At 57.2% G+C, this 57,671-nt stretch carries 49 protein-coding genes (2 of these 49 cut by a window edge); 25 read left to right on the top strand and 24 right to left on the bottom strand.

The genetic code is table 11. The features are described 5' to 3' along the window. The 3 genes from ACR0AJ_RS09355 to ACR0AJ_RS09345 form a co-directional block, all read left to right on the top strand. Positions 1-237, top strand: the 3' end of a protein-coding gene (locus ACR0AJ_RS09355) for a UbiA family prenyltransferase (protein WP_480647443.1). It extends 1,200 nt beyond the left edge of the window; only the last 237 of its 1,437 coding nucleotides appear in the window; the start codon falls outside the window, past its left edge; its stop codon occupies positions 235-237. A 29-nt stretch (positions 238-266) separates the two neighbouring features. Continuing rightward, a complete protein-coding gene (locus tag ACR0AJ_RS09350; RefSeq protein ID WP_170350077.1) occupies positions 267-623 on the top strand; it encodes a DMT family transporter in 357 nt (118 codons plus the stop codon). Between the two features lie 348 nt (positions 624-971). Further along, a complete protein-coding gene (locus ACR0AJ_RS09345; RefSeq protein WP_170350076.1) occupies positions 972-1,175 on the top strand; it encodes a hypothetical protein in 204 nt (67 codons plus the stop codon). Positions 1,176-1,310: 135 nt separating this feature from the next. Here the strand turns inward: ACR0AJ_RS09345 and ACR0AJ_RS09340 are convergent, their stop codons facing one another. Beyond that, the gene (locus ACR0AJ_RS09340) at positions 1,311-2,198 is read right to left on the bottom strand and encodes a DMT family transporter (protein ID WP_480740688.1); all 888 of its coding nucleotides are present in this window, start codon (positions 2,196-2,198) and stop codon (positions 1,311-1,313) included. Here ACR0AJ_RS09340 and ACR0AJ_RS09335 point away from each other — a divergent pair. Beyond that, a complete protein-coding gene (locus ACR0AJ_RS09335; RefSeq protein WP_480740686.1) occupies positions 2,197-2,589 on the top strand; it encodes a hypothetical protein in 393 nt (130 codons plus the stop codon). The two genes, ACR0AJ_RS09340 and ACR0AJ_RS09335, sit on opposite strands and share 2 nt — an antisense overlap. On the opposite strand, the gene ACR0AJ_RS09330 is transcribed toward ACR0AJ_RS09335, so the two are convergent. After that, positions 2,551-3,654 carry a Hint domain-containing protein gene (locus ACR0AJ_RS09330; protein ID WP_480662719.1) on the bottom strand — a complete coding sequence of 368 codons (1,104 nt, stop codon included), beginning with the start codon at positions 3,652-3,654 and terminating at the stop codon, positions 2,551-2,553. The genes ACR0AJ_RS09335 and ACR0AJ_RS09330 overlap by 39 nt on opposite strands. A gap of 435 nt (positions 3,655-4,089) precedes the next feature. Between ACR0AJ_RS09330 and ACR0AJ_RS09325 the strand changes: the two genes are divergently transcribed. The 7 genes from ACR0AJ_RS09325 (at position 4,090) to ACR0AJ_RS09295 (ending at position 13,308) form a co-directional block, all read left to right on the top strand. After that, positions 4,090-5,025 (top strand): ABC transporter substrate-binding protein, encoded by a 936-nt coding sequence (locus ACR0AJ_RS09325; RefSeq protein ID WP_170361707.1) that lies wholly within the window; start codon positions 4,090-4,092, stop codon positions 5,023-5,025. Between the two features lie 60 nt (positions 5,026-5,085). Then, positions 5,086-6,165, top strand: a complete 1,080-nt coding sequence (locus ACR0AJ_RS09320) for a quaternary amine ABC transporter ATP-binding protein (RefSeq protein WP_170551862.1) — start codon at positions 5,086-5,088, stop codon at positions 6,163-6,165. Between the two features lie 4 nt (positions 6,166-6,169). After that, on the top strand, positions 6,170-8,233 hold the full coding sequence (locus ACR0AJ_RS09315; protein WP_480740684.1) for an ABC transporter permease: 2,064 nt from the start codon (positions 6,170-6,172) through the stop codon (positions 8,231-8,233). Between the two features lie 177 nt (positions 8,234-8,410). Next, positions 8,411-9,616 (top strand): YcaO-like family protein, encoded by a 1,206-nt coding sequence (locus ACR0AJ_RS09310; protein WP_170350071.1) that lies wholly within the window; start codon positions 8,411-8,413, stop codon positions 9,614-9,616. Further along, positions 9,613-10,923 carry a TfuA-like protein gene (locus ACR0AJ_RS09305; protein WP_170350070.1) on the top strand — a complete coding sequence of 437 codons (1,311 nt, stop codon included), beginning with the start codon at positions 9,613-9,615 and terminating at the stop codon, positions 10,921-10,923. Before ACR0AJ_RS09310 ends, ACR0AJ_RS09305 begins: the two co-directional genes overlap by 4 nt. Positions 10,924-10,965: 42 nt before the next feature. After that, a complete protein-coding gene (locus ACR0AJ_RS09300; protein ID WP_170350139.1) occupies positions 10,966-12,261 on the top strand; it encodes a gluzincin family metallopeptidase in 1,296 nt (431 codons plus the stop codon). Positions 12,262-12,414: 153 nt separating this feature from the next. Beyond that, complete coding sequence (locus ACR0AJ_RS09295) at positions 12,415-13,308, top strand: hypothetical protein (RefSeq protein ID WP_170350069.1); 894 nt, start codon at positions 12,415-12,417, stop codon at positions 13,306-13,308. A gap of 62 nt (positions 13,309-13,370) precedes the next feature. Here the strand turns inward: ACR0AJ_RS09295 and ACR0AJ_RS09290 are convergent, their stop codons facing one another. Together ACR0AJ_RS09290 and ACR0AJ_RS09285 are read right to left on the bottom strand one after the other, a co-directional pair. Then, the gene (locus ACR0AJ_RS09290) at positions 13,371-15,089 is read right to left on the bottom strand and encodes an adenylate/guanylate cyclase domain-containing protein (RefSeq protein ID WP_254428490.1); all 1,719 of its coding nucleotides are present in this window, start codon (positions 15,087-15,089) and stop codon (positions 13,371-13,373) included. Between the two features lie 143 nt (positions 15,090-15,232). After that, positions 15,233-15,877 carry a GNAT family N-acetyltransferase gene (locus ACR0AJ_RS09285; protein ID WP_170350067.1) on the bottom strand — a complete coding sequence of 215 codons (645 nt, stop codon included), beginning with the start codon at positions 15,875-15,877 and terminating at the stop codon, positions 15,233-15,235. Positions 15,878-16,165: 288 nt separating this feature from the next. Here ACR0AJ_RS09285 and ACR0AJ_RS09280 point away from each other — a divergent pair, with 288 nt between their 5' ends. Further along, positions 16,166-17,008 (top strand): fumarylacetoacetate hydrolase family protein, encoded by an 843-nt coding sequence (locus ACR0AJ_RS09280; RefSeq protein WP_480647433.1) that lies wholly within the window; start codon positions 16,166-16,168, stop codon positions 17,006-17,008. A gap of 6 nt (positions 17,009-17,014) precedes the next feature. Here the strand turns inward: ACR0AJ_RS09280 and phnY are convergent, their stop codons facing one another. Further along, a complete protein-coding gene (gene phnY / locus ACR0AJ_RS09275) occupies positions 17,015-18,463 on the bottom strand; it encodes a phosphonoacetaldehyde dehydrogenase (protein WP_480647431.1) in 1,449 nt (482 codons plus the stop codon). Positions 18,464-18,694: 231 nt separating this feature from the next. Here phnY and ACR0AJ_RS09270 point away from each other — a divergent pair, with 231 nt between their 5' ends. Next, positions 18,695-19,369, top strand: coding sequence for a GntR family transcriptional regulator (locus ACR0AJ_RS09270; RefSeq protein ID WP_170350064.1), 675 nt, complete (start codon positions 18,695-18,697; stop codon positions 19,367-19,369). A 6-nt stretch (positions 19,370-19,375) separates the two neighbouring features. On the opposite strand, the gene ACR0AJ_RS09265 is transcribed toward ACR0AJ_RS09270, so the two are convergent. The 7 genes from ACR0AJ_RS09265 to ACR0AJ_RS09235 all read right to left on the bottom strand — a co-directional run bounded on the left by ACR0AJ_RS09265 (position 19,376) and on the right by ACR0AJ_RS09235 (position 27,190). Continuing rightward, positions 19,376-20,332, bottom strand: a complete 957-nt coding sequence (locus tag ACR0AJ_RS09265) for an ABC transporter ATP-binding protein (protein ID WP_170376836.1) — start codon at positions 20,330-20,332, stop codon at positions 19,376-19,378. Further along, on the bottom strand, positions 20,329-21,306 hold the full coding sequence (locus ACR0AJ_RS09260; RefSeq protein ID WP_170350062.1) for an ABC transporter ATP-binding protein: 978 nt from the start codon (positions 21,304-21,306) through the stop codon (positions 20,329-20,331). Before ACR0AJ_RS09260 ends, ACR0AJ_RS09265 begins: the two co-directional genes overlap by 4 nt. Before the next feature lie 4 nt (positions 21,307-21,310). Further along, positions 21,311-22,213 (bottom strand): ABC transporter permease subunit, encoded by a 903-nt coding sequence (locus tag ACR0AJ_RS09255; protein ID WP_170350061.1) that lies wholly within the window; start codon positions 22,211-22,213, stop codon positions 21,311-21,313. Then, positions 22,213-23,220 (bottom strand): ABC transporter permease subunit, encoded by a 1,008-nt coding sequence (locus ACR0AJ_RS09250; RefSeq protein WP_170376837.1) that lies wholly within the window; start codon positions 23,218-23,220, stop codon positions 22,213-22,215. The genes ACR0AJ_RS09255 and ACR0AJ_RS09250 overlap by 1 nt, the downstream gene beginning before the upstream one ends. Then, complete coding sequence (locus ACR0AJ_RS09245) at positions 23,220-24,314, bottom strand: M24 family metallopeptidase (protein WP_480740681.1); 1,095 nt, start codon at positions 24,312-24,314, stop codon at positions 23,220-23,222. Before ACR0AJ_RS09245 ends, ACR0AJ_RS09250 begins: the two co-directional genes overlap by 1 nt. Before the next feature lie 68 nt (positions 24,315-24,382). Beyond that, entirely contained in the window at positions 24,383-25,966 is a 1,584-nt protein-coding gene (locus ACR0AJ_RS09240) for an ABC transporter substrate-binding protein (RefSeq protein ID WP_170350058.1), read from the bottom strand. A 303-nt stretch (positions 25,967-26,269) separates the two neighbouring features. Further along, complete coding sequence (locus ACR0AJ_RS09235) at positions 26,270-27,190, bottom strand: LysR family transcriptional regulator (RefSeq protein ID WP_170350057.1); 921 nt, start codon at positions 27,188-27,190, stop codon at positions 26,270-26,272. A gap of 339 nt (positions 27,191-27,529) precedes the next feature. Here ACR0AJ_RS09235 and ACR0AJ_RS09230 point away from each other — a divergent pair, with 339 nt between their 5' ends. The 3 genes from ACR0AJ_RS09230 to ACR0AJ_RS09220 all read left to right on the top strand — a co-directional run bounded on the left by ACR0AJ_RS09230 (position 27,530) and on the right by ACR0AJ_RS09220 (position 33,904). Then, complete coding sequence (locus ACR0AJ_RS09230) at positions 27,530-30,733, top strand: beta strand repeat-containing protein (RefSeq protein ID WP_480740680.1); 3,204 nt, start codon at positions 27,530-27,532, stop codon at positions 30,731-30,733. A gap of 61 nt (positions 30,734-30,794) precedes the next feature. Continuing rightward, positions 30,795-32,537, top strand: a complete 1,743-nt coding sequence (locus tag ACR0AJ_RS09225) for a type I secretion system permease/ATPase (protein WP_480740679.1) — start codon at positions 30,795-30,797, stop codon at positions 32,535-32,537. Beyond that, complete coding sequence (locus ACR0AJ_RS09220) at positions 32,534-33,904, top strand: HlyD family type I secretion periplasmic adaptor subunit (protein WP_480740677.1); 1,371 nt, start codon at positions 32,534-32,536, stop codon at positions 33,902-33,904. The genes ACR0AJ_RS09225 and ACR0AJ_RS09220 overlap by 4 nt, the downstream gene beginning before the upstream one ends. 86 nt (positions 33,905-33,990) lie before the next feature. Here the strand turns inward: ACR0AJ_RS09220 and ACR0AJ_RS09215 are convergent, their stop codons facing one another. Beyond that, a complete protein-coding gene (locus ACR0AJ_RS09215; protein WP_170350053.1) occupies positions 33,991-34,608 on the bottom strand; it encodes a TetR/AcrR family transcriptional regulator in 618 nt (205 codons plus the stop codon). Between the two features lie 182 nt (positions 34,609-34,790). Here ACR0AJ_RS09215 and ACR0AJ_RS09210 point away from each other — a divergent pair, with 182 nt between their 5' ends. The 5 genes from ACR0AJ_RS09210 (at position 34,791) to ACR0AJ_RS09190 (ending at position 39,334) form a co-directional block, all read left to right on the top strand. Further along, positions 34,791-35,720, top strand: coding sequence for an AEC family transporter (locus ACR0AJ_RS09210; protein ID WP_480740676.1), 930 nt, complete (start codon positions 34,791-34,793; stop codon positions 35,718-35,720). Between the two features lie 101 nt (positions 35,721-35,821). After that, positions 35,822-36,655, top strand: a complete 834-nt coding sequence (fghA, locus tag ACR0AJ_RS09205; RefSeq protein WP_480740675.1) for an S-formylglutathione hydrolase — start codon at positions 35,822-35,824, stop codon at positions 36,653-36,655. A 3-nt stretch (positions 36,656-36,658) separates the two neighbouring features. Continuing rightward, entirely contained in the window at positions 36,659-38,116 is a 1,458-nt protein-coding gene (gene sthA / locus ACR0AJ_RS09200) for a Si-specific NAD(P)(+) transhydrogenase (protein WP_170350050.1), read from the top strand. Then, complete coding sequence (locus ACR0AJ_RS09195; protein WP_170350049.1) at positions 38,113-38,568, top strand: YaiI/YqxD family protein; 456 nt, start codon at positions 38,113-38,115, stop codon at positions 38,566-38,568. Before sthA ends, ACR0AJ_RS09195 begins: the two co-directional genes overlap by 4 nt. A gap of 145 nt (positions 38,569-38,713) precedes the next feature. Next, complete coding sequence (locus ACR0AJ_RS09190; RefSeq protein ID WP_480740674.1) at positions 38,714-39,334, top strand: HAD family hydrolase; 621 nt, start codon at positions 38,714-38,716, stop codon at positions 39,332-39,334. A 1-nt stretch (position 39,335) separates the two neighbouring features. Here the strand turns inward: ACR0AJ_RS09190 and ACR0AJ_RS09185 are convergent, their stop codons facing one another. Continuing rightward, entirely contained in the window at positions 39,336-40,577 is a 1,242-nt protein-coding gene (locus ACR0AJ_RS09185) for an MFS transporter (RefSeq protein ID WP_480740673.1), read from the bottom strand. Between the two features lie 150 nt (positions 40,578-40,727). Here ACR0AJ_RS09185 and zapE point away from each other — a divergent pair, with 150 nt between their 5' ends. Next, positions 40,728-41,786 (top strand): cell division protein ZapE, encoded by a 1,059-nt coding sequence (zapE, locus tag ACR0AJ_RS09180; RefSeq protein WP_170376859.1) that lies wholly within the window; start codon positions 40,728-40,730, stop codon positions 41,784-41,786. A 78-nt stretch (positions 41,787-41,864) separates the two neighbouring features. Here zapE and ACR0AJ_RS09175 read toward each other — a convergent pair whose 3' ends face one another. From ACR0AJ_RS09175 to ACR0AJ_RS09160, 4 genes are read right to left on the bottom strand one after another with little or no spacing between them, the layout of a single operon-like run. Then, positions 41,865-43,139, bottom strand: a complete 1,275-nt coding sequence (locus tag ACR0AJ_RS09175) for a bifunctional folylpolyglutamate synthase/dihydrofolate synthase (protein ID WP_480647412.1) — start codon at positions 43,137-43,139, stop codon at positions 41,865-41,867. Continuing rightward, positions 43,136-44,068, bottom strand: coding sequence for an acetyl-CoA carboxylase, carboxyltransferase subunit beta (gene accD / locus ACR0AJ_RS09170; RefSeq protein ID WP_170350044.1), 933 nt, complete (start codon positions 44,066-44,068; stop codon positions 43,136-43,138). Before accD ends, ACR0AJ_RS09175 begins: the two co-directional genes overlap by 4 nt. A 58-nt stretch (positions 44,069-44,126) precedes the next feature. Then, positions 44,127-45,017, bottom strand: a complete 891-nt coding sequence (locus ACR0AJ_RS09165) for a CPBP family intramembrane glutamic endopeptidase (protein ID WP_480647410.1) — start codon at positions 45,015-45,017, stop codon at positions 44,127-44,129. After that, positions 45,010-48,117, bottom strand: a complete 3,108-nt coding sequence (locus ACR0AJ_RS09160) for an ABC transporter transmembrane domain-containing protein (protein WP_170350042.1) — start codon at positions 48,115-48,117, stop codon at positions 45,010-45,012. Before ACR0AJ_RS09160 ends, ACR0AJ_RS09165 begins: the two co-directional genes overlap by 8 nt. Positions 48,118-48,358: 241 nt before the next feature. On the opposite strand from ACR0AJ_RS09160, the gene ACR0AJ_RS09155 reads away from it, so the two are divergent. The 3 genes from ACR0AJ_RS09155 (at position 48,359) to ACR0AJ_RS09145 (ending at position 51,091) form a co-directional block, all read left to right on the top strand. After that, positions 48,359-49,120, top strand: coding sequence for a DUF6478 family protein (locus ACR0AJ_RS09155; protein WP_170376866.1), 762 nt, complete (start codon positions 48,359-48,361; stop codon positions 49,118-49,120). 11 nt (positions 49,121-49,131) lie between these two features. After that, complete coding sequence (locus ACR0AJ_RS09150; RefSeq protein WP_170376868.1) at positions 49,132-49,485, top strand: hypothetical protein; 354 nt, start codon at positions 49,132-49,134, stop codon at positions 49,483-49,485. 79 nt (positions 49,486-49,564) lie between these two features. Beyond that, positions 49,565-51,091 (top strand): MFS transporter, encoded by a 1,527-nt coding sequence (locus ACR0AJ_RS09145; RefSeq protein ID WP_480740671.1) that lies wholly within the window; start codon positions 49,565-49,567, stop codon positions 51,089-51,091. 43 nt (positions 51,092-51,134) lie between these two features. Here the strand turns inward: ACR0AJ_RS09145 and ACR0AJ_RS09140 are convergent, their stop codons facing one another. The 6 genes from ACR0AJ_RS09140 to ACR0AJ_RS09115 form a co-directional block, all read right to left on the bottom strand. Then, complete coding sequence (locus ACR0AJ_RS09140) at positions 51,135-52,475, bottom strand: S41 family peptidase (RefSeq protein ID WP_170350038.1); 1,341 nt, start codon at positions 52,473-52,475, stop codon at positions 51,135-51,137. 6 nt (positions 52,476-52,481) lie between these two features. Further along, positions 52,482-53,519 (bottom strand): murein hydrolase activator EnvC family protein, encoded by a 1,038-nt coding sequence (locus ACR0AJ_RS09135; protein ID WP_480740724.1) that lies wholly within the window; start codon positions 53,517-53,519, stop codon positions 52,482-52,484. Positions 53,520-53,608: 89 nt separating this feature from the next. Continuing rightward, positions 53,609-55,126 (bottom strand): 2,3-bisphosphoglycerate-independent phosphoglycerate mutase, encoded by a 1,518-nt coding sequence (gene gpmI / locus ACR0AJ_RS09130; RefSeq protein ID WP_480740669.1) that lies wholly within the window; start codon positions 55,124-55,126, stop codon positions 53,609-53,611. 88 nt (positions 55,127-55,214) lie between these two features. Beyond that, entirely contained in the window at positions 55,215-56,903 is a 1,689-nt protein-coding gene (locus ACR0AJ_RS09125; protein WP_480740668.1) for a sulfatase-like hydrolase/transferase, read from the bottom strand. 64 nt (positions 56,904-56,967) lie between these two features. Continuing rightward, positions 56,968-57,210, bottom strand: coding sequence for a (Na+)-NQR maturation NqrM (nqrM, locus tag ACR0AJ_RS09120; protein WP_170350034.1), 243 nt, complete (start codon positions 57,208-57,210; stop codon positions 56,968-56,970). 15 nt (positions 57,211-57,225) lie between these two features. Next, positions 57,226-57,671 carry the final stretch of an FAD:protein FMN transferase gene (locus ACR0AJ_RS09115; protein WP_170350033.1) on the bottom strand. 580 nt of this gene lie beyond the right edge of the window, so 446 of the gene's 1,026 nt are visible here — the last part of the coding sequence; the start codon falls outside the window, past its right edge; the stop codon is at positions 57,226-57,228.

The raw sequence follows: 57,671 nt of genomic DNA, 5'->3' as shown, positions 1-57,671 counted from the left end.
GTCATTCTGGCGCTTTATATCAACAGCCCCGAAGTGCAGGAGATTTACCGGACACCCGAAATCCTTTGGCTGCTGTGTCTGCTACTGCTGTACTGGGGCAACCGCATCTGGGTCGGTGCCCGGCGCGGACGGGTCGCGGACGATCCGGTCCTGTTTGCCCTGCGCGACAGGATCAGTCTTATGGTCGGTGGCGCGTTTGTTCTTGTGACCCTGGCTGCGAAATACCTGACCCTTTGATGATGGCCGCGAAAACGAAGGAGAATACTATGTCGTTATACTGGTCTGCGTTGCTATTTGCGGTCTGCGCGAACATTTGCACAAACGTCTCGTTCAAACTGGCTGTGCAACAGCTTTCAGGACCTTTCGATATTCGTGCCCTTGTGGTTTCGCCCTGGGCCTGGGCCGGGTTGATCAGTGGTTTGCTGTTGCTGAGCAGCTTTATTGTCGCCATCCGCGGCCTTGAACTGAGTATCGCCTACCCGGCCGTCACCGGATTGGCGATGGTCGGCATTCTTGTCGTCGGATATTTCTTGTTTTCCGAGACACTGAACCTGCAAAAAATCGTTGGCATCGGGCTGGTCATCGCTGGTGTTTTTGTCCTGTCACAGGTGAAACAAGCCTGAGGCCTGGTCTAAACAAGCCCGGTGCGACTGGTCCAATCCCGCAACAGATCTATATGTTGGCAAGCAAACCTTCGCACATTTTTCGAGGTCTTTTTCAGAAAGCATTGCCGCAGCACGGAATTTAAGGAATAATTGGGTCAGGCTTCTTTTGGCCTCAAAAATACGCAGTGTCGAACGAGTAGTGGGGCGTTGCCCCGTCAGGTAACAATAATCAAATTTTAACCCAAGGTGGTTCACAGTTTTGCCATGATTTAGGCGCGGAATCATCGTGGGCGCTCGCTCCAAGGCATCACTCTTGCCAGTTTGGAGGGGGACACGACCAAGGTCACAGCCGGAGGGCCGAAAGAAATGATGGGAATTTTCGGAATAGCCATCCTTGTTGGCCTATGTGCTGGCGGTTTTGCCTTATATTCCGGTTCTTCTATCCTGATGGCATTGGGGGCCTATATTCTGTTTGGCTGGCTGTTCATTCTGGCAGCTCTCATCGTGATTGGGGTGGCCAAATTGTTGCACAATCGACTCCGCAAACACGATCACGCCTATTCCGGCTAAGCTCCGCTGGGCGGTTTCCATGTTGCCTAGTGTCCTGTTGCACTGAAACTTCCCTCATTCCATGTAGAAGTTATCCATATTCGAACTTCGTGTTTCTCGCGCCTGCCATTATGCGGTGAAATTCAAAGATGCGTCTCATTCCGCTTGTCTGGGCTTGCCTTTAGCGATGCGTGAAAAAAGTCGACCGTCGGTCACGGCAAAGCCCAAAGCAATGATGGCGAACCCAATCCACGCACTCGGCTCCATCCTCTCACCAAGGAATGTCACGCCAAGACCGATAGCAAACGGTGGGATCAGCAGCGTCACCAAAAGAAGATTGGCCGCACCCGCACGCGCAAGAATTGCAAAGTAAAGAACATAGGCCAATGCCGTTGACAACGCGGCCATCCCAAGAAGCGCAGACCAAACGCCTAAAGACAAATCAAAATTGGGGGCGCCATCCATCACAAGAACAATTGGGATCATAAGCACGGTGCTGCCAATCAGCATACCGAGCGCATTCACAAGCGGCGGTTGGCCTGAAAGGGCAGTTCTGCCCCAAACGCCGGCAAAAGCATAGGAAAGTGTGGCCCCAAGGATAGCCAACTGTGCCAGGTTGCTGGGATTGAACTCAGTCAACGCACTTGGCCCCATGATAAAGGCCACACCCAATATACCTAGCGCAGCACCTGCTATCTTCTTTGGCGTCAACGGCTCATCCTTGAGAAGCAAACCAGCCACAACTGCTGCGAACATTGCCGTCGTTGCGTTTAAAATTGACGCAAGTCCACTGTCGATCTGCGTTTGCCCCCAGAAGATCAGCGAGAATGGGATGGCATTGTTGAGCGCGCCCATAACAAGATAAGCGCCCCATATCCGAGGGGTGCGTGGCACGCTCAATCCTTTGATTATGACGATCAGGGCGAGAATAGGAACCGCCCAGATCACCCTGTGCAGCGTAATTGTCAGTGGCGGCACTTCGGTCAGGGCAACCTCGCCGAAGAAAAACGAACCGCCCCAAACGGCCGCAAGCAACAGCAGCATGGCAGTGGCCTTCAAATCCATTGATGGCATGGGCTGCGGAGTCATTTGTTGCCGGTTCCTCGTTAATACTTCTCCCAAAAAACTAGTCCGCGCGCCCCCAACACCGCGACCCGTTTCTTGCGGAAAGCTCTCTAATAATGGTCACTCGACCAAAACCGCGACTTCCAAAAAGGCGATGGATCACCTTGTTGCGCATAGCAAGGCATTTGCGAGATATCGCACGTTCGCGCTTCTGCTTCTCTACACGCCTGAAATTGAAAGATATTTCTGGGATTTTATCCTGATCCGCAAGACGCAGAGGCTTGAGTTCCCCGATCCGTGCCATTCTAAAACAGGAAATTATTCCGCCGCCTCAAGCAATCTTTCTAAGGGCGCCTGGATTTTCCGTTGAACGCCCTGCGGCCATCAACGACGCCTCATAAGATCTCAAAACCGGGCGCGCAGCCTCAAGACCCCGCCCTGATGGCAAATCAAGTTCTGGAAACAACGTCTGGATTTCCGAAACATCCTCTTCATCCAGCGCGGCTGTCCCCGCTTTGCCAAGAAGAAGGCTTTCTGACGCGACGCCATTGGCCCAGACAATCTGGTGATCATCAAAAAGCAGATGGAAATATTCGACTTCGCCACCGATGCGCACAGATATTCCGTCACCGTCAACCAGATACTTTGCTGCTGCCAAAACCTGGGGGCTGGCAAACTGCAACTCGATATCGGCGCCTTGTAACAGAAGGCGATGTTGCGGGCTGACCTCGAATGTGTCCTCGGCGCCCAAAACACCCGCGCGGATTCGGATGGGTGCGAATTTTCCAATAGCCGCCATCGTACGTCGACCGATCCAACGAATTGGTTGTGCGCCGCTATCCATGGTCAGCACCTGATCTCCCGCTTTCAGGGACTCGATGGGCCTGGGCCCATCCGGGCAGGCAATCAACGCCCCCCGCACAAAACACAACGGATCGGAATCGGCCCTTTCCCCGAACAGCGAGTATCCGGTATTGAAGCCGTTCGCATAGATCGGCGAGACCAATTGAATCGACTCGATCGCGCTTGCGTCGATCGCGTCCTGATCCGCGTTATCCTGAAATTCCGGTGCCCAATAGGTGTTGCCGTTGGTATCTTGAAAAACAACAGCTGTAATACTTACGGTCGAGCCATCGGTATATGTAATGACAGCATCGAATTGCATTGCTGCATCAAACGACTGCGGCGACCCACCGTCGATGCTGAACTGATCGTTCGAGACGTTGTTGTCCAGATCATAGGCCGTAGAATCCCCGCCGCTGAAACCAGACCCTGCCTCGGCGAAAGTCTGTCTACTGTCAAACAGAGGATTTCCCGCTGACCCATAGGTGCCAAGGGACGAATTCACTGCGCCGGTTGAAAGGGTTTGGTTGCCTTCAGCCGTGTCCCAGATTTGCTGGTTGCCAAGGGAAAAGACGGTAAATGTTGTCGGCATGGAAAACTCGTAAAAAACAAAAAAACGAACGTACAGCAGTCAAATAACCTTCGACTTCTTAACAATTCAAGAATTTTTATTTGTGGATCGGGTTTGGTGGTCAAAACAAATACCGAAGCGTGTCTTATTGGTATCTGGGTCGGGCTGGTCAATCATCAGCAGAGTACAGATCTTTATCGTGTAGTGATGCGCAAAAGAACCGAACCCGTGTTGCGCATCAATTACTTAGGGTGCAAATCCTTGATGGTCTGTTTTCTCATGTTAGGATCGCGTTCATGCTCAGCTTGGTGCAAGTGAAGATCGCATTCGAAAGAGCTAATAAAAACACTGTTGATAGAAAGCAGTCTGTTGGGCCAAATACCTGCAACTGTACTGTTTTTCGATACAGCAAACAAAAAAGGCCAAAATGGCCAGTCCACCAACGGAGGTCACACAATGACTATTTCAAACTCTCTGAAGCCTGCTTTGCTGGCTTCAGCCGCACTGCTGTTAAGCCAGGGCGCTGCTCTGGCCGATCCCATCAAGATTGCTGTCAACGAATGGACCGGTCAGCATATCTCGGCCCATTTTGCAGGGGCGCTGTTCGAACAGCTGGGCCACGAGGTCGAGTACGTGACCGCCGGTGCCGTGCCGCAGCTGGCCGCCATTGCCGAGGGCAGCCTGCATTATCAGCCGGAACTTTGGACCAACAATGTCGGCGACATCTACCCCAAGGCCGTTGAGGCCGGGGATATCATTGTTGTCGGCGGCCTGGGGCTTGAGCCGCAGGAAGGCTGGATTTATCCGCCGTACATGGCCGAAAAGTGCCCTGGGCTACCGGCCTATGAGGCGCTGTATGACTGCGCGCAGGCTTTTGCCGCCGCGGATACCTTCCCGGATGGTCGTCTGATCACCTACCCGGCAGACTGGGGAACCCGGTCAGCCGATCTGGTTGAGCTGATCGATCTGCCGTTCAAGCCGGTTCCGGGCGGTTCCGAAGGAGCGATGCTGGCCGAACTGAAAAGCGCCGTGGCCGCCGAGCAGCCTATCCTGATGATGATGTGGCAGCCGCACTGGGTCTTTGCCGAGACCGATGTGAACTGGGTCGAATGGGACACGCCGCATGGCACCTGCGACGAGGCCAGCCAGAAACGCGGCGAGGCGTGCGGCTTCCAGCAGGCGACTGTCGATAAGATCGTCTCGAAAGATTTCGCGTCGACCTATCCGGATGCGATGAAGATGGTTGAGCAAATGAACCTGACCAACGACGTACAGAACGTACTGATCCTGGAAGTGGATCAGAACGGGCGCGAAGTCAAAGAAGTCGTGGCCGAGTGGATGGGCGCAAACGAAGACGTGTGGCAGCCTTGGGTTGCAGCGGCAAAACAGTAACCCGTCTCTGACCATGGTGGAGCGCGACATATGCGCTCCACCCTTTGTAAGGCTGCTAAAATGACTGCATCTTCCCCAACCAGCACCCCGAAACTGTCCTGCAAACATGTTTGGAAACTTTACGGTAAAGGGGCGGATCAACATCTGCGCAACATCGGTGTGGCAGGTCAGGACCCAAGCGAGGCTAAGGCCCTGGCTCAACACATTCGCGATGACGGCGGCATTGTCGCCTCGACCGATGTCAGCTTTGATGTCATGCCGGGCGAGATTTTTGTGATCATGGGGCTTTCAGGTTCGGGTAAGTCCACCATTGTGCGCTGCCTGTCCCGTCTGGTCGAACCCACCGCCGGGGAAATATTGCTGGATGGTGAGGATCTGCTGAAGGTCTCGGCGAAGGAACTGATAGACATTCGCCGTCACAAGATGGGGATGGTGTTCCAAAGCTTTGGCCTGATGCCGCACCTGAACGTACTGGAAAACGTGGCCTTTCCCCTGAAGTTGCAAGGGTTGGACGACAAAGAGCGTCTGGAGCGCGCCGAGCGCGTGATCTCATTGGTCGGCCTAGAAGGGCGCGAAAGCAGCTTTCCCAGCCAATTGTCGGGCGGGCAGCAACAGCGTGTCGGCATTGCACGGTCGCTGGCTGTAGAACCAGAGGTCTGGTTTCTGGACGAACCCTTCAGCGCGCTGGACCCATTGATCCGACGCCAGATGCAGGACGAGTTTCTGCGGCTACAGCAAGAGCTGCACAAGTCTATCGTCTTCATAACCCATGATTTTCTTGAAGCGCTGCGCATTGCCGATCGAATGGCAATCATGAAGGATGGCGCAGTGGTTCAGATCGGGCGCCCAGTCGATCTGATCCTGAACCCCGTCGACGATTATGTGCGTGAATTCACCAATGACGTCCCGTGGGAGCTGATCCTGACGGCGGGCGATGTGGCTTCGGACAACGTCCCGCCGAGCGGGATCAAAGAGGTTCCGGCCTCAACCAATGTGGCCGATCTGCTGCCCTATCTGGCCTCACACGACAACGGGGTGGCCGTGCGCAAGGACGACAATGCGCTGGTACACATGACCAGTCAGAACGTGATTGCCGCTTTGGCCAGCGGTGTATCAGACGCCTCAGCGGTCAAGGACTGACCTAATGGATGCAGTTTCGAACAGATCGCTGGTGGTCTGGCTTGCGGTCACAGTGCTTGTGGCCATTTGCGTCGTCTTTGCCAAAAGCCTTGGGCCACTGGTCACCTATCCTGATGCACTGGTTCTGCCGGTAACCGACCCGATGAATATCGCGATGCGGTGGTTTGTGGTGACCTTCGGCTGGTTTTTCAAAGCTATTTCTTGGCTGTTGGATTGGCCCATCCTTTTGGCCAAGACGGTTCTGCATGCGGTGCCATGGGTGGCGTGGTTTATGCTGTGGGTCTATCTGGCCCTTCGTGCAGGGGGTCGGGGGCTTGCGATCTTTACCGCCGTCAGCCTTTTATACATGGTCACGTTTGGGTTCTGGACACAGTCCATGAACTCTTTCGCGCTTGTGGTTGTTTCGATTCCAATGGCGGTGGCACTGGGCTTTGCGCTGGGAACCTGGGGGTTTCTGTCTGACCGAGCCTATCGCATCATCATGCCAGTCCTGGATCTGATGCAAACCGTCCCGGCCTTTGCCTATCTGCTGCCGATCCTGCTGTTGTTCGGATTTGGCACTACGGTCGGTTTGGTCGCTTCCATCCTGTTCGCCTTTCCTCCAATGGTGCGCAATACCATCGTTGGCCTGCGCGGTGTTCCGGACGAAGTGATCGAGTCCGGCCTGATGAGCGGTGCCACCCCATCCCAGCTATTCTGGCGCGTGCGGGTTCCAACGGCGCAGCGGCAAGTCCTGCTAGGGGTGAACCAAACGACGATGGCATCATTGTCCATGGTGATCATTGCATCGATCATCGGCGGCACAAACGATATCGGCTGGGAGGTGCTATCGACTATGCGCAAAGCGCAGTTCGGTGAAAGCCTATTGGCAGGGATCGTGATCGCGTTGATGGCCATGGTGCTGGATCGGATCACCTGGGGGTTCGCGGTACAGTCCAGTTCAGCTAAACGCGGGGCCAAAGGCTGGATCATCTGCGCTGCGCTGTTTGGCGTTGCTTGGCTGCTGGCCATGGTTTTCCCACCCCTCAAAGACTGGCCCGAAGCGTGGGTGCTGAACCCCGCCCCGGCTATGAACGCGGGGCTTGAGTGGATCTTTGTCGAATTCCGCACCACGCTTGAAGCAATCAAACGTGTCGCGCTGTTCTACCTGATGCTGCCAATCAAGATCGGGCTGTCTCAGGCCGTCAGCCCGTTTACCTGGGGTTTTGCCATGACACCCGCCGTGACCACGGGGTATGCACTGATCGTCGCGGCAATAGCTGGGTATTTCGCGTTCAAAGGCAAGCAGTTGCAAGCTCTTTGGGTGATCCTGTTCGGGCTGGTCCTGTATTCCGGCCTGACCGGGCTGGCCTGGATTGCGCTTTGCGCTGTGATCCTGGCCCTGGCCTGGCAGGCCGGAGGAAAGAGCCTTGCACTCTGGGCGCTGGCCGGGGTCGCTTTTTTGCTTCTGACCGGAATTTGGGAACCGTCAGTCATTTCCTTGTACCTCTGCGGCGTAGGCGTTCTGCTGTCATTTCTGTTCGGCAGCGCCATCGGCATCTGGGCGTCCGAGAATGACACTGTGTCCCGCATAGTAAGGCCCGTTATCGACACGTTGCAGACCATGCCGCTATTCGTGATCCTCATTCCCTTTGTGATGGTGTTCAAAATTGGTGAATTCACGGCTCTTCTGGCCATTATCGTCTATGCGATTGTTCCGGCGATCCGATACACCGAACATGGGCTACGTAACCTGCCGCATGACGTGATCGAGGCGGCAACAGCCATCGGAACGACGCCCCGGCAGTTGCTGTGGCAGGTGAAATTGCCACTTGCGGTGCCATCAATCATGCTGGGCCTAAACCAGACAATCATGTTCGGGATTTCAATGTTGGTGATTACCGCCCTAGTGGGCACTGACGATCTGGGCCAGCAGATTTATATCGGCCTCGGAGATGGCGATTTCGGGGTCGGGATGACTGCCGGTATCGGCATGGCCATCATCGCAATGATCGCCGACCGCATCACGCAGGGGTTCAGCCAACAGATTCAAGCACGTCTGGGCGTGAAACTGAACAACGCACTTTAATCTCCAGCGGTACGATATACTGGACACACGGCCTGACAATGTTACGCGGCAGCTCCCGAAAGGTCCAAAGGCCGCAACGGTTGACCGACAGGGTATGATCTATCATCCTGCCCCGTAACGGACTGGCCCGGCGCAATTATTTTACGTTGAGCGAAATTTTCAAATAAGGCTCTCAACATGCCCGATGGATCGCAGAAGCAATATGTGCTGGACACGCATCGGCTGCGCGACCCCGAGCACACCTTGCAAATCGTCAAACCATTTCTAAAAGGCATGGGCATCACCCGGATCGCAAACCTGACCGGTCTGGACAGGATCGGATTGCCCACTGTGATGGTCGCCCGACCCAATTCCCGGTCGGTTGCTGTGTCACTGGGCAAAGGGTTGTCACTGCGCGCAGCCGAAGCATCAGGCGTCATGGAGGCGATTGAATCCTGGCATGCTGAACGGGTGCATTTGCCTCAGCGTCTGGCCAGATATGCCGAATTGGTCCAGAACGCGACCGTTGTTGAAGTGGCGGAACTGCCGCGCGTGACCGGCGGGCATTTCGACCCGCATGCCAACATGCTGTGGGTTTTGGGTCGTGATCTGGGCACGGACAACGCATGCTGGGTCCCACTTGAGATGGTCGATACCGACTATACCACCGCGCCGGTTGGCGGTCAGGCTGCCTTTCCTCGCACGACCAACGGTCTGGCGTCGGGAAACAATGTGGCCGAGGCCAGCTGTCACGCCATCTGCGAGTTGATCGAACGGGACGCCACAACATTGTGGCATCACCGTGCGAGCGCTCCCCGCCTTGATCCAGACACTGTGGATGATCCGCGCTGTCGTCAGGCCATCGAAATGATAGCCACAGCCGGGCTTGAGATAGGGTTGTGGAACACGACTTCAGATATAGGTATTGCCAGTTTCCGCTGTGTGATTTGCGAAGGCGGCGGACAGCCCGGCCATATCGGTATTGGTGATGGTTGCCACCCAGACCGTGCGATCGCCTTGCTGCGGGCCCTGACCGAGGCGGCACAGACGCGACTTACCTATATCTCTGGCGCACGGGATGATCTGGATCCAGAGGAATTCACCGATCAGGCCAAGATGGATCGGGGGCGCTATGTGCATGACCTAATTGATAGTGTCGCAGCGGATCAAAGATTTGACGATTGTCCGTCTCATGTGACCGGGTCCTTTGACGAAGACCTGGAATTGCTGCTGCAACGGCTTGCCGCCGTGGGCATTTCACAGGTGGTGACGGTTGATCTGTCGCGGCCTGAAATTGATATCGCCGTGATCCGGGCTGTGATCCCCGGGCTGGAGGCTCCGCATGACGATCCAGATTATGTGCCCGGCCTCCGGGCACAGCGCATAGTGGATGGTTTGGCATGACGGCAGTTGTTTTTGTGGGACCTACCCTGACGTCTGACGCAGTGGCCGAACATCTGGATGCGACCATTCTGCCACCCGTTCGACAAGGCGACGTCTATCGTGTCGCGCGCGAAAAACCGACCGCAATCGGGATCATAGACGGATTTTTCGAAGGGGTTCCATCGGTATGGCACAAGGAAATCCTATGGGCGATCGAACTGGGTATTCCGGTCTTTGGCAGCGCCAGCATGGGCGCGTTGCGCGCGGCCGAGCTGGCTGATTTCGGAATGATCGGGGTTGGTCAGATCTTTCAGGACTATTACACCGATGTCCTGCAGGATGACGATGAGGTTGCCGTGCTACACAGCCCGGCCGAACTGGGGTTCCAACCTCTCAGCGAGCCGATGGTGTCGATCCGCGCAACTGTGGAGCAAGCGCAGGCTGCGGGTGTCCTGCCTACGGACACGGCGTCTGAGATGCTACATCTCGCCAAGGTCATGCACTATCGCCAGCGAATTTGGGCGGATATTATCTCTGCCGTGCAGGACTTGCCAGGAGTGGACGGTTTCGCGGATTGGCTGCCGACGGGTCGGGTCGACGCCAAGGCGGTTGACGCATGCGCCATGCTGACCCGCATGTCGGATCACTTGAATGGTACACCTTTGCCCGCGACCGAGGTGACGCGTACCGAACCAACCCTGATGTGGAAAGCCTTATGCGCAAGGGTGGATGGCGGTGAGCCGAAAGCTGATCGCGCCATTGTCGACGAATTGCGTCTGAACCCTGACTTATACGCGCAATTGAAAGATCGCGCCGCGTTGGCGCTGCTGTCGCGCGAAGATGCCTCTAGACGGGATCGTACCCCTACACGCGCTGATCTGGTCCGGAAGATGGACGATCATAGGGCGGCAACAGGCTTGTCACGGCGGTCTGACCTGATGGCGTGGATTGAGGCGAACGATCTGAACCCCGAAAGCTATGAGGCTATGCTGGCAGACGCTGCGCGGATCGACGCCACCGTTGCATCCCGTGCGAGCTATTTGGACACACAACTGCTGTCAGAATTGCGTCGCACGGGTCAATACACCCTGTTGCGGGATCGGGCCGCCAGCAAGGGACAGAACGCCATTCCGGCGGGCTCATCCGGAGTGGATCGTTTGCGGGTGCTAATGTGGTATTTTGAATCTCGTCTTGACCAACAGGTGCCTGATGATCTTGACTCCTACGCAGTGGCGCTTGGTCTGACCGGGCGCGATGCGTTTTATGACCTGATAGAAGCCGAGTTTTTATATTGCCATAAAAGTGCCGACGCCGGAGCCGCCGATTAAAGGCCGCCGGAATTGACCGGGCACGATACCGGAGGGCGTTTTGTGAACTACCCCGAACAGATCGAAGACGAAGAACCCGGCACTCGATTCCTGCTGTATCCGCAGTCGCCTTTTCTGGAACCTGATGCCCCATTGGAACTGGTCGAAATCTCTGCCCCTCAGGGCAGTATCGGCCCGGGGCCGTCCGGGCCGCGCATGTATACGGTGAACCCGGTGGGAAAAACCACGCCTTACGGTGCCATTATACCGGGGCCGAACGGTCCGGGCATGTACCTGCCACCATGGGACGGATATATCCATCCGCCGGCAATGCCGGATGAGTTCGGAAATTTCATCCATATCGACCCAACCGACCCGGCCTTTGAGGCTGCGCATCTGTATGGTTCAGCCCATTTCACAATGGATGTCTGGCAGGGGTATTTCGACCGTCAGATCCCTTGGCACTTTGCCCGGGACTTCGACCGTCTGGAACTGTCACTTCTGCCCAGCCTCGACAACGCGCATATCGGTTGGGGTTTTCTGGAAACCGGTGGCACCCATGAACACGGGAATGAATACCGCCCTTACAGCCTGAATTTCGACGTGGTCGCGCATGAAGTCGGCCATGCGATTATTTACAGTGTGATCGGAATGCCAACAGACGGAGATGCCTCGGGCGAGTATTACGGGTTTCACGAATCCGCTGCCGATCTGGTGGCTCTGCTGGCGTCATTGCACTTCGGTTCGGTGGTGGACGCGTTGCTCGAAAACACGCGGGGGAACCTCTATACTTTCAACCGCCTCAGCCGTTTTGCCGAACTGTCGGACAACGCGCAGATCCGGATTGCCGCCAATGATCGGACTATGTCGGAATTCGCCGCCGGATGGTCCAGCGAGCACGCGTTGTCCGAACCCCTGACCGGTGCGATGTTCGATGTGTTCGTCGACATCTACCACGAACGATTGCTGGTGCATGGCCTGATCTCGGCGGAAGAAGAGGACCTGTCGGACCAACTGGAAGGCACGCCAGAATACAGCCAAGTGATGCAGGGTATTTTTGACAAGCGATACGCCGAAAACCCCGAAGGGTTCCGCATCGCCCTTATTGAGGCGCGCGATTATCTGGGCACCTATCTGGCCGACGCGTGGGAGCGACTGGACGCGGATATGCTAAGCTATTTCGGTGTCGAAAAGGCTTTGCTGGCCGTGGATCAAGAGATTTCCGGCGGCGCATTTCGTCGCATCATCGAAGGCAATTTCCGCATGCGCGATATCGGCCTGACAACGGCCGGTCCTCGCGTGCCGGACCCCGATGAAGACAGTCATTCCGATTCAGTTCGCACGCAGGTGCCGGGTTAGCGCCTAAAATCCTTTATTTTTAAACGGTTTTATGGCATGCAATCTTGGGGTGATTATTGGAATGTATTTGCTCGAATTATTTGTTCGAGTCTAATTTAAAGGGGGGAGATGAGGGTTCAAACTCCGTCGATCCCATAGTTGGGAGAAAATGAGATGTCCGAATCTTTGCTCAGTTTTTCAGAAGTGTTGTTGTTTGGCCGTTTGTTGAATGATCTGAAGGTCGCAGCTTCGAAGAATGTGACGCCGGCTAAAACCGTAAAGCTTGTTGCGAAGAAAAAGGTCAAAGTGAACAAGACTTTGTCCGTCGCGGATGACACTATCGACGGTGAAGAAGTTGCGAACGACGAAAAGGTTCTGATTACCGGAAATCGTCCGAAAAAGAATGGTATCTATACTGTAAAAGTAACGAACTCCAACTATACACTAGAGGATCAGACACGGGTGAAAGAGGGCGCTCTTGTTAAGGTCGCCGATGGGGACAAATACGCAGACAGCTATTGGGAACAGACTTTGCCCACGCCGACTGGCTTCAATAAGCAAGAGTTTGTATTCCGCAAGGAACTTTCAGAAAAACTTGGAGCCAATCAGCAGCTCAAAGATCAATATGGCGATGACGCCAGATTGGCGCGTATCTATGGGTTCTCTTACGAGGGCACCTATTATGAGTTGCCGGAGCCCACTATTTTCCTGGTTCACGGAAAGGGTGAAAGCCCAACTGAAGGTAACAAACCCGGTAACCTTGCGTCCAGAGCCCCGAGTGACCCAACCCTCTCTGGCGTTGCTTCAGCTGATTATCAGATCGCCAACGACATCAAGGTGTGGGACTATGACAAGGCCGATTACACCGTCCGGATGGATGTAATGACTGGTCAGTTTGAACAGGTTCTGCTGGATATCTTTTTCGGCTTTGACAGCCCGGCCGTTGGCGGAGCCCGCGTGAGTGGCGCGCGTGTCAGCGGAGCTCGTGTCAGTGGGGCGCGCGTCAGCGGTGCCCGTGTGAGCGGAGCCAGGGTCAGCGGTGCGCGCGCACGAGGCTCAGAAGACTGACGCAGTTTTACAGTATCGGGAAAGAACACGGCAGGCCCTTGCAAAACAGGGCCTGTCTTTATTTAGAAACCTGCCTTTTTCAGGCCCCCAACAAAATGTTGCGTGTCTTCTTCTAACTTGTCCGGCTGCACTGTTTCCCAACGTGCCAGTGAAAAATTAGGATGCGCGACACGGTGCTTATCCGCGATCTGACGCGCAATGTCGGTTTCACCAAGTTGTGCATAGCTTGCTGCCAGCAAACGTTGCCCTTCTGTAGGGTTGTTCATCTTGTTTACGGCGTCGATGGCGTCTTGATACTGCCTGAGATTGAAATATGCCCCACCCAGATGCCATAAGTATTGGTCCGGGAAGTATGGATTCAACCGCATCGCCTGCTGCAGATGAGTGATTGCCGTTTCGTTGTCACCGTAGTGAGCCAGCGCGTCGGCATAATCTGAATGCATATCGGCGTCGTTGGGATTCAATGCCAACGCCCGCCTATACGACTGTAGGGCCGCGTCATGTTCCTTGCGGTATAGGTGGACATACCCCAATTCACCAAAACCGCGCGCGTCCGTGGGATCCAGTTCAATCGCCCGCTGTGCGAAAGTCAGCGCCTGATCCAGGGCTTGCGTAGGATCTTCGGACCAGGAATAGCGCCAGTCGATATTCAGCGTTCGTGACAGGGCAGCCGCAGCGCGTGCATAACCCCCATCCCGGTCAAGCGCACTCTGATAGAAGTTTTGCGCCTTCCGGTTGTCATTCCTGGTGTATTTGAAGATGTGATACTGGCCCTGCAAAACAGAGCCATAAGCCTCGAGGTCGGATGGGACCGACTGGATCATCCGCTGCTTTTCATGCGACTCGATCATCACCGCGGTTGCGGCCACGATGCACTCGGTCACCTCATCCAGAATGTCGAAAATATCGTCGATATTACGATCAAACCGCTCACCCCAGATGGTGCGTTCGGTTGAGGCATCGATCAGTTCCGCCGTGATCCGAATGCGGCTGGCCGAGCGACGCACGCTGCCCCGCGCGATATACCGCACGTTGAGCTTTTGCGCGGCCTCTTTCGGTGGCATCCCCTGCGTCTTGAAGAAAAAGGACGAGTTCCGCGCGATTACGAACAGATTGCGGAACTTGGACAGGTTCATGATGATGTCGTCGGTCAACCCTTCCGCAATCCAGCTGTCGGATTCGTCACCGCCATTGCTGCTGAAGGGCAGAACCGCCACCGAGGGCGTATCGGGACGTTCCAGAATATTCCCGGGCATATCCGGTCGCATCGTTCCGGCCATTGTGGCGCCAGCGACTTCGCTGCGGACACAATAGGTCGAGACAGGCGCAAGGATGTTCTTCAGGTGCTGAGGACCGAGAAATTCATAGCCATAGCGCAGCCGGTTACAGACCTGATCATAAACGGCGGAACTGACGTAAACCCTTTCTGGTTCAGCAATTTCCTGAAGACGCGCCGCGATATTCACATTGTCGCCATGAATGCCGCGATCGTCGATCAGGATTTCGCCCAGATGGACGCCTGCGCGAAAGTTGATTCGTTGATTTTCGGCACGATCCTGATTGTGCTGGCTGGCAATGCGGTGCAGTTCGACGCCGAACTCCACGGCACTGGTGGCAGTTTCGAATAAAGCCAGAATACCATCGCCGCGCACCTCGACCACCCGGCCCTGAAAACGGGCGCAGGTCTCTTCAAGATGAGAAATCAACGATTTCAATGCGTTATAGGTGTCCAGCTCGTTCTCACTCATCAGGCGGGAATACCCGACGACATCGGCAAACAAGACTGCACCCAGCTTCTGCGTTATGGAAGAGTTTGGACTCGTGGTGTTCACATTCATAACTCGTATTAGGGGCTGCGTTCGAACCCTATGGTCACCTTATAGCAAAATGTGCCTCTGCGCTTGCAGAGCAATTGCACACCCCGTTAGTCACACTTATCAACCTGTGGTGGCCAAGACCAGCTTGGGCACCCGTTCTCTCCGAAAGTCACAACTGTTTCTGAGCTAATGCTTTTTGCCAGGGTCGGACGAGTATTCATCCAATCCTGACGGAGAAGTCCAACAACAATCATGTCATGAAACGTTCCGTCTGCATACCAGGCTTGCCGCATGGTACCTTCGACCTGACATCCCAGTCTTTCCACAAGGTCGCGGCTGATATGATTATCCTGCCTGTAATATGAGGTCAGCCTGTTCAAACCCAGTTGACGGAATGCAAAATCCGCCACCAGTGCCGTCGCTCTGATGGCAAGGCCCAAACGCCGAACCGATTTTTCGACAAACATGGCGATGACCGCGTCCCGGTTTACCGGGGAAATCGCCTCGAGCCCAACAATCCCCACCACTTGTCCGCTATTGGAGACGACAACGAACCAGCACTTTCCGCTGCCGCCTGACGCGCTAAATGCATCGCGCCAGACGTCTTCGGTTTGCGCAAGGTTGAACGGAATCCGCGATGTACGATCAAATCGGCCGAGGTCCTCGATATCCTGAAACCAGGGTGTGATTACCTCCAGATCTGCTTTTTCAAGTGGGCGCAGTTTGAATACGCTGTCGGACTTGTCTGACAATGGACCAACTACCTTTAACTAATATCAGAAAATATACACCCCAGAGCCTAACATACATAGGCAGCAAATACGAAATGAGAAAACAGCGGCCCGGCGATTATATACCTATGGTTGCGAAGATCAGACCCCGACGTGCCGAAGATCAACATGCCCTTGGTCGCACGATCCTGAAGTATGCCCCGCACCGGTTTGTCTATTGCACGCCCAAGGCGGCGGTGATTTGGTCACATCGAACAGCCTATTGCCGTCGTCGGCGGCTGGACCAACTGAGTTGAAAGGGAACAGGATATGAAGCTGTTACGCTATGGGCCGGTTGGCGCGGAAAAGCCCGGTATTTTGGATGAGGCCGGTAAAATCCGCGATCTGTCGGGGATTGTTGACGATGTAACTGGCGCGATGCTTGGCGATGAAAGCATGGCGCGGCTGCGTGGGCTCGACCTTGGAACATTGCCTGTCGTCGACGGTGATCCGCGGATTGGGGCATGTGTCGGGAATGTTGGTAAATTCGCCTGCATCGGCCTGAACTATGCCGATCACGCAGCCGAAAGCGGTCTGGACCTGCCCGACGAGCCGGTGGTTTTCTTCAAGGCGACCTCTGCCATCGTAGGTCCGAATGACACTGTCGAAATCCCGCGCGGTTCGGTTAAGACCGATTGGGAGGTTGAACTGGGCGTCGTCATCGGTAAGCACACCAAATATATTTCCGAAGCCGAGGCGCTTGACCACGTAGCCGGATATTGTGTGATCAACGATCTGTCCGAGCGGGATTTTCAACTCCACCGCTCGGGCCAATGGGTCAAAGGTAAATCGGCCGACACGTTCGGCCCGATCGGACCTTGGCTGGTCACCCGGGACGAGATCGCCGATCCACAGAACCTGCAGATGTATCTTGAGGTGAACGGGCATCGCTATCAGGATGGTTCGACCAATACGATGCATTTCAATGTGGCCACAGTCATTTCGCACCTGTCACAGTTCATGTCACTGCAGCCAGGGGATGTGATCTCAACCGGAACACCACCGGGTGTGGGTATGGGACGGACCCCTCAGATCTATCTGAAACCCGGTGACAAGATGGAACTGGGCATCCAAGGGCTGGGCGTGCAGCGACAGGACGTAGTGCAGGGCTGAACACCCTTACTCTGGCCAGGGCAAGGAATAGGTCTTGACGTTGGTGAAGAATTTCATCGCCTCGATGACCCCTTCTTTGACCCCGTTGCCGCTGTCCTTGATGCCCCCAAAAGGCGACATTTCGATCCGGTACCCGGGCTGTTCCCAGATATTGCAGGTTCCGACATTCAGACCATTGATATAGGCAATCGCGCGGTTCAGATCGTTGGTGCAGACGCCCGAGGACAGGCCAAACGCAGTTCCGTTTGAGATTTCCATGACCTTGGCGTCATCATCCGGCACGCGGACGATGGGTATAATGGGACCGAAGGTTTCTTCCATCACCAGCTCGTTGGTGTGGGGAACCTTGTCGACAACAATCGGCGGCAAAAGCGCGCCCTGACGACCGGGGTGATAGAGAATCACCGCGCCCTCGCCTTCAGCCATGTAAACACGTTTTTCGAACAGTTCTGCAGCCTCGGAATGGATCACGCAGCCCAGTTGCGTTTCAGGATCCTGCGGATCGCCAAAGCGAATGGCCTTGGCCTTTTCCAGAACCAACGGCACAAATCTATCCGCCACGCTGTCCTGTACGAGAACACGTTTGATCGCCGTGCAACGCTGCCCGGAATTGCCAGTGGCCCCGGCCACGGCGATGGCTGCGGCCCGGTCCAGATCAGCCTCGCTCAGATCGTTCAAGACGATCAGGGGATCGTTGCCGCCCAACTCTAGCGCCTGACGTTTAAACCCCGCTTTCTCAGCAATCATTTTGCCCACCGGCACCCCACCCGTGAAGGTGATGATGTCGATGTTTTCATTGGTGACCATCTCATCACCAATGTCCTGTGGCCAGCCAGTGACCACCTGGAACATCTCGGGCGGCAACCCTGCCTCGTACAGGATGTCAGCCAGTGTCAGCGCTGTCAGCGGGGTCAATTCGGTCGGTTTGCAGACCATGCAATTGTTGGTGGCAATCGACGGGGCAACCTTGTGGCTGACCATGTTCAGGGGGTGGTTGAAGGGCGTGATCGCGCTGATGGCTTTGACCGGTTCGCGTTTAGTGAAAATCTTCCGCTGCTTGCCATTATGGGTCAGATCGCACGAGAACACCTCACCATCATCCTTCAGCGCTTCGGCTGCGGCGAACTGAAATACATCCTGCGCCCGCTTGGTTTCGTAAATCGCATGCTGGTGGCAGATGCCAAGTTCCAGCGTCAGCCACTTCGCCAGATCGTCGCGTTTTTCACCGATCAATTCACCTGCGCGCTGCAGAATCTGGCTGCGTTCGTACCGGGTAAGCTTGGGGGTATAACTTGCAGCGACCTCAAAAGCCTTGCGTGCGTGTTCGGCGGTGCCTGCTGGCACCGTGCCAATAACCTCGTTGGTATAGGGGTAGTGAACGGGAACCGTAGCCTCGGTAAAAACGATCTGCCCCCCGATGCGCATGCCTTCGTTGCGAATGTCGGATGTATTCATGATCCCGTCCATTTTTCTTAAGCGCCGCTTTTGTTTCATAGATAAATACGTCAATTATCCTGTAATTCGTCTCGTACCGTCAGAACGCCATTTTCGTACCAGAGAAATCCCTGCTCATGGTCCGTCAGAATCCGTGCGACACCTAATTGTTATCCTTAATGCAAAGGGCTTGGAAATTGTTCAGGCATTTTGTATTTTGGATACAAGTTTCCAGTACCCGAGACGAAGTGAATGCCCAGAACGCGTGCGATCCCCCGACAAAGCCTGCCCGACGTCATCACCAACGATCTGCGCGAGCGGATTCTGAGCGGTGAAATCGCCGAAGGTGAAACCATTCGTCAAGAGGCACTGGCTGAGGATTACGACGTCTCGCGCATGCCGATCCGCGAGGCGCTGAAACGGCTGGATGCCGAGGGCCTCGTGCAGCTAACCAACAACCGAGGTGCTGCGGTCACATCGCATTCCCTGTCCGAAATCGGAGAGATTTTCGACCTGCGGGTCTTGCTTGAGGTGGATCTTTTCAAACGCGCCATTCAGCAGATGACTGCCGCCGATTTCAACGAATGCGATCGGATTCTGGATGCGATGGAAAAGTCCTATGATGCATATGATGTGGGCCGCTGGGGCAGCTTGAACAATGAATATCACATGGCGCTTTACGCCGCTGCCGGTCGCGGGCTGAGCAACGAAATCCTTCAGCGGGTAAACGTGCAGTCCGACCGCTATGTTCGCATGCATCTAAGTGTCATGGAGCAACGCGAACCCGCCAAGAAAGACCACCGCGAGCTATTGTCGCTGGCCCGTGCGGGTCGGGTCGATGATGCCTGTGACCTGCTGACCCGGCATATCCAGCGCACCAAGGAACAATTGCTAGCCATGATAACGGCGACGCGTAAAACCGAATAAGCGGGTTTAGTCCAACGGGTGCAGGCAAGCGACCTGATGCCTGTCTCCGCTCAGCTCGGGCGGCGCGGCGCGGCATTCTTCGGTGGCCAGCCAGCACCGCTGCGCAAAGGCACAGCCCTTGGGGATATTCATTGGGGACGGCAATTCACCTTCCAGCTTGATCCGCTCTTTCCGGGCCTCAGGGTCAGCGCGGGGTGTCGTAGACAACAGAGCCTTCGAATAGGGATGACGGGGCGCGGCGAATAGCAACTCTTTTGGGGCTTTTTCAACCGCGCGGCCCAAATACATGACGATCACATCATCTGCGAAGTGTTTTACCACCGACAGGTCGTGCGAGATGAACAGATAGGCAAGGTTCAAACGCTCCTGCAACTCGACCAGCAGGTTCAGAATCTGCGATTGGATCGACACGTCCAGCGCCGAGACCGGTTCGTCCAACACAAGTACTTTGGGGTTCAGCATCAGCGCGCGGGCAATGGCGATGCGCTGGCGCTGACCGCCTGAGAACATGTGCGGATAGCGGTCGTAGTGCTCGGGGCGCAGGCCGACAAGGTCAATCATCTCACGCGCTCGGGCCTCGCGGTCGGCGGCAGACATGTCGGGGCGGTTGATGATCAGCGGTTCCTGCAGGATCTGCCCGATCCGCTGACGCGGGTTGAGCGAACCATAGGGGTCCTGAAACACGATCTGCACCGTCTCGCGCATTTGCGCCCATTTCGACGGGGTAATGTCGACCCCATCAATGGTCAGGCTGCCCGAGGTCGGTTCTTCGATCATCGTTACCACCCGCGCCAGCGTGGATTTTCCGCAGCCGGATTCTCCGACAATCGCCAGTGTTTTGCCGGGTTGCAGGTCAAAATCCACACCTGACAGCGCCTTGACCGTTGCCGGTTTCGACAGCAATCCGCCTTTGACAGAATAGAATCTGGCCAATGCGCTGGCCTGAACGATGGGGGCGGTCATGCCAGTTCTCCGGCGGTTATCTTTTCAACATAATGGCAACGGGCCTTACCGAAATCCGCGCTGTGCGGGGTTGGCGGCAGAGATCGGCAGAGGTCGTCCGCATATTGGCATCTGGGGCTGAACAGGCAGCCTTTGGGCCGGTCGAACTGACCGGGCACGACACCAGGAATAGTCGGCAACAGTTTCGAGGTCGCCCGTTCTGGCAACGCGCTCAGCAAGGCAGCCGTATAGGGGTGGCGCGGGGTGCGGAACAAGTCCTTGACTGGCTGCTCCTCGACCTTTTGACCGGCATATTGCACCTGAACCCGTTCAGCGGTTTCAGCGACCACACCCATATCGTGCGTGATCAGTACCAGCCCCATCCCTTGTTCGTCCCGCAGCCGAACCAACAGGTCCAAAATTTGCGCCTGAATGGTCACGTCCAGCGCTGTTGTCGGCTCATCTGCGATCAGCAGCTTGGGATTGCAGGCAATGGCCATGGCAATCATGACGCGCTGGTTCATCCCGCCCGACATCTGGTGCGGAAAGGTGTTCAGGCGGCTTTCGGGGGCCGGGATACCGACCTGATCAAACAGCTCGATGGCGCGCTGGTGGCGATCCCTGCGATTCAGGCCGAGGTGAATCCGCAAGGCTTCCTTGATCTGGAAGCCGACTGTGAAACAGGGGTTCAGTGACGACATCGGCTCTTGAAAGATCATGGCGATGTCTTTGCCGATGATCTTACGGCGGTCACGAGCCGAAATTTTGGTGAGGTCGATGCCTTCAAAACTCAGTTGATCGGCGGTGATCGTAGCCGTCCATGGCAGCAGGCCCATCAACGCCAGCATCGACACGGATTTACCCGAGCCGCTTTCGCCGACGATGGCCATAAGCTCACCCTTGTCGACGGACAGATCGACGCCATCCACGGCGCGGAATTTCCCCGAAGCGGTGGCGAATTCGACGGTGAGGTTTCGGATGTCCAACAGGCTCATGTCGTCAGCTCCGCTTTAGTTTCGGGTCCAGCGCGTCGCGCAGACCGTCGCCCATCAGGTTGATGGCCAGCACGGTGACCAGGATGGCCAGGCCGGGGAATGTCACAACCCACCATGCACGCAGAATGAACTCTCGCGCTTCGGCCAGCATGGTGCCCCATTCTGGCGTGGGCGGCTGCGCGCCCATGCCTAGGAAGCCAAGGGCTGCGGCGTCCAGAATGGCGGTCGAGAAGGACAGCGCCGCCTGCACGATGATCGGGGCCAGGCAATTGGGCAGCACGGTCTTAAACATCAGCCGCGCTTTGCTGGCACCGGCCACGCGGGCCGAGGTGACATAATCCTTCTGACGTTCAGACAAGACCGAGGCACGGGTCAGACGCACGTAGTGCGGCTGAAAAACGATGGCGATGGCGATCATGGCGTTGGTCAGAGAGGGCCCGAGTATGGCGACCAGTACCAATGCCAGCAGTAGCGACGGGAAGGACAGAATGATATCCATCACCCGCATGATCATCGTATCAACCCATTTGGGTGCAAAGCCGGACAACAGACCAATGATCACACCGCCTGTCACGGCCACACAGACCACAACGATGCCGACAAAGAAGGAATAGCGGGATCCCATGATCAGGCGCGACAGCATATCCCGGCCCAGTGGGTCAGTGCCCAGCGGAAAGGCCCAGCTGCCACCCTCTTGCCACGCCGGGGGCTGCAGGATGTGATTGCGGAACTGTTCCGTCGGATCGTAAGGCGCCAGCAGCGGAGCGAAGGCGGCGCACAAGACAAACGCGGCAAAAACCCAAAGCCCCATGACCGCGCCGCGGTTTTCGCTGAAGTAATACCAGAACTCGCGCAATGCGCTGGGGCGGTCTTCGGTTTTGGGTGGGGTTGCGGATAGTTCAGCCATCACCGCCTCCGGATTTTGGGGTTGATGATGCCGTAGAGGACATCGACCAGCAGGTTCACCAGCATGACAATCACCGCGATCATCAACAGGCCACCCTGCACCACCGGATAGTCACGGCGGAAAATGCTGTCGACCATCCACTTGCCGATACCCGGCCAGCTAAAGATCGTCTCGGTCAGGATCGCCCCGGCAAGCAAGGTACCGACCGACAGGCCGATCACGGTAATCACCGGGATCAACGCATTGCGCAGTGCATGCAGCCCGTTGATCCGTGTCGGCGCCAGACCCTTGGCGCGGGCAGTGCGGATGTAATCCTCGCCCAAAACCTCAAGCATGGCCGAGCGTGTCTGACGTGCAATGACCGCCAGCGGGATGGTGCCCAGTACGATCGTCGGCAGGATCAGGTGCCGGACGGCCGAACCAAACGCCCCCGCCTGGCCTGACAACAGACTGTCGATCAGCATGAAACCGGTGACACTGGGGAAATAATACAGCAGGTCAATCCGACCCGAGACTGGCGTCCAACCCAGATTGCCCGAGAACACGATGATCAGCAGCAGAGCCCACCAGAAGATCGGCATCGAATACCCGACCAGGGCTGACGACATCAGCGCCCGATCGAAGAACTTGCCCCTGTTCACCGCCGCGATCACGCCGGCAGGCAATCCCAGTGCCACCGCAAAGATCATTGCACAAAGCGACAGCTCCAGCGTGGCAGGGAACAAGGCGAAGAACTCATCCCAGACCGGCTTTTTGGTGACAAAGCTCTCGCCCAGATCGCCATGCAGGACGCCGACAAGGTAATCCCAGTATTGTTGCAGGACCGGTTTGTCGAAGCCCAGCTTCTCGACCATCTCCTGATAGCGTTCCTCGGTCATGCCGCGTTCGCCAGCCATGACGATGATGGGATCACCGGGCAGAACCCGAATGAACATGAAGGAAATCAGCGTCACGCCCAGAAATGTCGGAACGAACATGCCAAGGCGTGTGAGTAAGTAGCCAAACATCAGCGACCTATGATTGTGAGATCTTTGGGAAAGCGGGTCAGCGACCGGCAGCCATCCCGTGTAACAAGCACGTCATCTTCTATGCGAACGCCGAAATTGTCCAGATCATAAAGGCCCGGTTCGTTGGTCCAAACCATTCCGGGCAAGATTTTCTGGTCATTCCCGCGCATGATATACGGTGCTTCGTGGACGTCCCGGCCCAGACCATGTCCGGTCTTGGTGCGGATGCGGTGGGCAAAAGGCGAAGCCTCAAGCACGCTGATGACCGCGTCGTCGATATCGTGCGCGGTCACCCCGGGGCGGCAGGCCTCGAAACCGGCGAGATTGGCGCGCAGGACTGTATCGTAGACCGCCCTGCCCTCGTCCGAGACCTCTTTGACGAAAAAGGTCCGGGTAATATCGGCGGCAAAACCGTGTTTGCGGGCACCGAAATCGAACAACAGCGCGTCGCCGGGTTTGATTCTGTAATCCGCCCGCGCCTTACCATGCGGCTGCGCCGAGTTATCACCCGCGGCCACAATCGGCGCAAAAGCCAGCGAGGCGGCGCCTTCGGCAAACAACGCCTGGATCAGGGCCTGTTCGATCTGAACCTCGGTCTGGCCGACACGCACATCCTCAATGACCCGCTGCAACGCCCGTTCCGAGATATCAATCGCAGCCTGTAGCGCCGCGATATCCTCATCGGTCTTGATGATACGCAGACCAGAAATCTCACGCTCGCCGTCCACAATGCGCAGATCCGGCATCGCGCGGGTTAGCGCCTTTGATACGAAAACCCGCATCACCTGACCTTCGACCGCCAGTGACGACAGAGGCATATGCGCGGCCAGCGCGTCAAAGGCATCGTCATAGCCTGCCTGATCGCGCCAATCAAAGACAGCGCCGTCAAACCCGACCAGCGCCCATGACCCCAGCTCAAGATTTGGCACAATCGCGGCTGGGGCACCTTCGGCTGGGATCACAACCACGAAAGGCCGTTCGTGGCTCATGAAGGGTTTTCCCAAAGCGCGGGTGAAATTCGGGCCAGGCACCAGCGCCACGGCGTCCACTGACATGTCCTTTGCCAGTTGACGGTACTCGGACAAATCCGGCATTCGCGCCGACCTCCAGAAATAGAAAACCGGAGCCGCCAATTGGGCGGCTCCGGTCAGTGAGTGGTGATTTATTCGACGCTCACGCCATAGAAGATGTGGCCACCCAGCGGATGCACCTTGTAGCCCTGCACCTTATTGCTCATCGGCATGTAAACGACCGAGTGTGCGATGGTGGCCCATGGCGCCTGCTCTTTGAAGACGACCTGAGCATCTTCATACAGCTTGGTGCGTTCAGCCTGATCGGTGGTTTGCTTGGCTTTCAGGATCAGATCTTCGAACGGTTCGTGGCACCATTGTGCCCGGTTCGATGCTTCGCGACCGTCACAGCCCAGAAGCACGGCCAGGAAGTTGTCTGGATCGCCGTTGTCACCGGTCCAACCCAGCAGAACAGCGCCATCGCGGTTCAGTTCTTTCGAGCGCGACAGATACTCGCCCCATTCATAGGACACGATCTCAACATCCACACCGACCTTAGCAAAATCCGCCTGGATCAACTCCGCCATGCGGCGTGCGTTCGGGTTGTACGGACGCTGTACCGGCATCGCCCAGATCTTCATCGACAGATCGGAAACACCTTCGGCTTCCAGCATCGCCTTGGCCGCTTCGGGATCATAGGCATCGTCGGTGATGGCGTCGTTGTAGCCCCACATGGTCGGCGGGATCGGGTTCTTGGCCACTTGGCCGGAGCCCTGGAACACCACGTCGATGATGGCGTTTTTGTCGATCGCCATGTTCAACGCCTTGCGGACGTTCGGGTTGTCGAACGGCTCCATAGTGGTGTTGTAGGCCAGATAACCGACGTTCAGACCTTCCTGCTCCATCATGTTGATGTCGCCGTCATCCTTCATCGCCTGAATGTCAGCCGGGTTCGGATAAGGCATGATGTGGCATTCGCCAGCCTTCAGCTTTTGATAACGCACCGAAGCATCTGGAGTGATCGCAAAGATCAGGTTTTCCACGTCTGCCGGGTCTTTCCAGTAGTCGGCATTCTGCGCATAGCGGATCACGGCGTCTTTCTGATAGGCCACGAACGAGAACGGACCAGTGCCGATGGGCGCAGTGTTCAGCTTTTCAGGTGTACCTGCCGCCATCATCGCATCGGCATATTCAGCCGACAGGATCGAGGCGAAATCCATCGCCATGTTGGCCACAAACGGCGCTTCGGGCTTGGTCAGAGTGAATTTGACCGTATAGTCATCGACCTTTTCGATGGACTCGACCAGATCTGGCATGCCCATACCCTGGAAGTATTCCCAGGTGCCGCCGGACACCTGATTGAACGGGTGACCTTCGTCCTTCTGACGCATGAACGAGAAGATCACGTCATCGGCGTTAAAGTCACGAGTCGGGGTGAATTCGTCGTTGGAATGGAACTTGACGCCCTGACGCAGCTTGAACGTGTACTCCAGACCGTCATCGCTGGCTTCGACGCTTTCGGCCAGACCGGGAATGACGTTGGTCGTTCCGGTTTCGAATTCCAGCAGGCGGTTGTAGATCGGGTGCGAAGACGCATCAAAAGTCGTCCCGGCGGTGAACAGGGCCGGATCGAACCCTTCGGGCGATCCTTCAGAGCAATACACCAGAGTGTTTGCCTGTGCCGCGGCAGCCGACAAGGCGATCGCAGCAGTTGCGGCCATCAATTTCAGTTTCATGTGGGTCTCCCAGAAATGAATTTATTCAGACATTCGCGTTGCTCTTTGTGGTCAGAGCATTCCTAGACGACTCGTGTCATCGCGATATCTCTGCCCAATGTATCCAAAATACAAAATCCATTGTCAACTGACTTGCACACGCTAATTTGAGCAACCCGTCAACAAGGCGGATACCCCCACACGTTCGGCCTTTTGGGTCGTTCGGGCAAGAGGATAATCACCATGACCTAACGGCCCATGTCTTGCTACGTGACAGCGTGCCGGTCGCCATCGCAGGTCAAGATACAAGAGATCAGTTGGCGCTCAGTGCGAAAAAGTGGGCGTAACCCCGACAGGTGGCCGTTCATTAATATAGGCACCGATACGGTCCAAAAGCGGTCGGCGGGGACAGCCCGGACGCGTTGCCGCGCCCAAGTTTCGCAGATTGCCCGGGCCTTCGAACGGGACAAAGCACAAAGGCCACTTGTCCCGTTTGAACTGTTCCGCCGCCAATGCCGAGACGATGGTGCAATCATCCGAGTGGCAGATATGGCGGCAGATCGTCTCGAACCGAAGCGCACTTAGATCAAACCGCTTGCTGGCCCGGTTCGAGGGGTCTGATTCAGGCAACCGGTCTTCCAGTTCATAACCAAAACTATGGGGAAGCCGGATAAAATCATGCACCGGCACATCTTCTGGCGCGATGGATGGCAACATGCACAGCGGGTGGCCCTCGCGTACGGCCAAAAACAGGGGTTCAGACCAGATCGAGGTGAAATCCAGCGCTTCGCTGTTGTTGACCTTTGCCACCAGGGCGACGTCAAGCGTGTGATCTTCAACCATTTGCAACATGTTCTGTGGCAGATCTTCGACCATGGTGACACGCATGTTGGGAAAAAGCGCGCTGAACAGCTCGGAAAAGTACTGCGTCAGATAGGGGGCCAGTGTCGGGGTCATACCGATATTGAAAGGCACTGCCTCGGGGTTGCGAAACTGAGTCGCGGTATCGCGGATGTTCTGGGCGTCTTTCAGGATGCGCTCGGCAATGGCGATCACGCGATTGCCACAAGCAGTGGGACGCACTTCGCTATTCAGGCGCAGGAACAGATCCGTTCCCAATTCCTGTTCCAGCTTCTTTACCTGATTAGACAAAGCGGGCTGCGAGACATTGCAGGCCACAGCCGCCTGACTGAACTGGCCGTGTCTGGCAATGGCGAGCACATATTCCAGGTCTCTGAAGTTCATAGTTTTGAGCCCGTGATCCGTTTCCGATCCCGCTGGGGATGCCCTTTACATACGCTAACCGGTGCGCCGCTGCAGGAAATCGGCATCACAATCACTGACAAAACCGTCAATCCGCGCCATCGAATAGAAGGGCACTGCGGAGATATACCACGTAACCAATTGAAAAGAAACGAGGCACGGTGGCCAGATATCACGCCACCCGTGACTATTTGCATTGGTTATACCGCCAATTCGAAGGATGAATTTTAGCTGCGCCGTGGTGGTGACTACCCCTTTGCTACGTGGAATGCCCAGACCAGCGGGCGGACCGCATTACGCAAACCCATGATGGAGTCCCCCATGCTGTCCCAACTTATGGAAAGCTTACGCGCACGTCTTTTAACCACGTCCACATTGGCGCAAGAGACCAGCCGCGATGGCCAAACCCTTTTGAACAACTTTTTCCAAAGCACGGTTGTCGATGACACTCCGGCCTTTGTGCTAGCCAATGATTTCTCGCGCCTGCTGAACTTTGGTGAGATAGTCACCAACAACGCGGTGGCCGCGGTGAAGGCGCAGGGTGAAGATGTCGACATCTTCAACTTTGCCTCGGGCCGGATCGAAGCAAATAACGGTCCCGAAGTTCTGGCCACCGGCGTTCAGGTGACCGGCAGCGCCGCAGTCCGAAACTTCGGAGAGATAGCCGGGGAATTTAACGGAGTGCAGTTTGCCGGGCCTGACAGCTCTGGCAGCCTGGATAATTTCCGCGGCGGCGTGATCAGTTCGGACAGTCGTGCGGTTGATATTCAGGGTCAGGGCATTGATGTGCGCAACTTTGGCGACATCATCGGCACCGGCGATCAGCGCAACGGCACGATCTATACCAACAGCACCGCCGAGGATGTTTCGATCTCGAACTTCTCAGGCGCCACGATTGATGCCGGTGACGGCAATCAGGGCGCCGGTATTTCGCTGCAAGTCGGTGATGAACTCGGAGACCGCGTGGAAACCGACGTGTTCAACGGCTTTGGCGCGACCATTCAAGGCCGCGGTCAGGCGGCGGCAAATACAGGTCTGGCCGGAGACGGCATCCGCATCGATGATGGTGCAGAAGGTGCCATTCTTGAAACCGAGATCATCAATAGCGGTCTGATTTCGACCGAAAGCAATCAAGGCACCGCCGCCGGTATTCGCATTGCCAATGGCGCAAATGCCGAAGGTGAGATTCTGAACACCTCGACCGGTGTGATCGAAGGACCTCGCAACGGTCTCTATATCGGTGAAGGCGAACATGATCTGGATGTGCTGAACTTTGGCACCATCCAATCAGGCAGCCGCGCGGTTAATATCGACGGCTCCGGCGTTGATCTGGTCAATGGCGGTGACATTCTGGGCTCTGGCGATCAGCGCAACGGCACGATCTACGTCGACGACACCGCGTCTGATTTCTCGATCAACAACCTGGCAACCGGCTCAATCGATGCGGGCGAAGGCAACCAAGGCGCTGGCGTTTCACTTTCCCTGTCTGCCGAAGGCAATGGTGAGGTCGAAGTGACCAACGCAGGCTCCGTCGCCGGTCGCGGCAATGCAGGCGCTGGTCTGGGCACCGCCGGAGATGGCATCCGTCTGGAAGGCGCCCGGCTGGAAGGCGGCGGCTTTGGCCCTGCTCTGTTCACCGGAACGATCACCAACACAGGTTCGGTCTCGTCCGAAGGTGCAAATGGCACTGTCGGCGCGTTCCGCGCTGTGAACAACGTCAATTTCCAAGGCCAACTGGTCAACGAGAAAACCGGCGTCTTTTCGGGTGGTCAGAACGGTGTCTACTTTGGCACAGGCGATCATTCGGGCGGGTCCTTCGTCAACCGGGGTACTGTCACCTCGGACAGCCGCGCGCTGAATATTGACGGAGAAGGGCTCGAGGTCATCAACGAAGGTGACATTCTGGGCACCGGCAACCAGCGCAACGGTACGGTTTATGCCGATGGTACCGCCGACAACTATACCTTTACCAACACAGGTCTGGTTGACGCAGGCGAAGGCAATAACGGCTCAGCCGTCTCGTTGCAAACCGGCGATGTGTCTGGGGATGTGGTCTCGGCCGCTGTCGTCAACGAAGGCACGCTGCAAGGCCGCGGAGACGCCGCAGAGGGCAACCAGGTGGGCGATGGCTTGCGCCTGTTCACCAGCCAGGATGACGCGTCCTTTGCCGGAGTTGTCGTCAACGAAGGTCTGATCGCGGGATCCGAGGACTCGGACGCTGCGGCGGGCTTGCGCGTTGATGGCGGTCTGAACCTTGTTGGTGCCGTCCTGAACGAGGGCGAAATCCGCGGCACGGTCAACGCAATCGACGCCTCGGACGCAGGCACCGTCACCATCGTTAACGACGACGAAGGCGTGATCAACGGTGACGTTCTGCTGAGCGATGGCGACGATATCTTTGTCGATCTGGGCACTACCAATGGTGACATCGACGGCGGCGCAGGTGATGACGTTCTGATTGCCGGCGATGCCGACAATGTTCTGACCGGTGGTCTGGGCAATGACTTCATCGACGGTGGAGACGGCATCGACACGGCCGACTTCTCGGATCTGGACGTCGCGGTCGAGGTTCGTCTGGACGCCAACGGCAATGGCACCGCCACCCGCGATACCGGGTTCAACATCTCGGTCACCGATGCGGTTATCGCGGCACCGGATCAGTTCGGGTCCAACATTGCCGATGGTGCCGGTTTTGTTGAGCAGGCGGTTCAAGGCAACCTCTACTACAACATCCACACCAACCAGTTCCCGGCGGGTGAAATCCGCGGGCAGCTATCGGTCGACAGCGACGTGACCGAAAACGGTATCCGCACCGTTAGCCTGAGTGGCGGTTTGGACGCGGCGCAAGAGCCAGGGCCGCTGTCAAACAGCGAAGCGACCGGTGAGGCCACCGTTGTCATCACGCAGAACCTGAACACTGGTGAGGTCACCTATTCCAGCGAGCTGAGCGTTGTTGGCATCAGCGAAGCAGAGCTGGGCACCCCAATCCCCGGCACTGTTTCGGCGATCCATCTGCACAATGCTCCGGCGGGCGTGAACGGCCCGGTGGTGCAGGACACTCTGGTCGACGCAGGTGCAACGCTGGATGTGAATGCGACCGGGGGCACCGGTGTCATCGGTCAGGATGTTGTCGAAAACCAGTTCGAGACCGACGTGCTGCAGTCCATTGAAAACGTCATCGGGTCCGATGATGGCGACGTGATCGTCGGCAGCGATCTGTCCAACGTGCTGAATGGCGGCGCGGGCGGAGATCTGATCTCGGGCGAAGGCGGTGATGACATTCTCATCGGCGGGCTGGGACGAGACACGTTCTCGTTCGGTGAAGACTTCGGCAATGACGTGATCCAGGACTTTGAGATCGGTCGCGATCAGCTGCAGCTCGGCGACCTCGGACCCGATTTCGGCGGCGCGGTGAATGTCGCGCAGGATGGCAATGACACCCTGATCACCTTTGGCAACGAAGGCTCGGTCCGTCTGGCTGGGATCAACAGCGCAGACCTAACCGAAGACGACTTCGTCGCCTAAGCGATCCACAACGGGGCGGTCTTGTGGCCGCCCCGCTTGCCAAACCGGAAAGGGCTATCCGATGTTCCAGAATTCCAATCCCGTCAAAACCGCCTGGGGATCGCTGCGCAAAGGCTTTGTTGCGGTTGCGATCTTCAGCCTGTTCCTGAACCTCTTGATGCTGGCCGGGCCGCTATACATGCTGCAGGTCTATGACCGGGTTTTGTCCAGCCAGAACATAGACACATTGATCGCCTTGTCCGTGCTGCTGGCGGGGGTATTCATCGTCATTGCGTGCCTCGACCTGATGCGGATGCGCATTCTGGGCCGCCTGGCCGCCCGGTTCGAACTCAGCGTCGGCGCGCCCGTCCTGGGGGCCGCCATGCGCCGCCGGGTCCAAGGAGAAGCTGAGGCAGGCGAAAACCTGGTCGAGGATGTGAACGGGTTCCGCGAATTCATTTCCGGCACCACCCTGACCGCCTTTTTCGATGCTCCGTGGATACCCATCTATCTGATGGTTCTTTATGTGCTGCACCCGTTTCTGGGTTTGTTGGGTCTGGCCGGAGCGCTGACCTTGACATTGATGGCGCTGATCAACAACGCCCGATCCCGAGGTCCGATGCAGCACGCCGCGCAGGCACGAGGGCGGTCGGATGCGCTGTTCAAGATCAGCGACAGGAATGCCGAACTGGTCCATGCGCTGGGTATGAAATCCGATCTGGTACGCCGCTGGACCGCGCTGCAAACTGACGCGCATCAACACAAAACCCGCGCCGCTGATCTGGTGGCCAGCTTTTCCGTATTGTCCAAGACCATACGTATGGGCCTGCAATCAGCGGTTCTGGGGATGGGTGCGGCACTGGCCGTGATCGGCGAGTCCACCGCAGGCGTCATGATTGCTGCCACGATTGTTCTGGCCCGAGCGCTTGCTCCGATTGATCAGTTGATCGGGCAGTGGCGCACTTTTCTGGCTGCACGCGGGTCCTATAGCAAAATCAAACAATTGACCGAAGATTTTGCCGAGGCGCCTCAAAACCTGAACTTGCCGCGTGCGTTCAAATCGATGGACGTCCGCATCGCTCAGGCAGGCCCTCCGCTTGCGATCAATGCCACCATCCGGGCGATTGATTTCAGCCTCACGGCCGGGGACGTTCTGGCAGTGATTGGCCAGAGTGGTTCGGGCAAGACCACGCTGAGCAAGATGCTTGCGGGCATCTGGCATCCGCAACGGGGCGAGGTCCTGCTGGACGGCAGCCCGATGTCGAAATGGAATCCCGAAGACTTGGGCAAACAGATCGGATACCTGCCACAGGATGTCGAGCTGTTCGATGGCACAATCCGCGAGAACATTGCCCGGTTCTCCACCGCGATCGACGATTCCGAGGTCCTGCGTGCCGCGCGCGAAGCAGGGGTTCACGAACTGGTCAGCGGTTTGCCCGACGGGTACGAAACCAGGCTTGGCCGCGGTTTTTTCCTGTCCGGCGGTCAGCGTCAGAGGCTGGCTCTGGCACGTGCGCTATACGGTGATCCGTTTGTTCTGGTTTTGGATGAACCCAACTCGGATCTGGACGCCGAGGGCGAACAGGCCCTGCGCGATGCTTTGCTGGCCGTGCAGGAACGCGGCGGGATTGCCATTGTCATGACGCATCGCCCAGCCACGCTGCAGGCGGCGAACAAGGTGATGGTGTTGCGCAATGGCAATCAAACCCAGTTCGGCGACAAGCAGGACGTTCTGAAAGTCAATCGCCGCAACGTTCTGGACAAACCAACACAACCGGCACCCAGCCGGGTGGATGAAACTCAGATCACAGGAGCGGCCCAATGACTGACCTGGTCAAATACTCAGCCCCTCGCACTGCCGTGGGATTTCACGAGGCACAGCTAAAAGAGATATCGGAAAGGTCCTCCGGTATTGCCCGTTATGTTCTGTTTGGGCTTTTCACCCTGGCGGCTTTCGTCGGCGGCAGCGCCTATTGGGCCTTTGCCTCGAAACTCGATGGTGCCGTGGTTGCACCCGCATCCTTTGTGGTAGAGGGCCAACGCAAAACGGTCGAACATCTGGACGGCGGCATAATTCAGTCGATCCTGGTCACAGACGGCCAATTTGTGCAGGCAGGGCAGCCTCTGGTTCAGCTCGACAGCACCGAGATTAACGTGGATCTTAGCGTTCAGGGTAGCCAGTTGGGTGAGCTGTCGGTTCGCCGCGCGCGCCTGCTGGCGCAAATGAGCGGGCAGAGCCAATTTGAAGAAACCACCGCCCTGGCGGGATTCCGCGAAGGAATGGACCGCCTGCATTGGGTGTCGCCTTACCTGACCCAGAAACAACTATTTGACGCCGAAGCCCGTGCCCGCCGGACCGAAGCGCAGATCAACGCGCAACGTATCGCGGGCCTACGCAACCAGGTCACGGGTCTGGATGAACAGCGCCGCGCGGCCCGGAACCAGATCAAGATCACGCGGGTTGAGTTGTCCAACTTAGAGACGCTGTTGAATAAGGGGCTGGTCGCCGTCACGCGGGTCAGCGCACGGCAGATCGAGTTGGAACGGCTGGCTGGCGTTGACGCATCATTGCGCACCCAGATCGCCCAGGCCGAAGATCAAGTGCAAGAGTTGGAGCTGTCCCTGCTCAGCCAGCAAAAACTACGCGATGAGGTCCTCGCCGGGGAGCTGGCTGTTGTTGAGGCCCAGCTTGATCTGGTTCGACCGCAATTCGCGGGCACGCTGGCACGCCTGAAGCGAACACAGGTTCTGGCCCCGACCAGCGGACGCGTTGTGAATTTGGAAGTGTCAACCAATGGCGGGGTGATCCGCCCGGGTGCGCCAATCATGGATATCGTCCCAGCCGATCAGGCCCTGATCGTCGAGGCACGGGTCAAGACCGGCGACATTGACAAGCTGCGGATCGGTCAATCCACGCGCATCCGCCTGTCGGCCTTTGCGCAAGCGGACGTGCCCGAAGCTGTGGGGCATATCTTCGACATCTCAGCCGATGCGCTTGAGGATGAACGCACCGGCGAAGCCTATTACAAGGCGCGGGTAAAGCTGAATGCCGAACAACCGCGAGACGTGGCCGCATTGGAACTGGTGCCCGGCATGCCCGCAGATTTGTTCGTCAATACCGGCGAACGCGCCGTCATAAGCTACCTGTCGCAACCCATCAGCGATCGGTTGGCCAAGACCTTTATCGAGTGATTACGGCTGCCTGCGCCCGCGATTTGGGCGCAGGCATTTCTGAGATCGTTGTCCCGATCCAACCAGTATCAATGCGTGCTTAAGCGTCAGACGCCGTAACGCGCCATGAACATGTCCACTGCGTGCAACGCGATCTCATCAATCTCGGATTGTTTGAAATTGGTCTGGATGCCCAACGCGGCTTTGGTCCAGAAGCGAACCTTGCACAGTTCTGAGAACTGTTCGGCTGCAATCTGAACATCTTCGATTACCAATTCGCCTTTTTGAACGGCCTTTTCCAAATATTCGACCATATGACGCTGGCCATTCTGAGGTCCGGATTCGTAAAACGCTTGGCCCAATTCAGGGAACCGATCCCGCTCGGCCACGCAGATACGAAATACCTGCTGCGCGAAATCGGACACTAGAAATGCGGTTAGCTGCGTCGCCGTGATCGTCAACACTTCGCGCGCAGGTTTGGAGTCGTCGATCATCGAAATGACTCTTTCAGCCATACGCTTGCATTCGGTCTGGGCGACTTCCATGAACAGCAGACGCTTGTCGGGGAAGTAGCTGTAGAGCGTCGCCTTGGACACGCCTGCCGCCCGCGCGATGTCATCGACGCTGGCACCTTCGAACCCATCCGCCATGAAAACTTCTCGGGCTCCGCGCAAAACCTGATCGAATTTGCGGCCCGTGCGAAGGATGGCGGCTGTCTGAGTCATGAGCTCTCCTAGGGTTAGTGTTCCCCTCAAACTATAAACCGATCAGTACAGATACAACGATTCGCGTTGTCCCGTTGCGTAACGGAATGTGAATTCTGAATGTTTTGCCCCGCAAACCCGCGGCTTCCGGTCGTTGTCGTTCAAGGCTTGCTGCGCGGTCAAACGATGCTAACACTTTGGGCATGGTCGAAATATTTCTGCGCACGCTTCCGTTTTTTGCAATCATCGGCCTGGGATACTGGGCCGGGCGCAGCCGCTTTTTCACCGAAGACGCGACAGCCTATCTGACAAAGTTCGTGTTCTATTTCGCACTTTCGGCGATGCTGTTTCGCTTTGCCGCCACCCTGCCCTTTGCCGACATTTTCAATGGTCGGCTGATGGCGGGCTATCTGCTGGGAACTCTCGCCGTGTATGGTCTGGCAACTGGAGTGGCCTGGGTTCGCAGGCTTGATATTCCTACCGCGGCGGTCGAGGCCCAATGTGCCGCCATCGGAAATGTCGGCTTTCTGGGACTACCGATGCTGGCGCTGTTGTTGTCCGAGGCCGCCATTGGGCCGGTCATGCTGGTTCTGACCGTTGATCTGGTGGTGTTTTCGTCCTTGATCGTGATTTTGATCAACGCGGGGCGCGACGGGCGGCTGACCCCGGCAACGTTGCGCCTGATTGGGTTGGGATTGTTGAAGAACCCAATGATCGTTTCGATTTCCGCAGGGCTTCTGTGGTCGGCTTTGCAAATGCCGGTTCCGGCGGCACTCAATGATTTTCTGACCATTCTGGGCGGGGCGGCCACACCGGGGGCTTTGTTTGCAATTGGGGCCTCTTTGGCGTCCAAGTCCGCCGAACGCATTCAGGTTGCGGCATGGCTGAGTTTTTGCAAGTTGGTCATTCACCCGGCTTGTGTGGCCGTGCTGCTGCTGTGGTTGATGCCAGTCGATGCCTTTTCCGCCACGGTCGCAATTGCGGCAGCGGCGCTGCCGGTGGCCGGAAATGTTTACATGCTAGCGGCCCACTACCGTGTGGCCCCGCACCGGGCCTCAGCAGCGATCCTGCTGTCGACTGCGGTCAGTATCCTGACCGTGCCGGTGGTCATTGCCTGGGTTGGGACGCTCTGAGCCAAAGCATTCAAAAAAATGCGCGCCGAAGTCGTGCGGCCTTTACGCGGCGTCCTTGGATCGTTAGCCATAACGCGATCTAAATTTAAGGACTCTGCCAGATGGAAACCCTTTCGGAAAACGCCTGTTTCGGTGGCGTGCAGGGCGTCTACCGCCATGCGTCGCCAGCCTGCCAATGCGACATGACCTTTGGTCTGTTTCTACCTGCCGAGGCAAAGGACGGCCCGGTTCCCGTCCTGTGGTATCTGTCTGGCCTGACCTGCACCCACGAAAACGCCATGACCAAGGCTGGTGCGCAGGCCTGGGCAGCCGAACAAGGCATTGCCGTTGTGTTCCCCGACACCTCTCCACGGGGTGAAGGCGTGGCCGATCACGATGACTATGATCTGGGCCAGGGCGCTGGATTCTATGTGAATGCAACACAAACCCCATGGGCACCGCATTTTAACATGTGGAACTACGTGGCCGAGGAACTGCCGAACCGGCTGGCAGAAAACTTCGCCATCGACATGGATCGTCAAGCGATCACTGGTCATTCAATGGGTGGCCACGGGGCGCTGACCCTGGCGATGAACTTGCCAGGTCGGTTTCGGTCGGTTTCGGCCTTCGCGCCGATTTCGAACCCGACCGGCGCGGATTGGGGGCGCAAACAGCTGAGCGCCTATCTGGGTAATGACGAAGCCACTTGGGCCAAGCACGATGCCTCGCTGATGATGAAAGAGGTTGGCTTTGACGGCCCAATCCTGATCGACACCGGTGCCAATGATCAGTTCATCGACCTTCTACGCCCCGAGGCGCTGGCGACAGCCATCGCGGAACGACGCCAGCAGGCAACCTATCGTTTACAGCCGGGCTATGATCACTCGTATTTCTTTGTATCGACCTTCATGGAAGACCACATCACCTTCCACGCCGAAGCGCTGTACGGGGACTGACGGATGAGCAAATTTGACTATGACCTGATCATCATCGGGTCAGGGCCATCAGGGCGTTCTGCGGCAATCCAGGCGGGCAAACTGAAACGTCGTGTGCTGGTGATTGACCGCAAAGACCGATTTGGCGGCGTGTCGGTTCATACCGGCACAATCCCCTCGAAAACCTTGCGCGAAACGGTGCTAAACCTGTCCGGCTGGCGCGAGCGCAGTTTTTATGGCCGGTCTTACCGGGTCAAGGATCAAATCCGCGCCGAAGACCTCAAGGCGCGTCTGCACATGACGCTGGATCACGAGGTTGACGTGCTGGAACATCAGTTCAACCGCAACCACGTGGAAACCCTGAACGGTCTGGCCAGGTTCGTCGGCCCCCATGAGATTGAGGTCGCCACTGATGCCGGTGAAACCACACGCCTGACTGCAGCCAAGTTCCTGATCGCCACCGGGACCAAAACCTACCGCCCGGATTACGTGCCCTTTAACGGCAAAACCGTGGTCGACGGCGATGACTTTCTGGAAATGGCCGAGATTCCGCGCTCGCTTGTCGTGATCGGCGCGGGGGTAATCGGCGTTGAATATGCCACGATGTTCTCGGCACTGGATGTGCGCGTGACTCTGATCGAGCCGCGCGAAACCTTCCTTGATTTCATCGACAAGCGGTTGATCCACGATTTCACCCATCAAATTCGCGAAAACGGCGTCGATCTGCGGCTGGGCTCTGCCGTGGAAAAGATCGAGGACACAGGGGATCATGTCGAAGTCACACTGGATAATGGCCGCCATGTCCGTGCTGAAATGCTGCTGTTTGCGGCCGGGCGCATGGGTGCGACCTCGGCGCTGAATTTGAACTCAGTTGGTTTGGAGACGGACCATCGCAACCGCATCAAGGTGGACCGTAAAACCTATCAGACCACTGTGCCGCATATCTATGCCACCGGCGATGTGATCGGGCACCCGTCGTTGGCCTCAACTTCGTTGCAACAGGGCCGTGTCGCGGCCTGTCATGCGTTGGACACCCCCACACTGCCAGAAAGCCCTTGGTATCCATATGGCATCTATTCGGTGCCCGAGATTTCCACCTGCGGTATGTCCGAGGAAGAATTGGAGGAACGCGGCATCCCATATGAGGTTGGTGTCGCACGATTCCGCGAAACCTCGCGCGGGCATATCATGGGGTTGGAGCATGGCATGCTGAAAATGCTGTTCTCGCTGAAAACCCGCCGGGTGCTGGGCGTGCAGATCGTTGGCGAAGGGGCGACTGAGTTAATCCATATCGCGCAGGCGGTGCTGAACCTGAAAGGCACGGTGGACTACTTCGTGCAGAACACGTTCAACTACCCGACCTTGGCCGAAGCCTACAAGATCGCCGGTCTGGACGCGTTCAACCGGATGCCGATCCCCGAAGAGTTCAAGGTGCGCAAGAAACCCGCAGAACCCGCCAAGAAACAGGCCAAGAAGGCGTGACCACCCTGTATGTCGATGGCGATGCCTGTCCTGTGAAGGCCGAAGCCGAGCGGGTGGCGACACGCCACAAGGTGCCGATGGCGTTGGTCTCGAATGGTGGGTTGCGGCCATCGGCCAATCCCCTGGTGCAGGTCGTCATCGTTGCGGAAGGCGCGGACGAGGCGGACAAGTGGATCGCCGAGCGTTGTGGGCCTGGGGATGTGGTGGTGACCTCGGATATCCCTTTGGCCGCCAAATGCGTTGAAGCCGGGGCACGCGTGCTGCGCCCAAATGGTGAAGCGTTTACGGCAGCCAATATCGGCCAGCAGCTAGCCATGCGCGATCTGATGGCCGACCTGCGGGCAGCCAATCCGCTGGGGGCTGGTGGCGGAGGCAAACCTTTTGGCAAGGCGGATCGATCCCGGTTTCTGGATGCGTTGGAACGTGAACTGCGCGCAGCGCGGCGCCGGTAACTCTCCCGCCCGTCGGCGACGCATCAATGATGCGCCTTCTCCCGTTGGGCCGGGCAGCGCTGCGCGCTGCGGTTCCGACTTGAAAGTCGTGCCCGGGATTGGTTCAGTCGGGCGCAAGCAGAGATTGATTTGACAGGGGCGTAACATGCCGATTGAAGCCGTAATTTTCGACATTGGAAATGTTCTGATCGAATGGCAGCCAGAGCGTTACTATGACAAGGCCATCGGAGAAGACCGCCGCCGCGCCATGTTTGCCGAGGTTGATCTGCACGGGATGAACGATCTGGTTGATCAGGGCCACCATTTTACCGATACGATCTATAATTGGGCTGAGAAATACCCCGAATGGCGCGACGAAATCCGCTTGTGGCATGACAAGTGGATCGAATTGGCCACGCCGGAAATCCCGCATTCCATTCGCCTGCAACGGGCTTTGCGTGCAAAGAATATCCCGGTTTTCGCGCTCACTAATTTTGGGGTGCAGAATTTCGACTATGCCACCACGATTTATCCGTTCCTGAACGAATTTGACCGGCAGTATGTCTCGGGCCGGATGAAAGCGGTCAAGCCGCACTCCCCGATTTATGAGATGGTCGAGGATGATTGTGGTCTACCACCCAGCAGTTTGCTGTTTGCCGATGACCGGATCGACAACATCGAAACGGCACGCGCGCGGGGCTGGCAGACGCATCATTTCACTGGCCCTCAGGGCTGGGCGGAAAGGTTGGTGGCCGAAGGTCTGTTGACCCCAGACGAGGCCAAGTAGATCAGGCCGGAACCGGCGTTCCGCTGCGGTTTTCGCGAATGGGCAGGTGAACTATAGCGCTGAAGGCGCCAACGGCTACGCCAATCCACCAGACCATCGTGTAATCGCCATAGACGTCATACATGCGCCCGCCCAGCCAGACGCCCAGGAAACCTCCAATCTGGTGGCTGAGGAAGATGAAACCGTACAGGGTACCCATATAGCGCAGCCCGTACAGATGCGCGACCAGACCCGAGGTCAGAGGCACAGTCGCCAGCCAGAGCGAGCCCATGACAATCGAAAATACGATGACCGACATTGGTGTAATCGGCATGAGGATAAAGATCGCAGCCGCCAATGTGCGGGCGGTATAGATCGACGCCAGCAGGTATTTCTTGGGGAAGTGATTACCGGCCCAACCGGCCAGTAAGGTGCCACCAATATTCGCCAGCCCCACCAACGAGATTGCCACAGCCCCCAGGGCCGAGGTGGTGGTGATGCCCAGCGAATGCAGCACACCACCGGGTTGGATCGGACCGCACATCTCGGTCACGAAGGCTGGGAAATGGGCGGTGATGAACGCCAGTTGATAGCCGCAGCTGAAGAACCCCAGAAAGATCATCGCATAAGAGGGGTCGCGGAACGCACGGCTCAGAATCTGGCTCATGCTCTCTTCCAGTTCGGCCTTGCTGACCGGTTGTGGTGCGCGCATGAAAGGCAGCGTCAGCACAAGGGCTAGAATCGCAGCTGCAAAGACAAGAAACACCTGTTGCCAGGGCAGGAAGCTGAGCAACCATTCCGCCGTCGGTGCGCCAATCACCTGTCCGAAACTGCCCGCCGCCGTGACAATGGCCAAAGACATCGAGCGGTTCTTGTCAGACGACGCACGCCCGACCACCGCCAGTACGACACCAAAACCCGTGCCCGCGATGCCAAATCCAACCAGCCACGCATACATTTGATGACCAAACGGCGTTACAGACCAAGCCGACAGAACCATACCAGCCGCATAGGTCAACGCGCCAAGAATGATGGCTTTCCGGTCGCCAATCTTTTCAGCCATTGCAGCAAAGATCGGCTGTCCAATCCCCCAGGCCAGGTTCTGGATCGCTATGGCCAGCGAGAAATCGGTGCGCAGCCAACCAAACTCGCTGGCAATCGGAATCTGGAATACTCCAAAAGAGGCCCGCACAGCAAAGCTGACCGTGATGATGACACATCCGACGATCAGAATTGGGTTCAGCAGGCGCGTAGAATGCGACATAGGGACCTCGGGGGTATCGGTTCGACGGACGGTAGCGGATTTGTGCAGTCGGTCAAATCAGCAGATTTGCGGTCACGGATAAGGAAATTTGATGGGTCGTGGGAAATGGCCGCTTTTCAAGGCTCAACGCGGGCGCTATGGCTCGAATCCATGACGGATCTGATTTCGATTTACAACGCCCGCATTGCCGAGGGCAGCCTGACCCGGGACGATGCGCAAGAGGCCGTCCTACCCCATTTCGAACGCATCCGCGCGGCGCTGTCCGCCCCGGTTAAACGCGGGTTGTTCCGCAAGGCTCCGCCCCCGCCCAAGGGGTTGTATCTTTGGGGTGGCGTGGGGCGCGGGAAATCCATGTTGATGGATATGTTTGTCGATGCGCTGGAGGATATTCCTGCGCGTCGAGTGCATTTTCATGCGTTCATGCAGGAAATTCATGCCGGCATGCACAAAGCCCGTCAGGATGGGGTCGAGGATGCCTTGGCTCCGGTGGCGAAAGAGGTCGTGAATTCGGTCAGGCTGCTTGCTTTTGACGAGATGCAGATTATCGATATCACCGATGCCATGATCGTCGGGCGTCTGTTCGACCTGCTTTATGAAGGCGGCGTTGTGGTTGTGACCACGTCAAACCGGCACCCTGACGATTTGTACAAGGACGGGCTGAATAGGCAGTTGTTCCTGCCTTTCATCGCCCGCATCAAGGAACAGCTTCAGGTGTGGGAGCTGGTATCTCCCACAGATTACCGCCAAAACCGGCTGGAGGGCGCACCGGTATACTTCACTCCAATCGGACCCGAGGCACGGCAGAACATTCGTGACGTCTGGACCGATTTGTCGGGCGGTGCGGCGGAACCGCTAGTCTTGCAGGTCAAAGGCCGATCGGTCGAGCTGCCGGCCTTTCGGAACGGAGTTGCCCGGGCCACGTTCTACGATCTGTGTGGTCGCATGTTAGGCCCGGCGGATTACCTAGCAATTGCAGATGAGTTGAAGGTTCTGGTGCTAGAGGACATCCCGCGCTTGTCGCGCAACAACTTCAACGAAGCCAAACGGTTCGTCACATTGATTGACGCCTTGTACGAGGCCAAGGTTCGGTTGATCTGTTCCGCCGCGGCTGAGCCCGAGATGTTGTATGTCGAAGGCGAAGGGACGTTCGAGTTTGAACGCACTGCCTCGCGACTGCGGGAAATGCAGGATCAGGACTGGGGGAAATAGGGGGCTGAGCCCCCGCCGCGCTTTGCGTGGCTCCCTCGAGGTATTATTGGCCAGATGAAGCCCCTGCGGGCAGAGAATTTAGCCGTTTTCGCGCAAGATGTTTCCCGCCAGATACAGCGAACCGCAGATCAGAACACGGGCTTGTGAGTTTTCCCCGACAATTGCTTTCAGAGCGTCGGCAACACTGTCGGCGGTTGTGGCGGTTAGGTTGACTTTAGCCGCGGCAGCGGCCGTGTCTTCGGCACTCAGCGTTGCGGCCTCGCCAGGGATCGATACTGCGGTCAGGCTTTGGGCCTGTTTCGCGAGCGGTGCGAGGTAACCCGTCACGTCTTTAGTGTTGAGCATTCCGCAGATCAAATGCGTCGGGCGCTCTGGCAGTTTGGTCAAAACATCCGCCAGTGCTACTCCAGCAGCGGTATTGTGGCCACCATCCAGCCACAGCTCAGCTTGTGGCGCAGCCTCGACCAGGGGACCGGTTTTCAGGCGCTGCATACGAGCGGGCCATTCGGCACGGGTCACTGCGGCCTCGTAGGCGTCGTCGCCCAGATCAAGGTACCGTAGAACGGCCAGCGCGGCACCAGCGTTCTGAATTTGATGCGCACCCAGCAGGTTGGGCAATGGCAGATCACGTAACCCGGTTTCGTCCTGATAGATCAGGCGCCCGTTTTCCTCATGCACATGCCAGTGCTGACCGTGGACCAGCAGCGGCGCTCCCAGGCGTGCGGCGGTGTATTCGATGACCTCTAGCGCCTCGTCCTGTTGCGGGCCGACGATACAGGGCACACTAGGTTTGATGATGCCCGCCTTTTCGGCTGCGATCTTGCCCAGCGTATCTCCCAAAAACTGTTCGTGGTCGATCGAAACTGGCGTGATCACCGTTACTGCCGGTTCGTGTATGACATTCGTGGCATCCAGACGGCCACCCAAGCCGACCTCAAGCAGCGTGTAATCTGCCTGCGTCCGTGCAAAAGCCAGCAGGGCCGCGCAGGTCGTGATCTCAAAATAAGTGATGTTTTCGCCATCATTGGCGGCGTAGCATTCATCCAGAACGGCGGTCAAAGCGGGTTCCGAAATCAGCTCTCCGGCCAATCGGATGCGTTCGTGAAACCGCGCGAGGTGGGGCGAGGTATAGGCGTGGACTGACAGCCCCGCGCCCTCCAACCCGGCACGGATCATCGCCTGGGTCGAGCCCTTGCCATTGGTTCCGGCGATATGGATCACCGGTGGCAGCTTGACCTGCGGATTGTCCAAAGCTGCCAGCAAACGCCAGACACGATCCAAGGTCAGGTCAATGATCTTGGGATGCAGCGCCATCATCCGGTCGAGGATGACGTCAGATGTCGGGCTGGTCATTCTTCGACCGTTTCCTCGGCTGGGGTTTCGGCCTTGGCCTCTTCGGGCTGAGGCGCGGGAAGATCGCCTTTGACCGCTGGCGGCTGGTTCATCAGCATCCGGGTAATGGTGATCAGTTCCTCACGCATCTCGGTCCGTTTGGTCACACGGTCCAACATGCCATGATCCAGCAGGTATTCCGCGCGCTGGAACCCTTCGGGCAGTTTTTCACGGATGGTCTGTTCAATCACGCGCGGCCCTGCAAAACAGATCAGCGCATTGGGTTCCGAAATATGGACATCGCCCAGCATCGCGTAAGATGCGGTCACGCCACCGGTAGTGGGATGAGTCAGCACGACAATATAGGGCAGGTTCGCCTCTTTCAGCATCTCAACGGCCACGGTTGTACGCGGCATCTGCATCAGGCTGAGGATACCTTCTTGCATCCGTGCGCCACCAGCGGCTGAGAACAGAACCAACGGGCGCTTCAATTTTACCGCCTCTTGTGCGGCGGCGATGATGGCGTTGCCGACATACATGCCCATCGATCCACCCATGAACGAGAAGTCCTGTGCGGCAGCCACAATCGGGGTGCGCCCGATTTCGCCCCGAGCAACCAGCATTGCCTCAGACTCACCGGTCTTTTTCTGAGCTGCTTTCATGCGATCCGGGTATTTCTTCTGGTCCCGGAATTGCAGCGGGTCAGCTGTTGGTGCGGGAACTTCGACCTCGGTGAAAATACCACCGTCAAACAGGTGTGCGAAACGGTCCCGCGGGGTGATCGCCATGTGGTGATCACATTGGGTGCATACATTCTGGTTTTCCGCCAGCTCGCGGTGGAACAGCATCGTGCCGCATTCATCGCATTTGTGCCAAAGGTTTTCGGGCACTTCCCGGCGCGAGAAGATCGAATTGATCCGGGGACGGACGTAGTTTGTGATCCAGTTCATGTCGGAACCTTGTTTTGCGGCATTGACGTCAAATAAGACGCAACGGAAAGAAATGCAATCAACGCCTGAGCGCAAGACGTGCAGTTAACCAGCTGACAGTCATTACCGCAAAATCAACGAACAGCCATTGCCGTAACGAGCCGGTTTCGGACATGTCGTAAGGCAGCAGATACAATGCCAACCCGCTTAACGTTTCAGGCAGCGAAATGAACAGAAGCGCGACCGCATTGTTCAGAAAATGCAATGCAATAGCAGGTCCTAATGTTCCCGACCTTGCGGTCAAATCCGCCGCCAGCAGGCCGAAAATACACGCCCAAATGGCCACCAGAAGGGCATTCTCGCCGGTGACACCGGGCGCATAATGCCCTGCTGCGAACAGTACCGAAGGTACTCCCATCCAGATCGCCGGAGATCGGAATCTAGCCGCCAAGCATTGCTGGATATAGCCGCGAAACAGCACTTCTTCGGCGCTGGTCTGAATCAGGACCGCAATCACCGACACTGGCAGCAAAAGCAACCATGTGGACAGGGCCAGGTTTTGCGTCAGCGTCTCACCCATACCATAGGGTGGCAGGGCCGCCATGATCAGGCCCAGAATCACCAAGGCACGCAGGACCATCCAGAATTGTTGCAATAACAGGCGGCGCGGGCCAAGGATGGCGGCCAGAGACCGGTGCTGCATTTGACGGGCGGCGATAGCCACGCCCAGCGTCAGGAAACCGAAACTCAACAGCAGAATCAGCGCGGCCGACGTTGAGGTTCCATGCAAAAGACCCTGCGCCTGATCTGGTTGAAGCAATTGCCCGACAAAGGCAAACAACACTGCGTTCAACGTCACATAGAGAACAAGGACAATACCCAGACCCGCCGCGAGGCGCCACAGTTCGGGCCGGGCGCGTGCGTCGCCCACAAGCCCCTCATGGGCGGCATATGCGTGAGGGTCAGGCATTGTTGCCAGAGCTTTCACCTTCGATGGATTGTGGGATTTCAGGGAACACCTCAGATGCGTGTTGGATGGTGTTGATCCTTGTGGACAACGTGGTCAGATACCCGGCAACGGTTTGCAGCAACTGAACCGCGACCGACGCATCGCTTTCGATCACAGCGCGCAATTCCTCTGCTCCGATGCGCAGGAACGTACAATCTGTGGCCGCTGTCAGATCCAATTGACGGACATCGCCGGTGATAATTGACAGATCGCCGATCAACCGACCGGGTTCAATGATCGATATAGTGCGCGTGCCACCGCTTTCATCGGTCCAGTCCAGATTGGCCTGCCCCTTGATGCACAGATACGCCGCGTCGGGTGCTTGCCCACGGGAAAAGATCATCTGCCCCGACGCAGCCTCGTACCATTGTGCCGAAAAGGCCAGCAGCCGCTGATTGCGCGCATCCAGCCCCGAAAACAGCTCGGTCGAGGATATGATCTGCAGCTTGCGACTCAGATCAGCCGAGGCCCCGTCTTCGTGGTGGGTTTGGGTGCGCGAGACACCGTCAATCCGACCATCCTTGATCTCGATGAACAAGTCATAGGCCTCAGGGTGCGCAAAATGATCCTCCATGAAGATCATGATCGATTCGGGCAACAATTCGCGCAGCCGCAGACGTGTGCGCAGACGGCTTTGGGAATCGTGGCTGGCCAATGCCTTGTCGAGGATCAGGATATCGGGACGTTTGATCCCCGCGCGGGAAAACGCCGCGCGCTCTTGAAACACGGTTGGCAGGTTGTTTCCGCCCAGCCCGGTCGGTAGATCGTACAAAGTCGACGCAGCCCGACGGCGCAGACCAGCCTCGTTCACGGCCTGAGCAACGACATCTTCGATCTCATCGGCATGGGCTCCGGCCATCAGGGACACCCGGCCATAAATCGCATTCTCCATCACCGTCAGGCGCGGGATGTAGCTGTCGGGCGACAGAGGCACGAACATACCATCCAGCGCCCCACGCAGCCGTTCGGCCTGATCCTTGCGGATTGACAGAATCTTGTCCTTGTATTCCTCGGGGAAGTCCGGGCCAATCTGCTCAGCCGTCAGCAGGAACGGCAGCGTCAGCAGCAAAGCGCGCTCATCCTCGGAAATTCCGTTGTCTCCTCTCGACTTACGCCGATCCTTGATGTCGAGCAGACGGTGATACATGTCCTTGGACATCCCCAGACGCAGGAACAGCGGGTGATCGGTGCCGTCGCGGCCAAAGGCCTGATCCAATGTTTCCATCACGGCGCTGGCCATGGACATGGCGTCATCGGCAAGATCATGCATCCCAAGCATGTTCTTGAACCGCCGATCATCCGCCATAGACTCGGGCGTGATATCCCGAGACGGAGTCGCATAGAGCAGGTTACCCCCCAAAGGAACAGCCGGGTTAAAACGATCCGGGTCGAACCGATAAACGTGTTGGTCCAGCCCTTTTTCCTGCAGCTTTTCCGCAATCGTCCCCCGCAGGTTGACCACGTCCTGCGCCAGATCAGGATGCAAAATGGGATCAAATTGTGTGCGCAGGGTACGGCGCAGCATAAGTTCGTCAGTACCCATCGCTTCGACCAGTTGGAACCACCAGGCGCGAATGTCATCAACATCGTCCAGCCCGGCAAGCCCCGGATCAATCCATTCATCCGTCAGCGAATCCGTCGGATTTCCAGCGCGGGCAGCTTCGATTTGCCAGCGAGTCGGCGCCACGGCGGCATCGGCCTCATGCTGAGGATGCGGACGCAGGGGCATTAACAGATTGTCGCCCAGCGTGCCGTCGAACAGATAGGGCCGCGAATAGGCATAGCCGATCCGGGCCGCAATCACGACCTGATGCAGGTCTTTCAGATTGTGACCCGCCATGATCACGTCGCCCTGCACCGGCAGGACTTCGCGGGTCAGGACCTGCGCCAGCGCATTTCGTTCCGCGGCATGGGTCGATTGGATGGCGACCCGCGCACCCTTGGGAATGGTCAGGTCGATATCTTCCAGAATGGTCTTGCCGTCATCATCGCGCACGGTGACGTTTCGCAACTCGATATCGCCCGTCAGATGCGGAATAGTCTCGGGCTCACCCACGAACAGATTTTCAGGGATCATGTTTGAAGGCGCAAAGCGTTCGGTCACGACCTCCCACCGCAGGGACATGTCCTGTACCTGATTGTAATAGGTCAGCAGGTCCTTCCACGGGCCGCTCAGATCCTTATAGGCCCCAAGTGCAGCAACCAGCGCCCCGACTGTCACCTCACCCGTGATCGCCAGATAGCCGCCTACCGAATAGAACAGGAACGGCGTCATCTGCGTGATCAGATTGTTGAGGAACTTCATGAAGAACTTTTTGTTGTAGATCTTGAACCGGATCTCGAACAAAAGCCCCAAACGATGACTGAACTGCGCCTGCCGATACCGCCAGCCGCCATTGGTGCGCAGATCGCTGATCCCAGCCGCACTTTCGCCAATTTCTGAACTGAGGTTGCGGACCTCTTGAATACGTTCCTTGTTCAGCAGGTTGATCTGGCGTTGCAACTTTGGAATCAGCCAGGCCTGTAGAGGGATTAGAGCCACACTGGCAAGGCCGAACCAGACGCTCTGCATGAACAGGAAGGTGACGATGGTCATCATCTGCCCGAACTGGAACACCGGCTGCGCGATCGCGTCGCCCATCAGGCCACCCATCGGTTCGGCCTCAGAGGTGATCATCGACACCAGCTCACCCTGACTGGTGGTGGCGAAGTAGGATTTCGGAAACCGCATGGTGCGATGGATCAAAGTGAACCGCAAACGGCGCAACATGCGTTCAGCAAGGATGCCCTTCATCGTGTTGATGCGCATTTTCATCAACCCGCTGGCAATCACGGTTGCCAAAAAGGCGAAACACAGGATCAGCAAATACTGCACCTGCGTTACCGAGAATCCCAGGATCGTTACCGTATTACTTGGCGCGCCAATGGCCCCGTTGATAATCTGCTTGGGCAACTCAAGCGAGGCATAGAGGAACGGGAATGACAGAACCGTCAGAAACAGCAGCACAAGCTGTTGTTTTTTCGAATGTTTCCATATGAAAGCGAATAGAGTGGGTTCCATGCCCCGGCCTTGCCTCAAATCTATTGGATGCGTTTTCGGATGATCCACTGCAATCAGGTATCAGACGGTACGCACTGACCTTTACGATTGCAAGAATGGCTGGGCTAACAGGTTTCAAATCGATTGCCCATCCGCCCCATCAGTCACAAATTCGCGAGATTTGCCCCTCAGTATCGTTTATTCTCCTTTAAACCCTGCGTTGTCTTTGACTAAACAGGGTCACACTTTGAATGATGGGGCCATGGGCAGACTTCTGGATCGCTATATTCAACGCCGCGCCGTCGAACGCTGGCGTCAGGCCCTGCGTGGTGCGTCTGCTGCGCCTGAACCGCAACTGCGGCAACAGCGTGATGATGCGCGCAAGCTGCGCACGCATCTGCAGTTGCTGATTCATGAGGCCGACAGCCGTCTGGCCCGACCTCGAATTGGGTCGACCCAATTCCCAAAACCCCTTGGCACCGATTGGTGCTGGCGACCGGATCTGTGGCGCGGGCCATTGGCGCGTCCGGGTGTGGCCTCGGCCGCACGAAAGGCGCAGATGGACCGGCAGGTGACCTTGTTCCACGACTGTTCCCTAGCCGAAATAGCAATGCGGCAGACCCGGAATTCCCGCGACAAGGATCTGGCCGCATATGGGATGACAGTTGAAGTGTTCGGGTTTTCCGGTTCTTTCCTGTCCCTGTCTGTGGAATTGCCCTACGAGGCTGCTCAGGGCCTGACCAAACAGCATCTCATGCGTGTGGATACCCTGATCGAGGCCGAGCAGCCGCTTGAGATATTCGCCCGTCTCAACATCCAGCACGGACCCAACGCTGAACAGGTTCTGCGCAAGCTGGACCTGTCTGCAAGCTCCTGCTCAGTCGATTTCGATCTGGCACATTTGCCCTTGAATGAGTCGCGGATCGAGAAGATCTGGCTGGACCTGATCTTTGAAAACCCGCAGATGAATCGCGTTTCCCTGCGCGATCTGACCTTCTGCCGCCACCATCGCGCCGATTTGTAAGAGGTTCGGCCATGACGCAACCGACATTGACACCCATCCGGTTCGAGAACGGCCTCTGGCAGGGTCACCTGCAAGCGGAGGTGGCGGTTGAGGTTCTGTACTTGGGCGAACCTTTGGAAGACGTGCGCGTGACACCAGCAGATGACGGATGGGCACTGACTGTCCCTGTACCCGTGAAGGCACTGTCCGATGGCGTGCATTGCTTTGTCATCGTGGACGCAGGCACGTCCGAAAAACTTGGCGATTTTACCATTATCGCAGGCGCCCCGGCAGCGGATGATCTTCGCGCTGAGGTCGAGCTGCTGCGCGCGGAACTGGATATGCTGAAACGGGCATTTCGGCGGGCGCAGAGCGTGGGCGAATAGCCCGTATAGGGCCAAGTCCCTATCTTTTCATCAGAATCCCGTGCATCCTTGAGCGACCCGCAGCAACTTGGGCAAGCTCATGGATCGCAGCAGCATCATTAAACTCATCGCGCTGATGGTGACGGGGTTCGGGATCGGCATCGACTTTACCGGCGCGTTGATCCTGGTTCCGGCTATCGAAAACAGTTTCGACGCCGATATCACCAGCACCCAATGGGTTTTGAACATCTATGCCCTGTTCTTTGCCATGACGATGGTTGCCGGGGGGCGGCTTGGCGACATGTACGGGCACCGCAAGTTGATGCTGATCGGCCTGTCGATCTTTCTGTTTTCCTCAGTCATGTGTTTTGTATCGCCTAGCCTGGATTTTCTGATTGTCTCACGCGCATTACAGGGGATCGGCGCGGGATGTGTCTGGCCCTGCACGCTGGCCTACGGCGCCACCAAAGTCTCGCGCCCTGAACATCGCGCCATGATCATGGGGCTTATTCTGGCAGGCGTCACATGCGGTAACGTCATCGGCCCGCTGATCAGCGGTACGGTCGTGAACCTTGGGGATTGGCGGCTATTTTTCCTTGCAAACGTGGTGTTTGCGACCATTTCGATGGTCACCGCCCTGGTGTTGATGGAGCGCGAAACCCAGCACAAAAAAGGCGAACACATCGATGTCGCAGGTATGGGCGTACTGTCTTTGGCTGTCCTGCTGTTGCTTTATGGGTTGGACGTGGGTGCAGATTGGGGCTGGACCTCATCGCCGTTGCTGATGTTGTTCTTCGTCTGCGCTGTTCTGTTCGTCTTGTTCCCACAAGTGGAAAAACGAGTGAAAGAACCCCTATTGCTGCCCCAGATGATGGCAAACAGAGAGTTTCGCATCACGCTGGGCCTGAACATGTTCAATGTCTCAGCAGCGTTCGTAGGGTTGATGTATTTCCCCCAATACATGCAAAAGGTATTGGGCTGGTCGACGTTGCAATCTGCATTCGGGTTGGCCCCGCTTACTGTTCTGCTTGCCGTGGGGTCCATCTTGTCGGGCAAGCTGTACAACGATTTCGGTCCCAAACGGCTTTTGTTCTGGGGTTACCTGTGCGCCACTATCGGTGCGGCCAGTGTTGTCGTGTTGCCCGCAGGGTTGGGTTATTTTCAGATTCTGCCCGGTATGGCGATGATTGGGTTGGGGGCCACGCTGACGGTGGGCCCTTCTGGCACCGCTGCGGTTTGCGCAGTGAAACCGGAACGGGCCGGGTTGGTCGGTGGGCTGAGTTTCATGACTCACCTCGTCTATGGTGCCATCTCGGTGGCCTGCGCGACCGCGATCATGTATCTGGCCAGTCTGCGTAGCCTGGGCGAACGTCTGGCGACCGCCGGGATTGATATGTCGGAATCCGATCAGCGAGCCATCAACGGTGGGACGCTGACCACATCCTCTGCACGCGCGATCATGGACAAACTGAGCACGGCCGAAGCCGAAAAGGTCAAAACCGCCATCACCGCAGCGTTTGACACCGGCATGAACATGGCGTTCATTTTCGCCACTGTGTCAGTATCTGTCGGCGTCTTATTGGCGATGTTGCTGGATGAGGAAAAGCTGCACAAAGTGGAAAGCTGATCCACCAAAGAAGAAGGGCCGCCTGTCTGGCGGCCCCGTTTGTTTACTGCGACGGCCCGTTCGGGTTGAAGGCCGACAAACCTTTGAGGATATCGATAGCATAGGCCATTTGATAATCTTCTTCCCGTAGCTCGGCTGTGGCTTCGGCCCGGGCTCGGTCTTCCTCGATCTGACGAATCTCATCTTCGCTGAGGCTGTCATTGTTCAGGCTGCCGCGCAGGTCGGCTTCGGACCGGGCGGGACGGTTCGAATCTTCCTCTTCCGAATCCGGCACCGGGCGCGGTTGCTCGACAATGATGTCGGGGCTGACGCCAAGCGCCTGGATCGAACGACCCGACGGTGTGTAATACCGCGACGTAGTCAGGCGCATGGCCCCGTCGCCACGCAGCGGCATGACCGTCTGAACAGAACCTTTGCCAAAGCTTTTGGTGCCGACCACGATGGCGCGGCGGTGATCCTGCAAGGCACCGGCAACAATCTCGGACGCCGAGGCCGAACCCCCATTGATCAGAACCACAATCGGCTTGCCTTCGGCCAGATCGCCTGGGGTTGCGTTGAACCGCTCACCCTCGCCCGGATCGCGGCCACGGGTAGACACGATCTCACCCTCGTTCAGGAAGGCATCGGAAACCTTGATCGCCTGCGTCAGCAGACCGCCCGGGTTGTTGCGCAGGTCCAGAACAAAGCCATTGACCTTTTCGATGCCACCAGCCTCTTCGATCTGTTCGTTCAGCCCTTCCTGAAGGTTGGGGAAGGTCTGGTCGTTAAAGGTGGTCACTCGCAGCACGACGCTGGTGCCTTCGGTGCGGGCACGCACAGCGGTCAGCTTGATCGTGTCGCGAATGATCGTGACGTCAAAGGGTTCCTGTTCCCCTTCGCGCACGACCGTAATCACGATTTCCGAACCCACAGGTCCGCGCATCAGATCCACCGCCTTGTCCAGCGTCAGGCCCAGAATGCTTTCGCCATCGACATGGGTGATGAAGTCCCCAGCCTCGATCCCAGCCGCATCCGCCGGGGTGTCATCGATCGGAGAGACGACTTTCACAAAGCCCTCTTCCTGCGTGACTTCGATACCCAGCCCGCCAAATTCGCCGCGTGTCTGCACGCGCATCTGTTCGGCATCGTCAGGCGACAGATAGCTGGAATGCGGGTCCAGCGATGTCAGCATGCCATCAATCGCGGCTTCGATCAGCTCCTCGGGCTCAACCTCTTCAACATATTGCGCACGTATGCGTTCGAAAATGTCCCCGAACAGATCAAGCTGCTCATAGACGCTGGCCTTGTTCTCAGCCTCTTGTGCCAACAGGGGTCCTGCGATCTGAGTAGTTGCGAGTATGCCTGCCACGGTTCCGGCCAAACCGGCCATCACAAATTTCTTCATATGTATTTATCCATCCTTGCTGGTCCGAAACCACGATTCCGGGTCCACGGGGCTGTTATCCTGTCTTACCTCTATATAGAGCGTTTCTGACCGATCAGTTCCAGTGCCATCACTGCTTGTTGACAAAATAGCGCCGATTTCGGGCGTTTCACCAGGCATCAAGCCGACCGGAGTGCCCTCGGGGATCACCTGACCGGGGTTGCCGTAGACCTCTTGCAGCCCCGAAAATACGAATAAAAGACCGGGTTGAGGTTCTAGGATGACCAGATTCCCCAAATCCAGCAGCGGCCCGCGATAACGTATCGTAGCCGCAGTCGGCGATGTCACAATCGCGCGTGGACGTGTGCCCAGCACCACACCCGGGCGCTTGACCCCTGCTGCATCCGTGTCACCAGCGCGGTGCAGCACAACACCCTGAGCGGGCAATGCAACTTCACCCTTGCGCTGGGAAATATCCGCGTTGGTTTCAGCAATCTCCCCTTCTGAGATTTCCGACAGTCCGCTGGCAAACCCTTCCAGCGTTTCTGTGGACGAGATCAGGATCGCCGTTCGAACCGGATCTTCGACAAAACGCACCGGCAAATCTGTCCGATCTGCTATGGCGGTACTGAGCTTCGTACGCGCGGTCTGCACACCGGTCAGGCCTTCGGTCAGAGTATCAGCGGCGCTTTGTTGTAGCTGCCGCAGGGTCTGAACCTCTTGCAGGTCGTGGGCCAGTTCTTGCGCGCGAGCGTTCAAACCTGGCGTGACCTCGGACAGCATCATACCTGCGCGGGCCGATCCCAACGGGCCAGAGGGGTGCAGCATCAAAATCGGCGGCGCGGTTGTTTCGATGGTTTGCAACACGCCCAGCAACTGCGCGATTTCATCCTCGCGGCTGCGCAATTCAGTGGTCAACTGTGCCTCGCGCGTGGCGGCGCGGCGCAGGCCCTCGCGCATGGCGGTTAGACCGGCCTCATAAGCCTGAATGGTTTCGGTCAGGGCACGCACGCGGTCACGGGCGCTGTCGGCCTCAGTCAAGGCGACGGATGCGTCTTCCAGCATTTGCACCGCATTCAGCGCCGCTGTGGACGGGTCGGTCTGGGCGTGGACCGGCGTCGCAAACAGCACTGCCCAAAGAAGCGCGCGCAAGGTCACAACAACAGACTCTTGCCGGTCATTTCGGGTGGCTGTTCAAGGCCCATCAACTGCAACAGGGTCGGTGCCAGATCGGACAGACGCCCATTGCGCAACGTGGAACCTTCCGGCCCACCCACCAGCGCCACGGGAACGGGATTCAAGGTATGCGCGGTGTGCGGTCCGCCGGTTTCGGGATCCACCATCATTTCACAATTACCGTGGTCGGCAGTGATGATCATCGCACCGCCTGCCTTTTTCAGCGCGGCAACCACCTGTGCCAGGCCCTGGTCCACCGCCTCACAGGCTTTGATTGCGGCTTGAAGATCACCGGTGTGACCCACCATATCGGGGTTGGCATAATTGGTGACGATCAGGTCGTACCCGGCCTTGATCGCCTCGACAAACTTTGCGGTAACCTCGGCCGAGGACATTTCGGGCTGCAAATCATATGTCGCCACTTTTGGTGACTTCGGCATAAAACGATCTTCGCCCACTTCGGGCGTTTCTTTGCCACCGTTGAGGAAAAACGTAACATGCGGGTATTTCTCGGTCTCGGCCAAGCGGAACTGACGCAGCCCCTGTTTAGCGACCCATTCGCCCAGCGTGTTCACGATATCGCGCTTTGGGAACACGGTTGTCATATAGGCATTGTGAGCGTCCGAGTATTCCACCATCCCCAAAAGCGCAGACAGGTGCGGGCGCGGACCGGTGTCGAAATCAGCAAAATCCGGCTCGCCAATCGCGCGTAGAATCTCGCGCGCCCGATCAGCGCGGAAGTTGAGGCAGAAAACACCATCGCCATCACTTACGCCGTCATAGCCTTGTAGAACCGTCGGCACAATGAACTCGTCGGTTTCCGACTGGTTATAGGCGTGGTCAACCGCACCGTGGGCTGTGGCCGCAGTCCGCCCCTGCCCCTTGATCATCGCCTGAAAGGCCTCACTGACGCGTTCCCAGCGGTTGTCGCGGTCCATCGCGAAATAGCGCCCGCTGACAGTCACAACGCGCGCACCTTCGGGTAGTCGGTCCTCAAGCTCGGCAATGTAGGTGAAAGCCGATTTCGGGGCCACATCGCGCCCATCCGTGATCGCGTGCAGCGCGACAGGAACGCCCGCATCGGTGATGGCTTTGGCCGCTGCGATGATGTGGTTCAGATGCCCATGCACCCCACCATCCGAAACCAGCCCCATCAGATGCGCTGTACCACTCGCGGCCTTCACCTTGGCAATGAAGTCCTGCAGGGCGTTGTTGTCGAAGAATGAGCCATCTTCGATCGCAAGATCAATCTGACCCAGATCCATGGCCACGATGCGGCCCGCGCCAATATTGGTATGGCCGACCTCGGAATTGCCCATCTGACCGCTGGGCAGGCCAACATCGGGCCCGTGCGTTATTAAAGTGGCATGCGGCCCGTTGGCCATGATTGCGTCGAACGTAGGGGTATTGGCCAGATACGGCGCGTTGGCTTTGGTGTCCTCGGACAGGCCCCACCCATCGAGAATGCACAGGACAACGGGTTTGGGGGCGGTCATTATAGCTCTCCGGATTTCTGCTCTTGGTCGATCTTTTACCGCCTGACCATCGGCGGGTGAACCGCCTTTTGGCCTGTGGTGGGCAGATTTAATGCCGGGGCGGTTTTTCCTTGCCGATATATTCGGTGAATGGCCGAGCCTTGCGCCCCCGGTACTTAACGGTCAGATTCAGCGGAGCATCGTTTTCGTCATAGACCCCGACAACAACACCCCTGCCGCGGCTTTTGGTCCGCATATCGATCAGTTGTTGTTCCGAACGCGTGGTCCGTTGCGAGGCGCGGCGCGTCCACGCGAAAAGGTAATCGTACATACGGTCGATAATTTCGGCATGATCCGCGCTTTCACCAAGATCGATCAACTCGTCCGGGTCGTTTTCCAGATCAAACAGGATCGGCCGGTGGCCACCTTCACAATGGATCAGCTTCCACTTTTTGTCGGCAACCATGAACATCACCGCATCCCGGACCGAGGCGTTCAGTGTATCGGCAATCGGTGAGGCCGAATAATCATATTCACAGATCACCACATCGCGCGCGGTCTCTTCCTGCTGCCCGTATAGGATCGGCAGCAAGGAATGCCCTTCGAGGATGTGCAAAGGCGCATCGCCCCCCGCAACCTCCACAAAAGTCGGGGCAAGGTCGATGGATTCGACCAGCGCATCACTGACAGTGCCGCGCGTGGCGTCGGCATCGGCTGACGGGTCGTAGATGATCAGGGGCACTTTGGTCGAGGCATCGTGGAAGAAGGTCTTCTCCCCCATCCAGTGATCGCCCAGAAAATCCCCATGGTCCGAGGTCAACACGATCATCGTATCGTCCATCCGGCCGGTTTTCTCCATCCAGTCGAATAGACGGCCCATCTGGTCATCGGCCTGTTTGATCAGGCCCATATAAGCGGGGATCACCGCCTCGCGCACATCCTGACGCGAGAATGTCTGGCCGATCTTCGTGTCCATAAAGGCCCGCAGTACCGGGTGGGCTTTTTGGCGCTCGACCTCGGATCGCACCACAGGCAGCACATGTTCGGGACCGTACATTGAGGCATAGGGTTCAGGGACGATATAAGGCCAATGCGGCTTGATGAAGCTCAGGTGACAACACCATGGGCCGTCCTGCGATTGCATAAAGTCTATTCCGCGACCCGTCAGATACGGGGTTTCGCTGTCTTCTTCGGCTATATTGGCGGGTTCGGGGGAATTCTTCAGAAACCAGCCCGACAGGACGTTGCCATCCGCATCTAGCCCCGAGTTGGCAAAGTCGTGCCAGGGGTTGTCGCTCTCATATCCCTTGGCGCTGAGGTATTTGTTGTATTCCCTGGCCCCGTCCGGATCGTAAAACCCGTCCGGCCCCTCGGGACGCATCCCATCATCGCGTTCAAACACGTCAAAGCCGCATTCTGCCACGCGGGCACCGATCAGGCTGTCGGGTTCCAGCCCCAGCCGTGCCATGCCTTCGGCATCCGCACGCATATGGGTTTTGCCGACCAGCCAGCACCCCATCCCGGCCTTGCGAAGATGATCGCCCATCGTCATCTCGCCCACTTTCAACGGGATGCCATTCCAGGACGCACCATGCGAATGCACATAGCGCCCGGTATAGGTCGACATGCGTGAACTACCGCAAATGGGGGACTGGATAAAAGCCCGGTCAAACCGCACACCCCGCGCGGCCAAACGATCAATGTTCGGAGTGTGCAGATGCGGATGGCCGTAGCAACTCAGGTAATCCCAGCGCAGCTGGTCGAACATGATGAACAGAATGTTTTTGGCTTTGGCCAACGCGGCACCTCCCCGATAGTCAGGGACTTAGTTAGCCAATTCCCGGCCCGCAGCGAAGCGTAATTTACGCTTCGGCCTGCCGCTCCATCTGTTCCAGCATCTTCTTGGCGCGTTTGCACTGCAACTGATCACGCAACGGGCTGTCAGGATCAATGTCCTTGTGGCAGACCACACATTTGTCCGCGCCCGAGATCGCGTTCAGGCCACCACAACTGCCTTTGATGGTTTTGCCCATCAGCATAACACCCAACGACATACCTACCATCACAAGGGCAAGCAGAATAAAGGCCAGAATAAAGGTGCTCATTGTGGTACCTACCAGTCAGTTGGTCTCAAGCGCGTCTTTGAACGCGGTGCTGTGTACCGTGATATAGGCTTCTTCGCCACCCGTCACATCCCGCGAGATGAAATACACAGCAAGTTTATGTTCTTCGGCCAGCTCAAGGCCCTTTTCCTGCCCCAGCGCCAGCATCGCAGTTGCCCATGCATCCGCCATCATAGCGTTTTCAGCCAGAACAGTCACCGATGTTGTCCGATGCGTGATAGGGCGCCCGGTTGTTGGATCGATGATATGCGAATACCGCACACCGTCTTGTTCAAAGAAATTTTTGTAATCGCCCGAGCTGGCCATGCCCAGATCGCTGACCGACACAATCAGCTGATAGGTCTGCGCTCCCGCTTGTGGTTTTTCGATACCGATGCGCCAGGCCTCGCCCTTGTCGTTCTGCCCCATGGTGACCAGATCGCCACCGATCTCGACCAGATAAT

The sequence above is a fragment of the Ruegeria sp. CJ9 genome, assembly GCF_056536625.1.
The sequence above is the reverse complement of the archived record's forward strand: the minus strand, read 5'-3'. Positions and strand labels throughout refer to the sequence as shown.

Coding starts and splice junctions, on each gene's coding strand:
- ACR0AJ_RS09350 (WP_170350077.1), top strand. CDS start 267: ATGTCGTTATACTGGTCTGCGTTGCTATTTGCGGTCTGCGCGAACATT.
- ACR0AJ_RS09345 (WP_170350076.1), top strand. CDS start 972: ATGATGGGAATTTTCGGAATAGCCATCCTTGTTGGCCTATGTGCTGGC.
- ACR0AJ_RS09335 (WP_480740686.1), top strand. CDS start 2,197: ATGGCAGTGGCCTTCAAATCCATTGATGGCATGGGCTGCGGAGTCATT.
- ACR0AJ_RS09340 (WP_480740688.1), bottom strand. CDS start 2,198: ATGCTGCTGTTGCTTGCGGCCGTTTGGGGCGGTTCGTTTTTCTTCGGC.
- ACR0AJ_RS09330 (WP_480662719.1), bottom strand. CDS start 3,654: ATGCCGACAACATTTACCGTCTTTTCCCTTGGCAACCAGCAAATCTGG.
- ACR0AJ_RS09325 (WP_170361707.1), top strand. CDS start 4,090: ATGACTATTTCAAACTCTCTGAAGCCTGCTTTGCTGGCTTCAGCCGCA.
- ACR0AJ_RS09320 (WP_170551862.1), top strand. CDS start 5,086: ATGACTGCATCTTCCCCAACCAGCACCCCGAAACTGTCCTGCAAACAT.
- ACR0AJ_RS09315 (WP_480740684.1), top strand. CDS start 6,170: ATGGATGCAGTTTCGAACAGATCGCTGGTGGTCTGGCTTGCGGTCACA.
- ACR0AJ_RS09310 (WP_170350071.1), top strand. CDS start 8,411: ATGCCCGATGGATCGCAGAAGCAATATGTGCTGGACACGCATCGGCTG.
- ACR0AJ_RS09305 (WP_170350070.1), top strand. CDS start 9,613: ATGACGGCAGTTGTTTTTGTGGGACCTACCCTGACGTCTGACGCAGTG.
- ACR0AJ_RS09295 (WP_170350069.1), top strand. CDS start 12,415: ATGTCCGAATCTTTGCTCAGTTTTTCAGAAGTGTTGTTGTTTGGCCGT.
- ACR0AJ_RS09280 (WP_480647433.1), top strand. CDS start 16,166: ATGAAGCTGTTACGCTATGGGCCGGTTGGCGCGGAAAAGCCCGGTATT.
- phnY (WP_480647431.1), bottom strand. CDS start 18,463: ATGAATACATCCGACATTCGCAACGAAGGCATGCGCATCGGGGGGCAG.
- ACR0AJ_RS09270 (WP_170350064.1), top strand. CDS start 18,695: ATGCCCAGAACGCGTGCGATCCCCCGACAAAGCCTGCCCGACGTCATC.
- ACR0AJ_RS09265 (WP_170376836.1), bottom strand. CDS start 20,332: ATGACCGCCCCCATCGTTCAGGCCAGCGCATTGGCCAGATTCTATTCT.
- ACR0AJ_RS09260 (WP_170350062.1), bottom strand. CDS start 21,306: ATGAGCCTGTTGGACATCCGAAACCTCACCGTCGAATTCGCCACCGCT.
- ACR0AJ_RS09255 (WP_170350061.1), bottom strand. CDS start 22,213: ATGGCTGAACTATCCGCAACCCCACCCAAAACCGAAGACCGCCCCAGC.
- ACR0AJ_RS09250 (WP_170376837.1), bottom strand. CDS start 23,220: ATGTTTGGCTACTTACTCACACGCCTTGGCATGTTCGTTCCGACATTT.
- ACR0AJ_RS09245 (WP_480740681.1), bottom strand. CDS start 24,314: ATGCCGGATTTGTCCGAGTACCGTCAACTGGCAAAGGACATGTCAGTG.
- ACR0AJ_RS09240 (WP_170350058.1), bottom strand. CDS start 25,966: ATGAAACTGAAATTGATGGCCGCAACTGCTGCGATCGCCTTGTCGGCT.
- ACR0AJ_RS09235 (WP_170350057.1), bottom strand. CDS start 27,190: ATGAACTTCAGAGACCTGGAATATGTGCTCGCCATTGCCAGACACGGC.
- ACR0AJ_RS09230 (WP_480740680.1), top strand. CDS start 27,530: ATGCTGTCCCAACTTATGGAAAGCTTACGCGCACGTCTTTTAACCACG.
- ACR0AJ_RS09225 (WP_480740679.1), top strand. CDS start 30,795: ATGTTCCAGAATTCCAATCCCGTCAAAACCGCCTGGGGATCGCTGCGC.
- ACR0AJ_RS09220 (WP_480740677.1), top strand. CDS start 32,534: ATGACTGACCTGGTCAAATACTCAGCCCCTCGCACTGCCGTGGGATTT.
- ACR0AJ_RS09215 (WP_170350053.1), bottom strand. CDS start 34,608: ATGACTCAGACAGCCGCCATCCTTCGCACGGGCCGCAAATTCGATCAG.
- ACR0AJ_RS09210 (WP_480740676.1), top strand. CDS start 34,791: ATGGTCGAAATATTTCTGCGCACGCTTCCGTTTTTTGCAATCATCGGC.
- fghA (WP_480740675.1), top strand. CDS start 35,822: ATGGAAACCCTTTCGGAAAACGCCTGTTTCGGTGGCGTGCAGGGCGTC.
- sthA (WP_170350050.1), top strand. CDS start 36,659: ATGAGCAAATTTGACTATGACCTGATCATCATCGGGTCAGGGCCATCA.
- ACR0AJ_RS09190 (WP_480740674.1), top strand. CDS start 38,714: ATGCCGATTGAAGCCGTAATTTTCGACATTGGAAATGTTCTGATCGAA.
- ACR0AJ_RS09185 (WP_480740673.1), bottom strand. CDS start 40,577: ATGTCGCATTCTACGCGCCTGCTGAACCCAATTCTGATCGTCGGATGT.
- zapE (WP_170376859.1), top strand. CDS start 40,728: ATGACGGATCTGATTTCGATTTACAACGCCCGCATTGCCGAGGGCAGC.
- ACR0AJ_RS09175 (WP_480647412.1), bottom strand. CDS start 43,139: ATGACCAGCCCGACATCTGACGTCATCCTCGACCGGATGATGGCGCTG.
- accD (WP_170350044.1), bottom strand. CDS start 44,068: ATGAACTGGATCACAAACTACGTCCGTCCCCGGATCAATTCGATCTTC.
- ACR0AJ_RS09165 (WP_480647410.1), bottom strand. CDS start 45,017: ATGCCTGACCCTCACGCATATGCCGCCCATGAGGGGCTTGTGGGCGAC.
- ACR0AJ_RS09160 (WP_170350042.1), bottom strand. CDS start 48,117: ATGGAACCCACTCTATTCGCTTTCATATGGAAACATTCGAAAAAACAA.
- ACR0AJ_RS09155 (WP_170376866.1), top strand. CDS start 48,359: ATGGGCAGACTTCTGGATCGCTATATTCAACGCCGCGCCGTCGAACGC.
- ACR0AJ_RS09150 (WP_170376868.1), top strand. CDS start 49,132: ATGACGCAACCGACATTGACACCCATCCGGTTCGAGAACGGCCTCTGG.
- ACR0AJ_RS09145 (WP_480740671.1), top strand. CDS start 49,565: ATGGATCGCAGCAGCATCATTAAACTCATCGCGCTGATGGTGACGGGG.
- ACR0AJ_RS09140 (WP_170350038.1), bottom strand. CDS start 52,475: ATGAAGAAATTTGTGATGGCCGGTTTGGCCGGAACCGTGGCAGGCATA.
- ACR0AJ_RS09135 (WP_480740724.1), bottom strand. CDS start 53,519: ATGCTGGAAGACGCATCCGTCGCCTTGACTGAGGCCGACAGCGCCCGT.
- gpmI (WP_480740669.1), bottom strand. CDS start 55,126: ATGACCGCCCCCAAACCCGTTGTCCTGTGCATTCTCGATGGGTGGGGC.
- nqrM (WP_170350034.1), bottom strand. CDS start 57,210: ATGAGCACCTTTATTCTGGCCTTTATTCTGCTTGCCCTTGTGATGGTA.